52 protein-coding genes and 3 pseudogenes (1 of these 55 running past the window's edge) are annotated in these 56,114 nt (G+C 62.7%); 31 read left to right on the top strand and 24 right to left on the bottom strand.

Annotated features, from left to right (window positions below; all coding sequences use genetic code 11):
* From xth to BMY52_RS12675, 6 genes are all read left to right on the top strand, one after another.
* On the top strand, window positions 1-748 hold the 3' portion of the coding sequence (gene xth / locus BMY52_RS12700) for an exodeoxyribonuclease III (RefSeq protein ID WP_090254991.1). The gene continues 20 nt to the left of window position 1, outside the view; the window shows 748 of its 768 coding nt (coding positions 21-768); the start codon falls outside the window, past its left edge; it ends in the stop codon at window positions 746-748.
* Between the two features lie 11 nt (window positions 749-759).
* Complete coding sequence (gene ubiD, locus BMY52_RS12695; RefSeq protein WP_090254989.1) at window positions 760-2,223, top strand: 4-hydroxy-3-polyprenylbenzoate decarboxylase; 1,464 nt, start codon at window positions 760-762, stop codon at window positions 2,221-2,223.
* A gap of 144 nt (window positions 2,224-2,367) precedes the next feature.
* Window positions 2,368-4,011 carry a methyl-accepting chemotaxis protein gene (locus tag BMY52_RS12690; RefSeq protein ID WP_245740849.1) on the top strand — a complete coding sequence of 548 codons (1,644 nt, stop codon included), beginning with the start codon at window positions 2,368-2,370 and terminating at the stop codon, window positions 4,009-4,011.
* 34 nt (window positions 4,012-4,045) lie between these two features.
* Window positions 4,046-5,536: a sensor histidine kinase gene (locus BMY52_RS12685; RefSeq protein ID WP_090254985.1), complete on the top strand. Its 1,491-nt coding sequence runs from the start codon at window positions 4,046-4,048 to the stop codon at window positions 5,534-5,536.
* On the top strand, window positions 5,514-6,950 hold the full coding sequence (locus BMY52_RS12680) for a sigma-54-dependent transcriptional regulator (protein ID WP_425429239.1): 1,437 nt from the start codon (window positions 5,514-5,516) through the stop codon (window positions 6,948-6,950). The genes BMY52_RS12685 and BMY52_RS12680 overlap by 23 nt, the downstream gene beginning before the upstream one ends.
* Before the next feature lie 350 nt (window positions 6,951-7,300).
* Window positions 7,301-7,711, top strand: a complete 411-nt coding sequence (locus BMY52_RS12675) for a DUF4168 domain-containing protein (protein ID WP_090254981.1) — start codon at window positions 7,301-7,303, stop codon at window positions 7,709-7,711.
* Window positions 7,712-7,771: 60 nt separating this feature from the next.
* On the opposite strand, the gene BMY52_RS12670 is transcribed toward BMY52_RS12675, so the two are convergent.
* The 8 genes from BMY52_RS12670 to BMY52_RS12635 all read right to left on the bottom strand — a co-directional run bounded on the left by BMY52_RS12670 (window position 7,772) and on the right by BMY52_RS12635 (window position 16,125).
* Entirely contained in the window at window positions 7,772-8,332 is a 561-nt protein-coding gene (locus tag BMY52_RS12670) for an LbetaH domain-containing protein (protein WP_090254979.1), read from the bottom strand.
* 80 nt (window positions 8,333-8,412) lie between these two features.
* Window positions 8,413-9,354 carry an NAD-dependent epimerase/dehydratase family protein gene (locus BMY52_RS12665; protein WP_090254977.1) on the bottom strand — a complete coding sequence of 314 codons (942 nt, stop codon included), beginning with the start codon at window positions 9,352-9,354 and terminating at the stop codon, window positions 8,413-8,415.
* Between the two features lie 192 nt (window positions 9,355-9,546).
* Window positions 9,547-10,836, bottom strand: a complete 1,290-nt coding sequence (locus BMY52_RS12660; protein ID WP_090254975.1) for a heme biosynthesis HemY N-terminal domain-containing protein — start codon at window positions 10,834-10,836, stop codon at window positions 9,547-9,549.
* A 3-nt stretch (window positions 10,837-10,839) separates the two neighbouring features.
* On the bottom strand, window positions 10,840-12,342 hold the full coding sequence (locus tag BMY52_RS12655) for a uroporphyrinogen-III C-methyltransferase (protein WP_090254974.1): 1,503 nt from the start codon (window positions 12,340-12,342) through the stop codon (window positions 10,840-10,842).
* On the bottom strand, window positions 12,335-13,168 hold the full coding sequence (locus tag BMY52_RS12650; RefSeq protein ID WP_090254972.1) for a uroporphyrinogen-III synthase: 834 nt from the start codon (window positions 13,166-13,168) through the stop codon (window positions 12,335-12,337). The genes BMY52_RS12655 and BMY52_RS12650 overlap by 8 nt, the downstream gene beginning before the upstream one ends.
* Window positions 13,165-14,133: a hydroxymethylbilane synthase gene (hemC, locus tag BMY52_RS12645; protein ID WP_090254970.1), complete on the bottom strand. Its 969-nt coding sequence runs from the start codon at window positions 14,131-14,133 to the stop codon at window positions 13,165-13,167. The genes BMY52_RS12650 and hemC overlap by 4 nt, the downstream gene beginning before the upstream one ends.
* A 184-nt stretch (window positions 14,134-14,317) precedes the next feature.
* Window positions 14,318-15,052: a LytR/AlgR family response regulator transcription factor gene (locus BMY52_RS12640; RefSeq protein WP_090254967.1), complete on the bottom strand. Its 735-nt coding sequence runs from the start codon at window positions 15,050-15,052 to the stop codon at window positions 14,318-14,320.
* Window positions 15,052-16,125, bottom strand: coding sequence for a sensor histidine kinase (locus tag BMY52_RS12635; protein WP_090254965.1), 1,074 nt, complete (start codon window positions 16,123-16,125; stop codon window positions 15,052-15,054). Before BMY52_RS12635 ends, BMY52_RS12640 begins: the two co-directional genes overlap by 1 nt.
* 90 nt (window positions 16,126-16,215) lie before the next feature.
* Between BMY52_RS12635 and argH the strand changes: the two genes are divergently transcribed.
* From argH to BMY52_RS12610, 5 genes are all read left to right on the top strand, one after another.
* Window positions 16,216-17,616, top strand: a complete 1,401-nt coding sequence (gene argH / locus BMY52_RS12630) for an argininosuccinate lyase (protein WP_090254963.1) — start codon at window positions 16,216-16,218, stop codon at window positions 17,614-17,616.
* Between the two features lie 251 nt (window positions 17,617-17,867).
* Window positions 17,868-18,248, top strand: a complete 381-nt coding sequence (locus tag BMY52_RS12625) for a response regulator transcription factor (protein ID WP_090254961.1) — start codon at window positions 17,868-17,870, stop codon at window positions 18,246-18,248.
* Window positions 18,249-18,293: 45 nt separating this feature from the next.
* Window positions 18,294-20,435, top strand: a complete 2,142-nt coding sequence (locus tag BMY52_RS12620; RefSeq protein WP_090254959.1) for a 3'-5' exonuclease — start codon at window positions 18,294-18,296, stop codon at window positions 20,433-20,435.
* Between the two features lie 59 nt (window positions 20,436-20,494).
* Window positions 20,495-20,740 (top strand): hypothetical protein, encoded by a 246-nt coding sequence (locus BMY52_RS12615; protein ID WP_143050477.1) that lies wholly within the window; start codon window positions 20,495-20,497, stop codon window positions 20,738-20,740.
* The gene (locus BMY52_RS12610; RefSeq protein ID WP_090254955.1) at window positions 20,737-23,508 is read left to right on the top strand and encodes a sensor histidine kinase; all 2,772 of its coding nucleotides are present in this window, start codon (window positions 20,737-20,739) and stop codon (window positions 23,506-23,508) included. Before BMY52_RS12615 ends, BMY52_RS12610 begins: the two co-directional genes overlap by 4 nt.
* Here the strand turns inward: BMY52_RS12610 and BMY52_RS12605 are convergent.
* Window positions 23,495-24,160, bottom strand: coding sequence for an alpha/beta hydrolase (locus tag BMY52_RS12605; RefSeq protein ID WP_090254953.1), 666 nt, complete (start codon window positions 24,158-24,160; stop codon window positions 23,495-23,497). The two genes, BMY52_RS12610 and BMY52_RS12605, sit on opposite strands and share 14 nt — an antisense overlap.
* 171 nt (window positions 24,161-24,331) lie before the next feature.
* Between BMY52_RS12605 and hemB the strand changes: the two genes are divergently transcribed.
* The 3 genes from hemB to BMY52_RS12590 all read left to right on the top strand — a co-directional run bounded on the left by hemB (window position 24,332) and on the right by BMY52_RS12590 (window position 26,929).
* On the top strand, window positions 24,332-25,333 hold the full coding sequence (gene hemB / locus BMY52_RS12600; RefSeq protein ID WP_090254951.1) for a porphobilinogen synthase: 1,002 nt from the start codon (window positions 24,332-24,334) through the stop codon (window positions 25,331-25,333).
* A 12-nt stretch (window positions 25,334-25,345) separates the two neighbouring features.
* A complete protein-coding gene (gene aroE / locus BMY52_RS12595; protein WP_090255021.1) occupies window positions 25,346-26,158 on the top strand; it encodes a shikimate dehydrogenase in 813 nt (270 codons plus the stop codon).
* Window positions 26,159-26,269: 111 nt separating this feature from the next.
* Window positions 26,270-26,929 (top strand): YiaD family glycine zipper/OmpA-like lipoprotein, encoded by a 660-nt coding sequence (locus BMY52_RS12590; protein ID WP_090254949.1) that lies wholly within the window; start codon window positions 26,270-26,272, stop codon window positions 26,927-26,929.
* 435 nt (window positions 26,930-27,364) lie between these two features.
* Here the strand turns inward: BMY52_RS12590 and BMY52_RS12585 are convergent, their stop codons facing one another.
* Both BMY52_RS12585 and gorA read right to left on the bottom strand, forming a co-directional pair.
* Complete coding sequence (locus BMY52_RS12585; protein ID WP_090254947.1) at window positions 27,365-27,919, bottom strand: gamma carbonic anhydrase family protein; 555 nt, start codon at window positions 27,917-27,919, stop codon at window positions 27,365-27,367.
* A gap of 31 nt (window positions 27,920-27,950) precedes the next feature.
* Complete coding sequence (gene gorA / locus BMY52_RS12580; protein WP_090254946.1) at window positions 27,951-29,297, bottom strand: glutathione-disulfide reductase; 1,347 nt, start codon at window positions 29,295-29,297, stop codon at window positions 27,951-27,953.
* Window positions 29,298-29,523: 226 nt separating this feature from the next.
* Here gorA and BMY52_RS12575 point away from each other — a divergent pair.
* Window positions 29,524-29,754 (top strand): annotated as a pseudogene (locus tag BMY52_RS12575) (methyl-accepting chemotaxis protein); the annotation flags it as partial.
* Between the two features lie 91 nt (window positions 29,755-29,845).
* Here BMY52_RS12575 and BMY52_RS12570 read toward each other — a convergent pair.
* Window positions 29,846-30,085 carry an addiction module protein gene (locus tag BMY52_RS12570; RefSeq protein ID WP_090254943.1) on the bottom strand — a complete coding sequence of 80 codons (240 nt, stop codon included), beginning with the start codon at window positions 30,083-30,085 and terminating at the stop codon, window positions 29,846-29,848.
* Between the two features lie 210 nt (window positions 30,086-30,295).
* Between BMY52_RS12570 and BMY52_RS12565 the strand changes: the two genes are divergently transcribed.
* Window positions 30,296-30,562, top strand: a complete 267-nt coding sequence (locus tag BMY52_RS12565) for a CopG family ribbon-helix-helix protein (protein ID WP_090254941.1) — start codon at window positions 30,296-30,298, stop codon at window positions 30,560-30,562.
* Window positions 30,559-30,846: a type II toxin-antitoxin system RelE/ParE family toxin gene (locus BMY52_RS16030; protein WP_090254939.1), complete on the top strand. Its 288-nt coding sequence runs from the start codon at window positions 30,559-30,561 to the stop codon at window positions 30,844-30,846. Before BMY52_RS12565 ends, BMY52_RS16030 begins: the two co-directional genes overlap by 4 nt.
* Window positions 30,847-30,902: 56 nt before the next feature.
* Here the strand turns inward: BMY52_RS16030 and BMY52_RS15740 are convergent.
* A pseudogene (locus BMY52_RS15740) lies at window positions 30,903-31,079 on the bottom strand (VTT domain-containing protein); the annotation flags it as partial.
* A gap of 127 nt (window positions 31,080-31,206) precedes the next feature.
* Between BMY52_RS15740 and ubiA the strand changes: the two are divergent.
* Window positions 31,207-32,109: a 4-hydroxybenzoate octaprenyltransferase gene (gene ubiA / locus BMY52_RS12550; RefSeq protein ID WP_245740847.1), complete on the top strand. Its 903-nt coding sequence runs from the start codon at window positions 31,207-31,209 to the stop codon at window positions 32,107-32,109.
* Here the strand turns inward: ubiA and BMY52_RS12545 are convergent.
* Entirely contained in the window at window positions 32,024-32,818 is a 795-nt protein-coding gene (locus BMY52_RS12545) for a double zinc ribbon domain-containing protein (protein ID WP_090254935.1), read from the bottom strand. The genes ubiA and BMY52_RS12545 overlap by 86 nt on opposite strands.
* Window positions 32,819-32,943: 125 nt before the next feature.
* Between BMY52_RS12545 and BMY52_RS12540 the strand changes: the two genes are divergently transcribed.
* From BMY52_RS12540 to infA, 5 genes are all read left to right on the top strand, one after another.
* A complete protein-coding gene (locus BMY52_RS12540) occupies window positions 32,944-33,402 on the top strand; it encodes a hypothetical protein (protein ID WP_090254933.1) in 459 nt (152 codons plus the stop codon).
* Window positions 33,395-34,378, top strand: a complete 984-nt coding sequence (gene bioB / locus BMY52_RS12535; protein WP_090254932.1) for a biotin synthase BioB — start codon at window positions 33,395-33,397, stop codon at window positions 34,376-34,378. The genes BMY52_RS12540 and bioB overlap by 8 nt, the downstream gene beginning before the upstream one ends.
* The gene (bioF, locus tag BMY52_RS12530; protein ID WP_090254930.1) at window positions 34,375-35,547 is read left to right on the top strand and encodes an 8-amino-7-oxononanoate synthase; all 1,173 of its coding nucleotides are present in this window, start codon (window positions 34,375-34,377) and stop codon (window positions 35,545-35,547) included. Before bioB ends, bioF begins: the two co-directional genes overlap by 4 nt.
* A 218-nt stretch (window positions 35,548-35,765) precedes the next feature.
* A complete protein-coding gene (locus tag BMY52_RS12525; protein WP_090254928.1) occupies window positions 35,766-36,632 on the top strand; it encodes a DUF2726 domain-containing protein in 867 nt (288 codons plus the stop codon).
* A 395-nt stretch (window positions 36,633-37,027) separates the two neighbouring features.
* Window positions 37,028-37,252, top strand: a complete 225-nt coding sequence (gene infA, locus BMY52_RS12520; protein WP_025280272.1) for a translation initiation factor IF-1 — start codon at window positions 37,028-37,030, stop codon at window positions 37,250-37,252.
* Window positions 37,253-37,339: 87 nt separating this feature from the next.
* Here the strand turns inward: infA and BMY52_RS12515 are convergent, their stop codons facing one another.
* Together BMY52_RS12515 and BMY52_RS12510 are read right to left on the bottom strand one after the other, a co-directional pair.
* Complete coding sequence (locus BMY52_RS12515) at window positions 37,340-38,569, bottom strand: bifunctional alpha/beta hydrolase/OsmC family protein (RefSeq protein ID WP_090254926.1); 1,230 nt, start codon at window positions 38,567-38,569, stop codon at window positions 37,340-37,342.
* 100 nt (window positions 38,570-38,669) lie between these two features.
* Window positions 38,670-39,818 (bottom strand): MFS transporter, encoded by a 1,149-nt coding sequence (locus tag BMY52_RS12510; RefSeq protein ID WP_090254925.1) that lies wholly within the window; start codon window positions 39,816-39,818, stop codon window positions 38,670-38,672.
* 251 nt (window positions 39,819-40,069) lie between these two features.
* Between BMY52_RS12510 and BMY52_RS12505 the strand changes: the two genes are divergently transcribed.
* Window positions 40,070-40,960, top strand: a complete 891-nt coding sequence (locus BMY52_RS12505) for a universal stress protein (protein WP_090254924.1) — start codon at window positions 40,070-40,072, stop codon at window positions 40,958-40,960.
* A 74-nt stretch (window positions 40,961-41,034) separates the two neighbouring features.
* On the opposite strand, the gene BMY52_RS12500 is transcribed toward BMY52_RS12505, so the two are convergent.
* On the bottom strand, window positions 41,035-42,858 hold the full coding sequence (locus tag BMY52_RS12500) for an ABC transporter transmembrane domain-containing protein (protein WP_090254922.1): 1,824 nt from the start codon (window positions 42,856-42,858) through the stop codon (window positions 41,035-41,037).
* A 190-nt stretch (window positions 42,859-43,048) separates the two neighbouring features.
* Here BMY52_RS12500 and BMY52_RS12495 point away from each other — a divergent pair, with 190 nt between their 5' ends.
* Window positions 43,049-44,467, top strand: coding sequence for a phospholipase D-like domain-containing protein (locus tag BMY52_RS12495; protein ID WP_090254920.1), 1,419 nt, complete (start codon window positions 43,049-43,051; stop codon window positions 44,465-44,467).
* Here the strand turns inward: BMY52_RS12495 and BMY52_RS12490 are convergent.
* The 4 genes from BMY52_RS12490 to BMY52_RS12475 form a co-directional block, all read right to left on the bottom strand.
* Window positions 44,458-45,879, bottom strand: coding sequence for a carotenoid oxygenase family protein (locus BMY52_RS12490; RefSeq protein ID WP_090254918.1), 1,422 nt, complete (start codon window positions 45,877-45,879; stop codon window positions 44,458-44,460). The genes BMY52_RS12495 and BMY52_RS12490 overlap by 10 nt on opposite strands.
* Window positions 45,876-46,547, bottom strand: a complete 672-nt coding sequence (radC, locus tag BMY52_RS12485) for a RadC family protein (protein WP_090254916.1) — start codon at window positions 46,545-46,547, stop codon at window positions 45,876-45,878. The genes BMY52_RS12490 and radC overlap by 4 nt, the downstream gene beginning before the upstream one ends.
* Window positions 46,548-46,750: 203 nt before the next feature.
* Window positions 46,751-47,893 carry a tricarballylate utilization 4Fe-4S protein TcuB gene (tcuB, locus tag BMY52_RS12480; RefSeq protein WP_090254915.1) on the bottom strand — a complete coding sequence of 381 codons (1,143 nt, stop codon included), beginning with the start codon at window positions 47,891-47,893 and terminating at the stop codon, window positions 46,751-46,753.
* An 8-nt stretch (window positions 47,894-47,901) separates the two neighbouring features.
* The gene (locus BMY52_RS12475; RefSeq protein ID WP_090255017.1) at window positions 47,902-48,615 is read right to left on the bottom strand and encodes a superoxide dismutase; all 714 of its coding nucleotides are present in this window, start codon (window positions 48,613-48,615) and stop codon (window positions 47,902-47,904) included.
* A 177-nt stretch (window positions 48,616-48,792) separates the two neighbouring features.
* On the opposite strand from BMY52_RS12475, the gene BMY52_RS12470 reads away from it, so the two are divergent.
* Together BMY52_RS12470 and BMY52_RS12465 are read left to right on the top strand one after the other, a co-directional pair.
* Entirely contained in the window at window positions 48,793-49,713 is a 921-nt protein-coding gene (locus BMY52_RS12470; RefSeq protein ID WP_090254913.1) for a DMT family transporter, read from the top strand.
* Between the two features lie 117 nt (window positions 49,714-49,830).
* Window positions 49,831-50,442 carry a class I SAM-dependent methyltransferase gene (locus BMY52_RS12465; RefSeq protein WP_177169960.1) on the top strand — a complete coding sequence of 204 codons (612 nt, stop codon included), beginning with the start codon at window positions 49,831-49,833 and terminating at the stop codon, window positions 50,440-50,442.
* Window positions 50,443-50,525: 83 nt separating this feature from the next.
* Here the strand turns inward: BMY52_RS12465 and BMY52_RS12460 are convergent, their stop codons facing one another.
* From BMY52_RS12460 to tcuA, 3 genes are all read right to left on the bottom strand, one after another.
* Window positions 50,526-51,581, bottom strand: a complete 1,056-nt coding sequence (locus BMY52_RS12460; RefSeq protein WP_090254909.1) for a GGDEF domain-containing protein — start codon at window positions 51,579-51,581, stop codon at window positions 50,526-50,528.
* A gap of 24 nt (window positions 51,582-51,605) precedes the next feature.
* Window positions 51,606-52,166 carry a carboxymuconolactone decarboxylase family protein gene (locus tag BMY52_RS12455; RefSeq protein WP_177169958.1) on the bottom strand — a complete coding sequence of 187 codons (561 nt, stop codon included), beginning with the start codon at window positions 52,164-52,166 and terminating at the stop codon, window positions 51,606-51,608.
* Between the two features lie 118 nt (window positions 52,167-52,284).
* Complete coding sequence (gene tcuA, locus BMY52_RS12450) at window positions 52,285-53,679, bottom strand: FAD-dependent tricarballylate dehydrogenase TcuA (protein WP_177169957.1); 1,395 nt, start codon at window positions 53,677-53,679, stop codon at window positions 52,285-52,287.
* Window positions 53,680-53,879: 200 nt separating this feature from the next.
* Here tcuA and BMY52_RS12445 point away from each other — a divergent pair, with 200 nt between their 5' ends.
* From BMY52_RS12445 to BMY52_RS12430, 4 genes and pseudogenes are all read left to right on the top strand, one after another.
* Window positions 53,880-54,527, top strand: a complete 648-nt coding sequence (locus BMY52_RS12445) for a class I SAM-dependent DNA methyltransferase (protein WP_090254905.1) — start codon at window positions 53,880-53,882, stop codon at window positions 54,525-54,527.
* A 52-nt stretch (window positions 54,528-54,579) separates the two neighbouring features.
* Complete coding sequence (locus BMY52_RS12440) at window positions 54,580-55,113, top strand: hypothetical protein (protein WP_090254903.1); 534 nt, start codon at window positions 54,580-54,582, stop codon at window positions 55,111-55,113.
* The gene (locus BMY52_RS12435) at window positions 55,110-55,466 is read left to right on the top strand and encodes an HNH endonuclease (RefSeq protein WP_090254900.1); all 357 of its coding nucleotides are present in this window, start codon (window positions 55,110-55,112) and stop codon (window positions 55,464-55,466) included. The genes BMY52_RS12440 and BMY52_RS12435 overlap by 4 nt, the downstream gene beginning before the upstream one ends.
* Before the next feature lie 56 nt (window positions 55,467-55,522).
* A pseudogene (locus BMY52_RS12430) lies at window positions 55,523-56,020 on the top strand (type I restriction-modification system subunit M N-terminal domain-containing protein); the annotation flags it as partial.
* Window positions 56,021-56,114 lie beyond the last annotated feature (94 nt).

The raw sequence follows: 56,114 nt of genomic DNA, 5'->3' as shown, positions 1-56,114 counted from the left end.
TGTCAATTCCCTGAAGGTGCGTCTGCCTCATGTACTGGACTGGCTGGAGCAGCAGCGTCCCGACGTACTGGCCCTTCAGGAAACCAAGCTCATTGATGAGGCTTTCCCGGTAGAGGCGCTGTCGGCGGCAGGCTATCAGGCGGTGTTTGGGGGGCAGAAGACCTATAACGGCGTGGCCCTGCTTTCACGGACGGCGGCCATGGACCCGGTGACCGATCCCCCTGGCGTGGAGAGCCCGGATCGGCGCATCCTGGCCGCCACCGTGGATGGCGTGCGGGTGATCAACCTCTACGTGGTCAATGGCTCCGAGGTGGGTTCCGAAAAGTATGCCTACAAGCTGGAATGGCTGCGTCGGGTCACCGAGTTTCTGCGTACCGAGCGGGATCGGCATGAGCATGTGGTGGTGCTGGGTGATTTCAACATCGCCCCCGAGGATCGTGACGTCCACGATCCTGAGGTCTGGCACGAGCGAATCCTGTGCTCCACACCTGAGCGGGAGGCCCTCAAGACCATCATGGATCTGGGCTTCGTGGATGTCTTCAGGCGTTTTGATCAGCCGGATGCGAGTTATAGCTGGTGGGATTACCGGGCTGCCCGTTTCCGCCGCAATCAGGGGCTGCGAATCGATCTGATCCTGGCCACAACCGCTCTGGCCGGGCAGTGTACCGCCAGTACAATCGATGTGGCGCCACGAAGGCTGGAGCGTCCCTCCGACCACGCGCCCGTCGTTGCCGACTTTCACCTGTAGACCGGACCATCATGAAATATCGTGACCTTCGCGAGTTCATCCAGGGCCTGGAGGCCATGGGCGAATTAAAGCGCATCCAGACGCCCGTCGACCCGCGCCTGGAGATGACAGAGATCTGCGATCGCACGCTCCGCGCTGAGGGCCCTGCCCTGCTCTTCGAGAACCCTACCGGACATCGCATGCCGGTGTTGGGCAATCTCTTTGGCACCCCCCGCCGGGTGGCTCTGGGCATGGGCGAGGATTCCGTGGAGGCCCTGCGCGAGGTGGGCAAGTTGCTGGCCTTCCTCAAGGAACCCGATCCGCCCAAGGGGATCAAGGAAGCCTGGAGTACCCTGCCTGTCTTCAAGAAGGTGCTGGACATGGCGCCCAAAAAGGTGCGTCACGGGGTGTGTCAGAGCGTGGTCAAGAAGGGGGATGAAGTGGACCTTGGAGAACTCCCCGTGCAGGTCTGCTGGCCGGGGGATGCCGGTCCCTTGATCACCTGGGGTCTGGTGGTGACCCGCGGCCCCCACAAGGAACGTCAGAACATGGGGATTTATCGGCAGCAGGTGATCGGTCGCAACCGTGTGATCATGCGCTGGTTATCCCATCGCGGGGGCGCCCTGGATTTTCGGGAATGGCAAAAGGCCCACCCTGGCAAACCCTTCCCGGTCTCCGTGATCCTGGGTGCCGATCCTGCCACCATCCTGGGGGCCGTCACCCCGGTGCCCGATACCCTCTCGGAGCATGCCTTTGCGGGTTTACTGCGGGGTTCCCGCACGGAACTGACCACTTGTCTGGGCAATGATCTGCAGGTGCCGGCCACCGCCGAGATCATTCTGGAGGGTGTGATCCATCCGGATGACATGGCACCTGAGGGACCATTTGGCGACCATACCGGGTATTACAATGAAGTGGACAGCTTTCCGGTGTTCACCGTGGAACGCATGACGCATCGCCCGGACCCCATCTATCACAGCACCTATACGGGTCGGCCACCGGACGAGCCGGCCATCCTGGGCGTGGCCCTCAATGAGGTGTTTGTGCCCATCCTGCGAAAGCAGTTTCCCGAGATCGTTGATTTCTATCTCCCGCCGGAGGGGTGTTCCTACCGTCTGGCGGTGGTGAGTATCCGTAAACAGTATGCGGGCCACGCCAAGCGGGTGATGCTGGGTGTGTGGTCCTTCCTGCGTCAGTTCATGTACACCAAGTTCGTGATCATCGTGGATGATGATGTGAATGCGCGGGACTGGAAGGACGTGATCTGGGCCATGACCACCCGTATGGATCCCGGCCGGGATACGGTCACCATCGATAATACCCCTATTGATTATCTGGATTTTGCCTCCCCTGTCTCCGGCCTCGGTTCCAAAATGGGATTTGATGCCACCAACAAGTGGCCGGGAGAGACTCAACGGGAGTGGGGTACGCCCATCGTCATGAGTGACGAGGTGAAGCGACGGGTCGATGAGATTTGGGACGAACTGGGCATTTAGCCGACCGGCGTGCTTTGCGCCCGGGGAGCACTGGGGTAGATTGAGGTGAATCAAACCCTACAGGCCTGACGGTATTGGCCGATACTGAACTCGCAAGGAGGCGCCCGGCAGGCGCCCCGTGTTCTCCTCATCACGGATCTCGCCATGACACAACGCATGCTCCTCATGACCGGCCTGGTGGTACTGTCCGGATTGCTCGCCCTCAGCCTCGTGTGGTTGCTGGGGCCCGGGCCGGGATCGGCCATCCTGGCTTCCGTGCTCGCCACCGGCGGTGCCGTGGCGGTGATGGACAGACTGCAGGTGGCACCCCGGGAACGGAACCTGGAGGCGCTGTACACGCGCTGCCGCTCCCGCACCCCTACCCCACTGGGTGATCATGATGATAGCCGGGTCAAGATCATCGCCCAGGCCCTGGATCAGCAAGGTAAGCTGGCGGGGCGATTGGCCGATACGGGATCGCGTATCGCCGTTTCCGCCGCGGAGGTGTCCCACGCCTCGGTCACCCTGAAGCAGCGGGTTCACTCCCAGGTCTCCACCGTCAATGGTATTGCTGATGCCTCCGGGCAGATCTCCGCCACGGTGCAGACCTCCGTGGAGAGTTCAGAACAGGCAGCCGAGAGCGCTCGTCTGACCAACGAGGCCAGTCACGACGGTCATGCCTGCGTGGAAGACGCCCTGAGTCATATGGAGGAGATGAAGGCCCGCATGGAGCAGGCCTCGCAACTCATGTCCCGTCTCGAGGGCCGGGCTGGCGAGATCCAGCGCATCACCCAGGTGATCAGTGGCATTGCCGAACAGACCAATCTGCTGGCCTTGAATGCGGCCATCGAGGCCGCCCGAGCCGGTGAACAGGGACGGGGGTTCGCGGTGGTGGCCGATGAGGTGCGCAGCCTGGCCAACCGTACCTCGCAGGCCACCGGCGAGATTGGCCAGATGGTGCAGGAGATCAATACCGAAACCCATCAGGCCGCCTCCACCATGCAGCAGTTGGTGGAGTCAGTCCAGGGCAGTGCCGATCGCACCGTGAAGGTGGATCAGCACCTCTCTGACATCCTCAATCACTCTGCCAATGCCGATAATTGCATCCAGACGGTGGTCAGTGGCGCCGAGCAGAACCATCAACATCTCGATGAGGTGACCCGGGCGATTCAGACCGTGAGCAGCCATCTACGGGAGACGGAGGATGATGTCAGTCATTTGTCCGCGCAAGCGGAACAATTGGCGGAACGGGCAGAACTGATTTATGAACTCCTGGGGGATGTGGGACTGGGAGGCCTGCATGATCAGGTGCGCCATGAGGCGGAACAGGCTGCTGCCGCTGTGGGCCGTGCCTTCGAAGCGGCGGTGGATGCCGGGCGCATTCGCCTGGAGGATCTCTTCGACCGCAACTACAAGCCGATACCGGATACCGACCCGGTAAAGCACAAGACACGCTTTGACGATTTCACCGATCAGGTGCTGCCAGCCATACAGGAGCCCATCCTGGAGCGCCATCGCTTTATCGCCTATGCCGGTGCTGTGGATGATCGGGGCTATTTCCCCACCCATAACCGGCGTTATGCCAAGGCCCTGACTGGCGATTATGAGAAGGATCTGGCCAATAACCGCACCAAGCGCATCTTCAAGGACCGTACCGGATCCCGCTGCGGGTCACATCAAAAACCCTATTTGTTACAGACCTACAAGCGGGATACCGGAGAGATCATGCATGATCTCTCCGTGCCCATCTTCGTCAAAGGACGTCACTGGGGTGGTTTTCGTATCGGGTATCATGATCGGAGCGGCTGATCGCGTCGCCTGAATCCACCACCCGGCCATTGCCATGAAACTCCCTGGGTATCCTTACAGCCTGCGGGCTGCCCTGCTTGCCTTTGTGCTCGCCCCCTTGCTGATCATCGTGCTTCTGGCGGGCTGGTCTGGCCTCAAGAGCCTCGAGTCGCACATGGAAACGCGGATGCAGCACGATATCGAGCTGGTGGCACGTGCCATTCATCTGCCCCTGAGCGACGCCCTTGCCCGTGGCGAGCGGAGCAATATCCAGCAGGCCCTGGATTCCGCCTTTCGCATCGATCAGGTCTACGGTGCCTACGTTTATGATCACCAGGGGGAACTGGTGGCCGCCAGTGGCCCACGCAGCCCGTCCATGGATCGTCGGCGGGATGCCCGTCTTGCTACGGTAACGGGTACCCATGGCGCCTTTGACGATCGGGGGGGCCAGGAGATCTACTCCTTTTTCATGCCCCTGAGCGATGCCGGTGGCCGTATCAACGGGTTGCTCCAGGTGACCCGCCATGGTGGTGATTTTCATGACGACCTGACGCAGGTGCGCTCCCGCGCCCTCACCGCCCTGGGGGGGCTCAGCCTGCTGTTCATTACGGTGGTGGTTCTCGGTCATCAACGAGCGGTGGGGCGTCATGTGAGTCGCCTGGTCAATGCCATGGCACGGGTGGGTCAGGGAGATCGTCAGCTACGGGTGGCGGGTGCCGGGCCGCGGGAGCTGCGAGTGCTGGCTGAGGCCATGAATCGAATGCTGGATAACATGGATCGCTCCAATGCCGAGCTGGAGGCCCAGCGCCGCCATCAGGCGGCCCTGGAGGAACGCCTGCGCCACTCTGAAAAGTTGGCCGCGATCGGCCAGCTGGCGGCGGGGGTGGCCCATGAGCTGGGTTCCCCACTGGGGGTGATCAACGGACAGGCCCAACGGGCCCTGCGTCGGGTGGAGGCGGACACGCCGCAGGCCCGGGCCCTGGCCGAGATTCGTCAGGAGGTGGGTCGGATGGATCGAATCGTGCGCCAGTTGATGGATTTTGGCCGTAGAAACCCCCCTCGCGTGCGCGATGAACCTGTGCGTCGACTGGTCAGTGCCGCGTTGAGCCAGGTGCAGGATGAGGCGCGGGCACGGGGCACTGTCCTGACTCTGCTCAATCCGGAGGATGGCCCGGTGATTCCCATGGATCGAGCACGGCTGGAACAGGCCCTTACGAACCTCCTGCGCAACGCCATCCAGGCCACGCCCGGCGGACAGGTCCAGGTGAGCTGGACATCGGCGCAAGGGCGTCTGGCACTGGTGGTGGAAGATGATGGACCGGGCATCGACCCGGACCATCGCTCACGATTGTTTGAACCCTTCTTTACCACCAAGTCCGTGGGCAGCGGCACGGGTTTGGGATTGGCGGTGGCCCATGGTGCCGTCACGGAGCACCATGGCGAGATCCACGTGGGGGAAAGCCCCCTGGGTGGGGCACGGTTCGTGCTTCATCTACCCCTCAATGTCGTGGCAACCGAAGGCAATGATGACCCAGACCTCCAATAACAACCTTGAGCAGATCCTGGTCGTGGAGGACGATGCCTCCCATCGTGAGCTGGTGGTGGAAGAACTCAAGGATGCCGGCCTGAATGTGTTCGCCGTGGGCGATGCGGAGGCGGCGCGGGCGCATCTGGAAACCGGGCATATCTCGCTGGTCCTCAGTGACCTGCGCCTGCCCGGGAACGATGGCCAGGACTTGCTCATACAGTGCCGTCGCCTGCCCATGCCGCCGTCGTTCATCATGCTCACCGCGTTTGGCACCATTGCCCAGGCGGTGGAGGCCCTCAAGCAGGGAGCCGACGATTTTCTCACCAAGCCGGTGGATCTGGATCATCTGGTCATCTCCGTGCGCCGTGCCCTGCGCACCCGCCGATTACAGGCCGAAGTGGCCCGCTACCGCGAGCTGCTGGAGGCGGATGATTTCCATGGCCTGATCGGCAGCAGCCCGGCCATGCAGGCCCTGTACGAAAATGTGCGTCGACTGGCACGTGCCTCCGGACCGGTGCTGGTCACCGGGGAGTCGGGCACCGGCAAGGAACTGGTGGCCCGGGCCATTCACGCCGAGAGTGATCGCGCCGGTGGCCCCTTCGTGGCCATCAACTGCGCGGGCATACCCGGCGAACTTATGGAAAGCGAGCTCTTTGGCCATGCCGCCGGAGCCTTCAGCGGGGCGCAGCAGGCGCGTCGAGGCCTCTTCGCCGAGGCCCATGGAGGCACCCTGTTGCTGGACGAGATCGGCGAGATGCCCATGGCCATGCAGGCAAAGCTGCTGCGCCTGCTTCAGGATGGCCGCGTGCGTCCGGTGGGCAGTAATCAGGAAAAGGAAACCAATGTGCGCGTCGTGGCGGCCACCAACCGTGATCTTGGGCCCATGATTGCCGATAATTGTTTCCGCGAGGATCTGTTTTATCGCCTGGAAACCTTCCGCCTGCATGTGCCGCCGCTGCGCGAACGGGGTGATGACATCGAACGCCTGGCGGCGCGTTTCCTGGCCCGTTTCGGAGCGGCCATGGATCGTCCTGTGGAGGGCATCACCCCCGAGGCCATGCGCGCTCTGCGCAGCTACTCATTCCCCGGCAACGTGCGGGAATTGACCAACCTCATCGAGCGGGCGGTCACCTTCTGTCGTGGCACCGAGATCCAGTTGGCGGATCTCCCTGAACGGCTTGATGCTGCACGCACCGAATCAGGTGCCGGCGCCGCGGCCACCCAATTGTGGTCGGAGGAGGACACCCACATGCCTACCCTTCAGGAGATCGAGGATCGCTACATCCGTTGGGTGCTCGAACGCCTGGATGGCAACAAGCGCCAGGCGGCCAGGGTGCTGGGGATCGGTCGCCGCACCCTTTACCGAAGGCTGGGAGATGGCGCCCAGGATGACGAGGCGGACATGGACGCTCAGGCATTTCCGCGCACGTAGCATGGTGGCGCATGTGCCATCCTGACCCACCCTCAGCGGGGGGGGCATGGCAGTGTCGTAAGAGAATTTCGTGAACGTGAAAGCACCCAGGTTCAGCTACGGAAGCTCCCTTCTCCCCCTTGGGGGAGAAGGGCTGGGGATGAGGGGGTGGGGGAGGCACTGTGCCAGCCCTCACCCCAACCCCTCTCCCCTGAGGGGAGAGGGGCTCGTAATGTATCTTTCATCATCGGGGGTGCCTCACCACCGTGATGTATGAGAGTTAGGGTAGAGGGCTACGGTCTCGGCATGGCTTTCCTGGCACGGAATCTGCTTATCTAAGACGTAACGCTAATTTCACCAGGAGAAACCGCATGAAACATCATCCCCTTCGCACCCTTTCCCTCACCGTGGCCATCGCCGGCCTCTTGGGCGTGGGTAGCCACGCCATGGCCCAGCAGCAGGGTGATTTCCAGGGCCAGCAGCAACAGCCTCCGGGCATGGACCAGCAGCAGGCTCCCCAGGTGGATCCCCAGACCCTGGACCGTTTCGTGGATGCCTTTGTGGCCGTACAACGTATCCGGGATGACTTTTCTCAGCAGCTTCAGGATGTGACGGATGAAGCCGAGGCCCAGTCCCTGCAGCAGGAGGCCCAGGAGGAAATGATCAGCGCCGTGCAGGACGAGGGCATGAGCGTGGACGAGTACAATCAGGTCGCCATGTCCCTTCAGAACGACCCCGCCATGCTTCAGCAGGTCCAGGAGATGGCTGCCGAACGGATGTAATGGCCGGATCCTGACGTGTCCGTGCCTCCCGGTGCAGGTCGGGGGGCCGGCTTTCCCCTATCAGAGTTCGTTCTGAATGCGTTTGTAGCCCTGTACCAGACCTACATTGGTCTGGGCCACATCCTCCGAGAAACTTGAAGCATCCGCTGTGACCGCCTCGATGCTCGCCAGGTCGGTTTCGGAATGGATATTGCTGGTGGACGGGATATAGAAGGATTCCGGCACCTGACAGTCTTCCACTACTGAGTTATGGCGGATGACCGATCCCCCTCCCACCGAGCAGTTGAACAGGACCGTGTTAAAGCCGATGAAGACCCGGTTCCCTACCTTGCAGGGGCCATGGATGATGGAACGATGGGCGATGGAGGTATTTTCCCCAATCTCGACCCGGGCACCGGACTTGGAGTGGATGACGACCCCGTCCTGAATATTGGAATTATCACCGATGATGATGGGTTCCAGTTCACCCTGAGCGTCCAGTTCATCGGCCCGGATGACGGCATAGGGACCAATAAACACATGCTCTCCAACCACCACCTTGCCACAAAGGATGGCGGTCGGGTCCACGAATGCAGACTCGGCCACTTGGGGCAGATGCCCCGTGGGGTTCTTGCGTATCAAGGCAGTGCCCTCATGTCAGTCTCAAAAAAGTGGCTCATGCTGCCACCGTCGCGGGCACAAGGCAATCATGCTTGCGCGTGTCATCCGTGGGTGTTGCGACGGCTGATGCGGTAAGGAGTGACCTCGGCATCATCAAGTGTGTCATCGCCTTGTTCGACCTTGAGTGATGCCCGGATGCCGGCTTCCATCCGCGGATAATGCAGATCCACCCCAAGATCCACCAGACTGCGCCCCGCCACGACGACCCGGGACTCACGCAGGAAGGACATCATGCCCGGACTGAGCACCTCTTCCGCCTCCGCCATGCTCACGCAGGGGGGACGCGGGAGGTCTGCGGCATCTGCCACGGCATAGACAAAATCGGTCATGGAGCGGTGGTCGCTGTCCCCCACGTTGTAGGTTTGTCCTTCCGGACCATGATCCAGAGCGGCTGCGCACAGCGTGGCCAGGTCATCAGCGTGAATACGATTGCCCGGACCGGCGTCCTCGGGGCAGATGACCGGCTCTCCTGCCTGGATACGGGCCACGGGAAGCCTGAACGGACCGTAGATTCCCGGTGCCCTGAGCACCACCACCGGGATACCGGCCTCAGCCATGAGCTGGCCCAGACGCTTTTCCGCATCCAGTCGCCGATGCCCCCGGTCGGTCATGGGTGAGGGTTCGGTGAGATCATCCACCTGAGCCCCGCCCTGGTCTCCATAGACTCCGGTGGTGCTGATGTAGACGATTTTTTCGGGTGGTTGCCGTCGACACAATTCAGCGAACCGGGCGGTTCTCGGATCCACTCGTCCTTGACTGGGGGGTGGCACGCTGTGCAGTACGAGACAGCCCGCCAGGGGCAGGACGTCCAGACCCTCACCGGTATCCAGATCGGCCTGGAGGGCTTCGAAGCCCATGGCCTTCAGTTCCCGCACCCGTTCGGGGTGGCGTGCCACGCCGATGACCCGCCGTCCCTCGTGAGCCATGCGATGTCCCACACGTTCTCCCACATAGCCGCAGCCCATGATGAGTACCGGTTTCATGGTCCTTCTCCTGATTGACTGACGTCGTGTGACTATACCGTTTCAGCGGTGGTCGTGTCCGGGGAGGCCGCCCGGATTTTACCCAGAAAAAAGGGCCATCCGCCTGCGCGGATGGCCCTTGCCTTAGCTGCATCAGGCCTTCAGGAATCCCGACACGATCCGTCTGTGTGCCGCGCCGGGATTCCCGCCCAATCAGGCGCTGGACAGTCTGGGCTGTCCCACCTTGCCGCGGCGACGGCCGGGCAGAGGCTTGCCCGCTTCGGGCTGGGGCGCCACCGGCACCACTGGCTCGGACAGGCTGCCGTCCACGGCCACCTGCAGACCCTTGCGGTAGGCATCCTGAGCCAGCTTTTCCTCACCCACCTGATCCAGGATTTCACCCAACTCACGGTAGGCTTCCGGGGTGGGCTTGGCATTCACGCTGGACTCCAGATAACCGCGGGCCTTGCCCCACGCCTTGCCTTGTTTGCAAAGGCGACCCAGGGTCAGCAACAGCACCGGATCACGGCGATGCTCGCGCAGCCAGCCTTCGGCCACGCTGATGGCGCGATTGGTATCGTTGACGGTGAGCTGACCATACAAGTGAACCAGACGCTCATTCCAGTGCTGTTTCAGGCTGCTGCGCAGCACCACTTCGGCACGATCCGGCTCATTGAGGTTGATCAGCGCACGGGCGTAGGGCTCCACCAGTTCATGACGGCTGCGGGAGGTCTTGGGCAGACTCACCCAGGCACCTTCCAGCTTGCCCAGGTCGCCCGCGGCGGCCAGTTCGGCGGCACGCGCGGAGAATGCTTCGGCTTCCATCTCGTCCAGGGCCTTGTTGTCCAGGGCACGGGCCTTGCGCAACTCGGGCAGGACGTTGAGGAGCGAGGCGCTGTCACCGGTTTCCCGATAGAGCCGTGCCCGCAGGCGCAGCAATTGGGGATGGCCCGGGGCCACGTCATTCATGTGGCGCAATGTGCTGGTGGCAGGTCCGGTCTCACCATGGTCCAGTTGCAGCTCGGCCTGGGTGAGGCCCACGGCCACTTCGGCGCCGGCTTCAGCCTGAGAGGCCTGACGCAGGTACTCATCGCGGCGATCGTAGGCACCCTGAGCCTGAGCGGCGCGGGCCGCGGACAGGTAGTTCAGGGTGGGGGAATCACCTCGGCGAGCCGACTGCACCAGCAGCTTTTCGGCTTTGTTCCAGCGGCCTTCGGTCATTTCCGCCATGCCCAGAGCCAGGCCCTTCTGGCAGACCATGGCCTTCTTCTGCTTGCGGCGGGCGCTCATGTTGCTCGGGAGACCGAACAGACCCACCAGGAAGCGGATCACGCCGTAGAGCGCCAGTAGCACGACCACCATGGCCACGATGTAGAAGGCCATGCTGGTTTCCAGGCTCATGTCGCCATAGGCGAAAAGTACGTAGCCAGGCTCTTCCATGAACAACAGGGTCGCGATCGCAGAGGCGATCAGTACGAGAAAGATGACGATCAGAGATTTCATTGATTAACCCTCCAGCTCAGCCAGCAGTTCAGCCGACTTGCCGATTTCAGGCTGCTCGGGGCGCAGATCACGTTTTTCCAGGTCTTCCAGGCGCTTCATCAGAGGAGCGACCGGCTCGGAGGCGAAATACTCTGCCAGCATGGCGCGGGCACTCTGGAGATTTTCGCGGTATTCGTCTTCGTTGTCGCGCAGGGCGGCCAACCGGGCGGATTCGATACGAAGTGCCAGGGCCTGACGCATGAACAATTCGGCATCTGCATCCGGCATGGAACGCACGGCCTGGTCATGACGGCGTACGGTGACTTGCTGGTTCAGTTCGGATACCACCTGGTAATAGGCGCGTTCCCACCAGGGCGAATCGCCGTTGGGGGCATCACCGTTCACCAGGGAGAGTCGACCCCCGGATTCCGTTTCAGGCTTCTGGAGCGGGAGGGGTTGGAGTTCCTCGACGATCTCATCCAGTGCAGCCACGATCTCCTGCACGTTACTGCCTTCATAGCCTTCCAGGGCAGCAATTTCCTCGGCGATGGCGTCTCGCACCTCGCTGTACTTCGGATCGCCCATGGCTTGCAGCATGGTGTCGGCCGACTTCAGCGCGGCGATGGCACCCTTGGGATCATCCATCAGGTTCAGGCGATGATCGGCAATCCCGAGCAGGTACGTGACTTCGGCGGCCTGCCATTCGCGGTGGGGACGTTCGGACTCATTCTGGATGGCGCCCAGGCCCTCTTCCAGGGTCTCGAGACGGCGCTGCTGACGCTCCTCAATACTGGCCAGCTCGGTACGGGCCTCTTCCAGGGCCTTCTCCAATTCGGTGCGAACGTCACCCTCAAGCTCACTGACCTGGGTTTCCATGCGGCTGATGGTTTCAGGCAGGGCCTGGGTGCGTTCCTCGATTTCGGCCAGCTCACGCAGCGCGCTGCTCAAGCGGTCATTGGCCTCATTGGCCATCTCCATGGCCTTGTTGGCATTCGACGAGGCGTTCATGCCGATGCCCAGGGCCAGCACCACAGCGACACCACCGACGATCAGCGGCAGCTTGCTGTTGCGGCCACTGGATTGGCCACCGGACGGGGGCGGCGGCGTACGGCCCGCGCCACCACCGCCTTGAGCGGGTGCCGGCTTGGCGGCGCCGGGGCTGCTCCCAGTCGCCTTCGCCGCAGTGCCCTTGACTGGTTCGGATTTGTCGGACCCGCTCTTTGTCGAGTCGGCTTTGGAGGTTTCAGGTTTGTTGTCCACGGGTTTTGATGCCTCGGGCTTTGGGGTTTGAGTTTTGTCTGCCCCGGCCTGGTCCGCGGGCTTGGTGCCGACCTGGCCGGAAAGTGCGTCCTTGTCCTTGGAATCGGCGTTATAGGCCACCGTATCCCTTTTGGTCGCGGCGCTCAGCGAGTGACCGGAGGCCTGACCACGGCTCCGTGTCTTCGTCTTTTCTTCCGGGGTGCCCGCCCCGGTTGCCGTTGGCTTGGCGCCGCCTTTGGCCTTTGGATTTGATCGTTGTCTACTCATGAGTTTGCTTCCTCTTTTCAGCCCATTTCTGCACGGCCTCCAGCATGGCCTCGTCGCTGGGGTCGGCGGCCACGACTGGGGTCTGTTTGAAGCCCATCTCCCGGGCCGTGTCCAGCATGCGTTCGCAGCCCACCACGATCGGCGTGCCGCGCAGCCAGAACTGCCCCACCTTGCCTACCATTTCGTAGAGGTTGCGCAGCCCCTCACTGCTGGTGATCGCAATCACATGGATGTCGCCACGGGACCATTGCCGCAACACCCGGTCGGTATCCGCATCCGGCAGGCCACGACGATAGGACTCCACGAAGGTCACCCTTGCCCCCCGAGCGGTGAGTGTAGCACCTAGCAGTTCCCGCCCTCCGTCACCCCGGAAGATCACCACGTCCCGACCCTGCACATCCTGCAATTCAGGTTGTTCCAGCAGTGCCTCGCTGTCAAAGCGGCTGGGCGGGCAGATGTCCACCTGATAGCCGAGCCGCTCCAGGGCCTGGGCCGATTTGCGGCCCACAGTGGCCAGTTTCAGCCCCGAAGGCATTTGCCTTCTTCCATGGATCCGATTGAGGGTCCGGTTCACGGCGTTGGGGCTGACGAACACCGCGATATGGAAGTCTTCAAGCCTGTCGATCAGGGCATCCAGGGCCGCCGTGTCATGCGCCTCCTTGATCTCCAGCGTGGGAAAGCGCAAGGCCTGCCCTCCGGCGGCCTCAACCAGGTGGCAGAAACGCTCGGCCTGGTGGGCCGGACGGGTCACCATCACGGTCACCCCCTGCAACGGGCCCGTGGCGCCTTCCCTGGGTGCTGTTGCCCTGGCTTCAGCTGAACTCATGACATCGGGTTTTGACTTTTGGACAGTTCGGCGGGGTTCAGGCCCAGATCCTTGAGGATGCGACCGGCTCCCTCATGCAGCAGTTGCTCGGCCAGGGCCACGCCCAGCTCAGCGGCTTTCTCTCGCGGACCTTCCAGGCTGGCCCGGTAGACCAGCGAACCGTCCGGCTCACCCACCAGGCCACGCATGTGCAGGGTGCCGTCGTCGCGTAACTCGGCGTAACCACCGATGGGGACCTGGCAACCGCCATTGAGGCGATAGTTGAAGGCTCGCTCCGCGGTCACCCGTACATGGGTGTCCGGGTCGTTGAGGGGGCCGATCAACTCCATCACCTCCGGGTCATTGCAGCGACATTCGATGCCGATGGCACCCTGACCAATGGCCGGCAGGCTCTCGTCGGCGCTGAGTACCCGGGTGATGCGCTCACCAAATCCCAGCCGCTTGAGACCGGCCGAGGCCAGCAGGATGGCGTCGTAGTCGCCGTTGTCCAGCTTTGCAAGGCGCGTGTTCACGTTACCGCGCAGGTCCAGCACCTGAAAGCTGGGGAATCGGGCCCGCAACTGGCTTTGCCGACGCAGACTGGAGGTGCCCACGCGAGCGCCTTCGGGGAGTTCCTCGAGGGAGGTGTAATGATTCGACACGAAGGCGTCGTGCGGGTCCTCACGGTCCAGGATGATGGGCAGTTCCAGGCCCTCGGGCAGTTCCATGGGGACGTCCTTGAGGGAATGTACGGCGATGTCGGCGTCACCCTCCAGCAGGCCGGTTTCCAGTTCCTTCACGAACAGACCCTTGCCGCCCACCTTGGCCAGCGGGGTATCCAGGATCCGGTCACCCTGGGTGGACATTTTCACCAATGTGACCTGCACATCCGGGAACAGGGCTCTGACCCGGCGGGATACTTCCTCGGCCTGCCACAGGGCGAGAGGGCTTTTCCGGGTGGCGATCTTGAGTTCAGTCTTGGGCATGGGCGGGTAGCAGCTCGCGTAATCTGGCCGTGTTGAAGGTTTGCGGTATCGTACAACGCAACCATACATTATGTCTGCCTTTCAACACATGGGGCAGACGGATCTCTGTCAACTTTACTTGACCCAGGCCCGGTCATTGGATCTTCCAGGGCCCGGTCTCTCTCCCCAATGGCTTAAAACAGTGTTAAAGGGTCTTGAGGAAGCGGCGTACCTCGGCCACGTGGCGTCGGCTCACCTCCAGGCGCTCTCCCGAGTCCTTGAGCACCACTTCGAAGCCCCCCTGGTTGTTTTTCTCCATGCCGCCGAAACGGCTTTTGGCCACCAGGGCGTTGCGGTGAATGCGCAGGAAGTCCTCGCCGAACTCCTCTTCCAGGGCCTTGAGGGGCTCTTCAATCAGCACCTCGCCCTCATCATGGCGCACGGTGACATATTTCTGATCCGCCTGGAAATAATGCACGCCCTCCACGGGGATGAGTTCCAGGTTGCCGCGCACCCGGGCGCAGATATGGCTGCGGGTGCGGCCCTGATGAGTGGAGTCCTGAAGATGACCCAGTTGGGCCCGGTTGGGCCGGCCGGCCTGTTCCAGGGCCTCCTGAAGGCGTTCCTGACGCACCGGTTTGAGCAGGTAACCCACCGCGTGGGTCTCGAATGCCTCGATGGCGTGACCCTCGTACGCAGTGATGAAGATGACTGCCGGCGGGGTTTCCATCTCGGCAATGTGGCTGGCGGCCTCCAGGCCATCCATCCCCGGCATGCGGATGTCCAGCAATACGATGTCGGGTTCCAGTTGCTGCGCCAGCCGCACCGCCTGCAGACCATTGGAGGCATTGGCCACCACCTCGTATTCCGGCATCTGCTCCAGCAGTGAGGCGAGCCGCTCACGGGCCGGTTGCTCGTCATCCACGATCAACACCTTCATCACTTCCTCCTGGGTAGCGAGATATCCACACGATAGCGTTCCCGGCTCTGGGTCGTTTCCATGCGCGCCTCGCCCCGATAGGCCAGCGCCAGCCGCTGGCGAATGCTCTCCTGGGCGAAGCGGTTGCCGGGGCGTTGATTGCGCTCCTTCTCCGGGGGCAGCGGGTTCTCCACGATGATGTGCAGGTAATGATCCCGCAGTCGGATCTCCACGGCCACCGTGCCGCCCTCGGTCAGGGGCTCGATACCATGGTAAATGGAATTCTCCACCAGGGGCTGCAGGGTCAGGCTGGGAATGGGGTAATCCATGGGCACCGATTCGTCGATGCGCCACTCCACCTGCAAACGATCCCCCAGGCGCAGGGCCTCGATCCGCAGATAGCGTTGTGCCAGGCCCACCTCTTCGTTGAGCGTGACGCTGTCCTTGGTGGACAAGGTGGCGCGGAACAGATCCGCCAGATCCATGACCGTGGATTCTGCCTGCTCCGGCTGGCTGCGGGTGAGATTGGCGATGGTGTTCATGCTGTTGAACAGAAAATGTGGGCGAATGCGCGCCTGCAGGGCTTGTACCCGGGAGCGGGCCTCGGCTTCCACATTCTCCTGCCACTGTTTCTGAACATACAGATAACGCAGCGCCACCGCGCAGACAATGGCACTCACGGCCAGCGCCCGCATGAGAAATTCATCCACGGGAAAACCGGAGCCCAGGGTGTACCACCCCAGGCGATGCGACAGATGCAGGGCAATGACGGACATCACCAGGGTCACTGCCAGCATGATCAGCCAGGCGGCCACCGCGGCATTGAGGGGGCGCAGACGTCGCAGCCAGCCGCGGTTCAGGCACAGGGTGAACACCGTGCCCAGGGCCACCCACTGCACAAACAGCGAGGTCAGAGCCAGATTGACCCAGAAGCCCTGGGGGCGGGGCTCGGATGCCAGGGCCAGGATGAAGGCCAGCAACTGTGCCATGAGCACCACCACGAAGACCGTGCGACTCTCGCAGAAGTCTGGCAGAAACAAAGGGCGCGCCGGCGTTTTGCGCCCGTCCTGCGAGTGTTTTGGGGTGAAGTTCATGGGCTTTGGATCCATTGCATGGGCCGTCCTCCAGGGTACGGTATCCCAATGGTATACTCCGCGCCAATGACCCAAAGGCATGCATGACCCATGAGCGAAAAGCCAGCACAAGACAAACTCTGGGGCGGACGTTTTTCCGAGCCCACCGATCAATTCGTGGAGGCATTTACCGCCTCGGTGGGCTTTGATCAGCGCCTTTACCGGCACGATATCGAGGGTTCGCGCGCCCATGCGCGCATGCTCGCCCGGGTGGGGGTGATCAGCGACGCGGAATGCGAACAGATCCAGCAGGGTCTGGGGGAGATCCTGGCGCAGATCGAGGCCGGCGATTTTCACTGGTCCGTGAGCCTGGAGGACGTCCACATGAACGTGGAGGCCCGCCTGATCGAGCGCATCGGGGATGTGGGCAAGAAGCTGCACACCGGGCGCTCCCGCAATGATCAGGTGGCCACCGACATCCGCCTCTACCTGCGCGAGGCCATCGACGGCATCCTGGCCGAGATCCGTCGTCTCCAACAGGGCCTGCTGGATCTGGCCGAGCGTGAGGCTCAGACCGTCATGCCCGGCTTCACCCACCTGCAAACGGCCCAGCCGGTGACTTTCGGCCATCACATGATGGCCTGGTTCGAGATGCTGGAGCGGGATCATGCCCGGCTGGTGGACTGCCGGCGGCGGGTGAACGTCATGCCCCTGGGCTCGGCCGCCCTGGCCGGCACCCCCTACCCCCTGGATCGTCACTACACCGCTGAACTCCTCGGGTTCGAACGGATATCCGACAACTCCCTGGATGCGGTCAGCGATCGGGATTTCGCCATCGAGTTCTGCGCCGCCGGGGCGCTGATCATGACCCACCTGTCACGGTTCTCCGAGGAACTGATTCTCTGGGCCAGTGCCCAGTTCGGTTTCGTGGACCTGCCCGACCGTTTTTGCACCGGGTCATCCATCATGCCCCAGAAGAAGAACCCGGATGTTCCGGAACTGGTGCGCGGCAAGACCGGCCGGGTGAACGGCAATCTGGTGGCCATGCTGACCCTGATGAAAGCCCAGCCACTGGCCTATAACAAGGACAATCAGGAAGACAAGGAGCCCCTGTTCGACACCGTGGATACCCTGGCTGGAAGCCTGCGCGCCTTCGCCGACATGGTGCCCCACATTCAGGTGCGTGCCGAAGCCATGGAAGCCGCCGCCCGGGGCGGCTTTGCCACCGCCACCGATCTGGCCGATTATCTGGTGAGCAAGGGGATGGCCTTCCGCGATGCCCACGAGGTGGTGGGCCGCGCCGTGCGCCTGGGGGTGGAAACCGGGCGTGACCTGTCCCAGATGGGCCTGGAGGAGCTGCAACAATTTTCCTCCATGATTCAGGATGATGTGTTCCAGGTGCTGACCCTGCAGGGTTCGGTGGCTGCCCGCAACCTGCATGGCGGCACTGCGCCGGTCCAGGTCCGTGAGCGTATCCGTGAGGCCCGCGCCCGTCTGGCCTCCGGGGTCTGAGCGCCGCGAGGCCATGAAAAGTACGCCCGGGTGTGTTCCTGTCATGACGCTCCCCTTCGGCTGTGCTATTTTGACCTTATAGCCAGAGGTTAATAGACCATCGGGTTCAGTCCCGCGCGCCAGAAGACAAGACACCAAAACACGTCGATTCGTCCACCCAGGGCGGCCCTTGAATGGCCCCCACCCACCGACTCCAGGGTTGATGGGCAGAATCGAGACGAACGGCCTGGTGAGGATATAAGGAGGAGGAGATGGCACCCCAATCCGTACTGGTGGTGGATGATGAGCCCAATATCGTCCTCTCACTGGAATTTTTGATGAAAGAGGCAGGTTTCGACGTGCGTGTCGCCCGGGATGGCGAGACGGCCCTGGAGGCGGTGCGCGAGCGCCCCCCTCAGGTGATCCTGCTGGATGTCATGCTGCCCAAGCGGGACGGATATGATGTCTGCCAGACCATCCGCGCCAATCCGGAATGGAAGGATGTGCGCATTCTGATGCTCACCGCCAAGGGTCGGCAGATCGAGAAGGAGAAGGGGCTGGCCATGGGGGCTGATGATTACATCACCAAGCCCTTTTCCACCCGTGAGGTGGTAGCGCGGGTCCGCGATTACATGCCCGGAGGTGGCGCCTGATCCGGGCGTTCCACGCACCCGCATCCGAGCCAGGCAAACGGTCCTGTGGATAAACGTACCCTCATCGCCCTGCTCTTTGCCTGCCTGGTGGTTTTCGCCTATGCCGCCCTGGTCACCGTATTCAATTGGGAGGCCGTCGGGCAGGGTCAGTTCCCCCGCGTGTGGTTGGGGCCTCCGCTGGTTGGGGCGCTTGCATTCGCAGTGCCTGTGTACCTGGTCTGGTTCATGGTGCGTCGCCTGGTGTTCCGCCCCGCACGGCGTATCAGCCGTGATGTGCGGGCACTGCTGGAATCCCGCAATGCCGACACCGAGGTGGCCACTCCGCCTCATCATGCCCTGGGTGACCTGCCCGAGTCGGTGCGTTCCCTGGCCCTCTCCCTGCGCAGTTCCCGGCGCGAGGTGCGCAGCGCCATGGCCACCGCCACGGCCCAGATCAATGAGCAGAAAAGCTGGCTCGAGGTGATCCTGCAGGGCCTTACCGAGGGGGTGCTGGTGTGCAACCGCAATCACCAGATGCTGCTCTACAATCAGTCTGCTGTCTCCATTCTGGAGACTCCGGAGGCGGTGGGCCTGGGGCGGCCCCTGTTTCAGGTCATCTCCCGTGCACCGGTGATGCACACCCTGGATCGACTGGAGTGGCGCCGCCGCGATGCCGAAGGCAGTGGTGAGGATCTCTCCGCCTCCTTTGTATGCACTGATGTCAGCGCCACCCGCATGCTGCAGGGGCGCATGTCACTGATCCTGGATCCGGACGGCAACACCAGCGCCTATCTGATCACCCTGGTGGACATCTCCAGCGAGTTGGAGATGATGACCCAGGTGGATGCGGTGCGCCGCGCCCTGACGGTGGATCTGCGCGGTGGGGTGGCCAATCTGCGCGCCGCGGCCGAGACCATCGAGGCCCATCCGGAGATGCCCGATGAGAAACGCCGTCAGTTCGATCATGTGTTGCGCACCGAGAGCGAGGAACTGAGCCTGCACCTGGAGGCACTGGCCGATGTGTTCCGTGGCCACGCCCTGGGGCGTTACCCCATGTCGGACCTCCTGAGCACCGACCTGGTCAACTGCGTGGCCCGGCGTCTGGAAGACCTGCCCGAGGTGAAACTGGTGGCGGTGGGACAGCCCTTGTGGATCCAGGGAGACAGTCTCTCGCTGGTGCAGGTGATCGACCGACTGTTGCGTCATCTGGTGCGTTTCTCCCGGGCGAACACCTTCTATGTGGAAACCCTGCTGGGAGATCGACGCGTCTACATGGACTTTTCCTGGGAAGGCCCTCCGGTGCCGGCCAGCGCCCTGGACAATTGGCTGGACAGCTCCTGCGGCGAGGAACTGGCCCATCAGTCCATCCGCGAAGTCCTGGAGCGCCACGGTATCGAGCTGTGGAGCCAGGAATGCGGCCGTAATGGGGAATCCCTGCTGCGCCTGCCCATGATCGCGCCCAAGCGGCCCCAGTTCCTGCCCGAGGGCGACCGTCTGCCGCCGCGTCCGGAATTCTATGACTTTGGTCTGATGCGCGAACACGAGGGGGATCCGGAGCTGGCCGCCACACCCCTGGACGAACTCACCTTCGTGGTCTTCGACTGTGAGATGACCGGTCTGGACCCCATGGGCGGGGACGAAATCATCTCCATTGCCGGGGTGCGCGTGGTCAAGGGGCGTGTACTCAGTGGGGAGACCTTCGAGCGTCTGATCCATCCCGGCCGCCCCATTCCCCCCGCTTCGATCCGTTTCCACGGCATCACCGATGAGCAGGTGGAGGGCAAGCCCCCCATCACCGAGGTGCTGCCCCAGTTCAAGACCTTCGTGGGCGAGGCTGTGATGGTGGCCCACAATGCCGCCTTTGACATGAAATTCATCAGCCTGAAGGAGAAGCGCTGCGGTGTCAGCTTCGACAACCCGGTGCTGGACACCCTGCTGCTGTCGGTGATGGTGGAGGACGAAGACGAGGACCACTCCCTGGACGCCCTGATCGAACGTTATGGGATACAGATCACCGGCCGACACACGGCCCTGGGCGACGCCATCGCCACCGCCCACCTGTTGGTGACTCTGGTGGAACGGCTTCAATCCCAGGGCTTCAAGACCTTCGGCGAGGTCATGCGTTCATCCAACATGGCCGCCCAGCTGCGCCAGCGTGAGCGCAGCATCACCCATCAGAACAGCAGCGGCTCGGCGGCGGGGGCCTGACCGCCATGGCCCGCGTGCCGCTGTCTGGCAAGACGGCGAACGGCAAGCGGAATCCGCGCATGACCCCGCCCAGCGGTGCTCGCGAGCGCTATGTAGCGGCCTTCATGCTAGGACTTGCCCTCTTCTTCCCTCCCCTGCTGGTCGTCTTTGATCTGGACGGTTTTGTCCTGGGTATCCCGGCGTTGTTCTTTTATCTCTATGGGGCCTGGCTGGCGCTCATCGTTCTGGTCGTGCTGATCGTGGCCCGCTCATCCCATGAGGAGCCGGGGGATCACCGCCCCCATGATCCGGGGCGTGAGCCGTGAACATCGGGTTGGTCATTGGCGTTTCCCTGGGGTATCTGCTGATTCTCTTCGGGATTGCCTACTGGGGAGACAAGCGCTCGGATCAGGGGCGCAGCATCATCAATAGCCCCTATGTCTATGCCCTTTCCATCGCTGTTTACTGCACCTCCTGGACCTTCTACGGGAGCGTCGGGCTGGCCGCCGAGGGCGGGATTCACTACCTGCCCATCTATTTGGGTCCCACCCTCATGGCCGCCCTGTTCTGGATCGTGCTACGCAAGATGGTGCGCATCTCCAAGGTCAACCGGATCACTTCGATCGCCGATTTCGTGGCCTCCCGCTATGGCAAGAGCCAGCTGCTGGGTGGCCTGGTCACCATCATCGCCCTGGTGGGGTTGGTCCCGTATATCGCCCTGCAGCTCAGGGCGGTGTCCGACACCTTTCATGTCATGGTCAGTTATCCTGACGTGGCGGCCTCGCAATTGGCCCACACCGTGCCCTTCTACGCTGATAACGCCTTCTATGTGGCCCTGATCCTGGCGGCCTTCGCCATCCTCTTCGGTACCCGCCACATCGACGCCTCGGAGCATCACTCGGGCATGGTGGCCGCCATTGCCTTCGAGTCCGTGGTCAAGCTGGTGGCCTTCCTGCTGGCGGGGCTGGTGATCACCTTCGTGATCTTCGGCGGTGTGGGGGATCTGTTCAGTCAGGCAGCGGCCCATCCCCAGCTCGTCGAGCTCTTCCACGTGGGGGAACTCTCCGATTATGGCAACTGGATCGCCTTCACCCTGCTGGCCATGGTGGTGGTTCTGGTGCTGCCACGACAATTCCAGGTGGCGGTGGTGGAAAACGTGGACGAAAGCCACGTGCGCAAGGCGGCCTGGTTGTTCCCCCTGTATCTGTTCCTCATCAACCTGTTCGTGTTGCCCATCGCTTTTGCCGGCGTGCTGGTATTGGGAGATGGCGAGATGAACCCGGATAACTTCGTGCTGGCCCTGCCCTTGTCCCAGGATATGCAGCTACTGGCCCTGATTGTCTTCCTGGGTGGCTTGTCGGCGGCCACGGCCATGATCATCGTGGAGACCGTGGCCCTGGCCACCATGCTGTGCAACGACCTGGTGATGCCGGCCCTGCTGCGCATCCGCTGGCTGGGACTGGAGCGACGTCGGGATCTCACCCGGTTGCTGCTGTATATCCGCCGTGGCGCCATCCTCATCGGCATCCTGCTGGGTTACACCTATGTGCGCGTGACCAGTGACATGGTGGGGTTGGTCAGCATGGGGCTGGTGTCGTTTTGTGCCGTGGCCCAGTTTGCTCCGGCCCTGATCGGGGGCATTTTCTGGAAAGGGGCGACACGCAAGGGCGCCCTGGCGGGCCTGATGGCGGGGTTCGTGATCTGGTTGTACACGCTGCTGCTACCGTCCTTCGTCCAGGCCGGATGGCTGCCCGCCACGTTCATCACTCAAGGGCCCTGGGGCATCGAACTGCTCAAACCCTATGCGCTGTTCGGGCTTTCCGGGTTGCATCAGATCACGCATTCCCTGGTCTGGTCGATGCTGGTGAACCTGGGGGCTTATGTCACCGTCTCCCTGTTGACGCAACAGAACACCATGGAGCGCATCCAGGCTAACCTGTTCGTGGATGTCTTCCGGCTATCGGCCGAGCGTTATGGCATCTCCCGGTTCTGGCGCGGCACGGCCACGGTGGATGATCTGTTCGACCTGCTCAAGCGCTTTGTGGGTGAGGAGCGGGCCCGCAGGGCCTTTGAACACTATGCCCGTGGTCGAGGTCTGGATCTGGCGCGGATGCGCGAGGCGGACTCCGATCTCATCCAGTTGTGTGAACACATGTTGGCCGGCTCCATCGGCGCTGCTTCAGCGCGGGTGATGGTCTCCAATGTGGCCAAGGGGGACGTGGTCAGCCTGGAAGAGGTGATGGAGATTCTGGATGAGGCCAGCCAGGTGATCGCCTACAGCCAGCAACTGGAGGCCAAGTCACGGGAACTGGAAACCGCCACCCGGGAGTTGCGCGCGGCCAACGAGCAACTCAAGCAACTGGATCGGATGAAGGATGATTTCATTTCCACGGTCACCCATGAACTGCGCACGCCGCTGACCTCCATCCGCTCCTTCACCGAGATCCTCTACGACAACCGGGATCTGGACCCGGACAAGCGCCAGGAATTCCTGGGTATCATCATCAGTGAGAGCGAGCGTCTCACCCGGCTGATCAATCAGGTGCTGGACCTGGCCAAGCTGGAATCCGGGGCCATGCGCTGGTACATCCGCCGTTACGATCTGGTGGAGATCTTGAGCGATGCCGCCACGGCCTCATCCCAACTCTTCAAGACCAAGGCAGTGGACCTGCAACTGGATCTGCCCGATCACCCGGTGCCCATGGACACGGACCGGGACCGCCTCATGCAGGTCATCATCAACCTGCTGTCCAATGCGGTGAAGTTCACCCCCTCCCACACCGGGCGCGTGACCCTGAGGCTCACGCCCCTGGAGGAAGGAGGCGTCAAGGTCGAAGTGGAGGACAATGGACCCGGCATCCCCACCGAGGATCTGGCCACCCTGTTCGAGAAATTCCGGCAGGTGGGGGATGCCCTCACCGAAAAGCCCGAAGGAACGGGCCTGGGGCTGGCCATCTGCAAGAACATCATCCAGCACCTGGGCGGGCGTATCTGGGTGGATAGCCAGCCAGGGGCTGGCGCCACCTTCGCCTTCAACCTGCCACCGCTGGATGGCCCGGCAGCACAGGAAACGAAGCCCGCTAAGCCTGAATGAACGGCCCCATCCACTGACTCAGGTCGCGGATCTCATCGGCGCAGACGCTGTGGGGCATGGGGTATTCGTGCCATTGCAGTTTCACCCCCATGGCCCGCAGGGCCTCGCTGGTGCGGCGACCAAAGTCTGGCGGGATCACGGGGTCAAAGCTGCCATGGGCCATGAACACCGGCAGGCCGGCCGCCCGCGGGGACAGGTTCAGGCCCGCCTTGGCGGCATCGGGCAGATAGGTGGACAGTCCGAAGACTGCATCCGGGGCCGGGCCTTCCACCAGGCCGGTCAGCAGGGCCATGGCGCCTCCCTGGGAAAAGCCACCCAGCAGCACCGTGTCATAATGGCGACGCGCCTCGGTGAGCAGGCCCTGAACAGCGGCCACCCCCTCTCCGACCTGACCGTGGTCCTCGCCCTCGCCCGGGGCCAGTTCCCGGAAGTCGTACCACGCTCGCATGGGCATGCCATTGTTGATGGTGACCCGCCGCACCGGTGCATGGGGAAAGATGAAGCGGACCGGCTTGCCGGGCGGCAACTGCATTTCGGGTACGATGGGCTCAAAATCATGGCCATCGGCCCCCAGGCCGTGCAGCCAGATGACGCAGGTTTTCGGGTTCTCGCCGGTATCGACGATGACGGATTCGAAGGGATGTGTATTCATGGGGGCAAGGATATCCGGTTTGTCATCGCGATGGGAGCCACCCCCTCGGTGGCAACAGCCCGGGCCGCGACTTCGGCGTGACCTCACGCCGTGCCCCGCCGGGACAAATCGGCTATCCTGAGCCCCTTTTGAACCCATCCCAAGACAGCCGATCAAGGCGTGGAGTGATCAATGTCCCAGTTCAAAGGCTACTATCCCCTGGTTCGACCCCGTCGCATGCGGCGCGATGACTTCTCCCGCCGTTTGATGCAGGAGAGCATGGTCACGCCCAACGATTTCATCTACCCGGTGTTTGTCCTGGAAGGCCAGGGTCAGCGTGAACCCGTGCCGTCCATGCCCGGCGTGGAGCGGCTGTCCATCGACCTGCTCATCGAAGAGGCCAAGGTCAGTGCCCGCCTGGGCATTCCGGCCATGGCCCTGTTCCCCGTGGTGCCCATGGAGAAGAAGAGCGAGGATGCCGCCGAGGCCTACAACCCCAATGGGCTGGCCCAGACCGCCGTGCGCGCTCTCAAGGACGCCGTGCCCGAGATCGGTGTGATCACCGACGTGGCCCTGGACCCCTTCACCACCCATGGCCAGGATGGGTTGATCGACGAGACCGGCTACGTGCTAAACGACGAGACCGTGGACGTGCTCACCCAGCAGGCCTTGTCCCACGCCGAGGCCGGCGCTGACGTGGTGGCCCCCTCCGACATGATGGATGGCCGCATCGGCGCCATTCGCGAGGCCCTGGAGGAAGGCGGTCACATCCATACCCGGATCCTGGCCTATTCCGCCAAGTATGCCTCCAGCTTCTACGGTCCCTTCCGTGATGCCGTGGGATCGGCAGCCAACCTGGGGGCCGGCAACAAGTACACCTACCAGATGGACCCCCACAACTCCGATGAGGCCCTGCAGGAAGTGGCCATGGATCTGGAGGAAGGGGCCGACATGGTGATGATCAAGCCCGGTATGCCCTATCTGGACATCGTCCGCCGTGTGAAGGAGACCTTCGGCGTGCCCACGTTTGCGTATCACGTGAGCGGCGAGTACGCCATGCTCAAGGCCGCCGGCCAGAATGGCTGGATCGATGAGCGGGCCTGTGTGCTGGAGGCGCTGGCCTGCATGAAGCGCGCGGGCGCCGATGGCATCCTCACCTATTACGCCCGTCAGGCACTGGAGTGGATGGACTGATCCGCCATGCCCATGGATCATTACGCCGTCATCGGACACCCCATCGGTCACAGCAAGTCACCGCAGATCCATACCCTGTTCGCCCGGCAGACCGGTCAGGACATGGTCTACGAGGCGGTGCTGGCGCCGGAGGATGACTTTTCCGGCACGGTGCGCCGACTGGTGGACGCCGGGTATCGGGGGTTCAGTGTCACCGTGCCCTTCAAGCACGAGGCCTTCGAGCTGGCCGATACCCTGACCGACCGGGCCCGGCGGGCCGGTGCCGTGAACACCCTCACGGTGACCGCCGACGGGCTCAACGGGGACAACACCGATGGCCTTGGGCTGGTGGCGGATCTGAAGCGCCAGCCTACCCCTCTGGCCGGCAGCCGTATCCTGTTGCTGGGGGCCGGAGGGGCGGTGCGAGGTGTGCTGGCCCCCCTGTTGGCCGAGGGGCCGGCACGGCTGCATATTGCCAATCGCACCGCCGCCAAGGCCCAGGCCCTGGCACGGGATTTTGCCGATCTGGGGCCGGTTTCCGGCGGCGGGCTGGGGGCACTCGCGGTTGAATCCTATGATCTGATCATCAACGGCACGGCCGCCGGGCTTTCCGATGAAACCCCTCCCCTGCCCGCCGGCCTGCTGGCCCCCGGTGCCGGTTGTTATGACATGATGTACGGCGACACCCCTACCGCATTCGTGCGCTGGGGCAATGCACAGGGGGCGGCCTGGACGCGGGATGGCCTGGGCATGCTGGTGGAGCAGGCGGCCGAGGCCTTCGCCATCTGGCGCGGTCAGCGCCCACGCACTGCCCCGGTCATGGAGGCCCTGCGTCCCCGTTCATGATGGGTTCATAAGGCCTGTCGTAGCCTGGTGTCCAGGCGGTTACTTACTGACACACCCGGGGCGTGCCCTTGATGGTCCGCCTCCTGATCGAGCATTGCACGGGAGTATTTCATGCGTCATCCATTACTGATCATTGCCGTGGCGGCCCTGGTGGCCCTGGCCGGCTGCACCACCATTGATCCTTATACCCGTGAGGACAAGGTCAGTGCCTCCACCAAGGGCGCGGCCATCGGGGCGGTGGCTGGTGCCCTGGTGGGCAATCTCACCACCCGCCGCGACCGCACCAAGCGGGCCATGGTCGGTGCCGGCATTGGCGCCCTGGCGGGTGCCGCCGTGGGCAACTACATGGACCGCCAGGAACAGGAGCTGCGCCGCGAACTGGATGGTACCGGTGTGAGCGTGACCCGGGTGGGAGATAACGTGGTGTTGAACATGCCGGGTAACGTCACCTTCGATGTGAACCGTGACGAGGTGAAGTCCCGGTTTTATGACGTGCTCAATTCCGTGGCCAAGGTGGCCCAGGAATTCGACCAGACCGCCCTGGAAGTGGCTGGCCACACAGACAGTACCGGGAGTGTGGAGTACAACATGGACCTGTCCGAACGGCGTGCCCGCAGCGTGGCCCGCTATCTGCAAAGTCAGGGGGTGTCGCCGGTACGGCTGGACACCATCGGTTTTGGTCCGCATCGTCCGGTGGCGGACAACCACACGCCTCAGGGTCGCGCTCAGAACCGACGCGTGGAACTGACCTTCATCCCCCTGACCCAGTGATCCGTGCCATCCGAGGGAGGATCGTGCCCGCCGTTCCCCCTCATCCCCGACCCTTCTCCCCCGAGGGGAGAAGGGAGCTCATAGTCCTCTCTCCCGAGGATGGAGAGGGAGGACTTCTAGCCCCTCCCCCGAGGATCGAGAGGCAGGACTTCTAACCCCTCCCCCGAGGATGGAGAGGGAGGACTTCTAACCCCTCCCCCGAGGATGGAGAGGGAGGACTTCTAACCCCTCTCCCGAGGATGGAGAGGGAGGACTTCTAGCCCCTCTCCCGAGGATGGAGAGGGAGGACTTCTAGCCCCTCTCCCGAGGATGGAGAGGGAGGACTTCTAACCCCTCTCCCGAGGATGGAGAGGCAGGACTTCTAGCCCCTCTCCCGCTGGCGGGAGAGGGGTTGGGGTGAGGGTGGTGAGGCTGGCAACAAGGGCCCGACCCTGCTCAGACCTCCATCCCTTCCGGTGGCCTTCCCTGCCCCTCGTGCCGTAACTTCAGGCGCACATAATGCTCGGCCGAATAGCGCAGATGGTCCCGTTCTTCCTGGGTGAGGGGGCGCACCCGCTGTGCCGGCCTGCCTCGCCAAAGATACCCCGAATCCAGTACCTTGCCCGGCGACACCAGGCTGCCGGCGGCCAGAATCACGTCCGAGGCGATGATCGCCCCGTCCATCACCACGCTGCCCATACCGATCAGCACCCGGTCATGGATGTGGCAGGCGTGCAGGGTGACGTTGTGGCCCACAGTGACCTCGTTACCCACTGCCAGATCCTGACCACCAGGGGTATAGGGGCCGTCATGGGTGACATGCAGCACGCTGCCATCCTGGATGTTGCTGCATTCGCCGATACGGATGCGGTTCACGTCCCCGCGCAGCACGCACACGGGCCACACGGAGCTGTCCGCACCCAGGACCACGTCTCCCAGTACCAGGGCGCTGTCGTCCACCCAGGCGGAGGGATCGATCTGGGGGGTATGGCCTTCAAAGCTTCGGATCATGAGAGGGCTCCTGTCGCGGGGCTTGAACAGTTCACTTCATGGTCACCAACTCCTCCGCGCTGGTGGGATGCAGGGCCACTGTATCATCCAGGTCGCGCTTGGTGGCCCCCATGCGCACGGCCACGGCAAAACCCTGCAGCATCTCGTCGGCCTCGGGGCCGATGATGTGCACGCCCACCACCTTCTCCTGCGCCCCCACGGTCACCAGCTTCATGGCCGTAGCCACCTTATGAGTGGTCATGGTGTGATACATGGAGGTGAATCGTGTGGAATAGACCTTCACCGCCTCACCATGGGCCGCCCTCGCCTCCTCCTCGGTCAGGCCCACGGTGCCGATGGGCGGGTGGGTGAAGATCACCGAGGGGATGGTCTCATAGCTCAGATGTCGGTCCGTCTGGCCACCGAAGAGCCGGTCTGCCAGGCGTCGGCCGGCGGCGATGGCCACCGGTGTCAACTGGGCCCGCCCCGTCACGTCACCAATGGCATACACGCCCTCCACCGAGGTGTTCTGGTAGAGATCCGTGGGGATATACCCCTGATCGTCGGGTTGAATGCCGGTATTGTGCAGGTTCAGGTCGTCCGTGGCCGGGCTTCGGCCGGTGGCCCAGATCACCTGATCGAAGACCCCGCGGCATTCGCCCTGGTCGCAGAATAGCTCCACGCTGTCCGGGTGGGCGATGAGCCGCCCCACCTGGGTGCTGGGGAAGAGATTCACCCCGTCGGCCAGCATCTGCTCCATCAGTGTGTCCCGCAGCATGGGGTCAAAGGGGCGCAGCAGGGTCTCGCGGCGCAGGTACATGGACACCTCCGAACCCAGGGCGCGTAGCATGCCCGCCAGTTCCACGGCGATGTACCCTGCCCCGATGACGGCCACGCGCCGTGGCTGACTCTTGAGCTGGAAAAATCCATCGGAGGTGATGCCCAGTTCGGCCCCCGGGATATCCGGCACGCTGGGCTGACCACCCACGGCGATCACCACGTGATCCGCGCTCACCCGCCGGCCATCCACCTCCAGGGTGTGGGCGTCCACGAAACGGGCGCGGCCTGGGATCTCGTCCACCCCCGAGTCCGCAAGATAGGTGTGATACCAGGTGTTGATACCCTCGATATAGGCATCCCGGGCACCCACCAATTCGCTCCAGTCAAAGCCCTCCCGGGCCAGCTTGAAGCCGTAGCCCGGAGCGTCATCCAGCCGATGGGCCATGTCGGCGGCATACCACATCACCTTCTTGGGCACGCAGCCCACATTCACGCAGGTGCCGCCCAGGGGCCCCGATTCCACCACGGCGCAGCGGGCCCCGTAACGGGCCGCGCGCTCCACCACGGACAGGCCGCCGCTACCGGCGCCGATGGCAATCAAATCGTAATGGTCGTTCATGGGGGGGGGCTCCCTTGCAGCGAAAATAGGCAGAGGATTTCTCTCCGTCTCATCTTAACAGCCTGATCGACGATCATCGGATACGGACCAAAGGTCTAAAATAGGGAAAAGGCCCCAACCCCTGAACTGGAATCCCCATGAAAATTCTAGAGGATACGACGATCCGTGCCCGCTTGATCGGGCTCATCCTGCTCGTTCTGCTCATGGTGGGCGCAGGCGCATCGCCTTCGTGGACAGGATCCACCAGATGGTGAAGCAGATCGCGGGGGCCTCAACCCAGGTGGCCACGGCAGCCGAGCAGCTCTCGGCGACGACGGAAGAAACCCAGGGGCAGGTGAGACGCCAGCATTCCGAGACGGACCAGGTGGCCACGGCCATGAACGAAATGACGGCCACGGTTCAGGAAGTGGCTCGGAACGCCTCCGGAGCCGGTCAGATCGCCGGAGCCAGCGACGAGCTGGCACGGTTGGCGGCGGAGCTACAGGTGCTGGTGGGGCGATTCAAGGTGTAAGCCGTCCAGGCCTGGCGGAGAACTCGCAACCGGAACACTATCCGCGCTCAATTCTTTCGCGGATACGCCTACGAAATTCTGACCGCTCCACCAGCTCAGCCTGCCCTGAATCGATCTCACCGATTCGACGAGAAATCTCACGCTCCCAGGCATCCTCGACCCCATTGTCACGGGGCGCATCGAGGCTCTTGATCAAATCATGGGCCAATTCCGCCCGTTCAGCTTCCGAAAGTGCCAGGGCTTCGGAGCGCACGCGCTGTAACGGTTCAGCGGTCATAGGACCTCCAGAAATAGCTACCATCGAAATTCTACTGCCCCTCGCCGCCCCTAACAATGGGTTAAACTGGCCCCCGAGAAGCTCCGGGCCGGTAAAGCCGGACTGACTCAGTGGCGGCCCCGGTTAACCCAAACGTTATAAATTCGTCTAGCCATGATGCCCTGGCTGCACTAATATGTATTACATATCACTACACTGGGAGTGGGCGTCATGGGTGTTACGAGTATTCGAATTGCTGACGACGTGGAAAAACCCTTGGAGGTTCTTTCCAAAAAGCTTGACAGGAGTAAGAATTATCTTATAAATCAAGCTATTAAAGAATTTATTGCGAGGCAATCCCTGGAGGATTCAAGGTGGCAGGATACCCTCGAAGCGCTTGAATCCATCAAGGCAGGTAAATCTATTGATGAAGAGGAGGTGAATGCTTGGCTGAATAGCTGGGGCACCAATAATCGAAAATCGCCACCTAAATCATGAAAATAAGGTACTCGCCGGAATCGGTCGATGATCTCTGCAGAATGGTGGAATTTGTAGAGGTTAAAAATCCGTTCGCAGCCCGTCGAATTGCGATAGATTTACAAGAAGGTATCGATAAGCTGAAGCAATTTCCAAAAATTGGTCTACCCGTTTTGAAAGCATCCGACCCGGAGCTAATACGCGATCTTTATATAAGCAGGTATACAATACGTTACCTTATAGCTGATGAAATGATCTATATATTAAGGATTTGGCACAACAAAGAGAATGAAAGGAATTTATAACAAGGCGCTTCACACGGACAAATTATTCGCTGCGCTCGTTATTGGCTGGTGAGTGCAGCGATCGCCTGTGCCCCAGCATGGCCGATCCACACATACGCCAGTGCCCCGGGGATCATGCAGACCAGCGTGGCCGCTACGTAGCGCAGCAAGGGGATTCGGGTCAGGCCGAGCGCGTAGTTGAACAGATTGAAAGGGAGCAGCGGGACCAAGCGGGTGAAGGCCACGAAGCGCCACGGCGGCCAGGAGCTGCGCGACCAGACAAAGTAGTTTGCACAGCATCCAGAGCTGGGCCGCAAAGGGCGGCCGGGCTTTGCTACACTTGGCCACCGACTGCCACTGACCCGATATGCGTCGACGCCCGTGAATACCGAGACCGCATCATCCAATGGGGGCCTGCGAGGCCGGCTGATCCACTATGCCCTACTCACGCGGCTGCATCGCCCCGTGGGCACGCTGCTGCTGCTGTGGCCCACGCTCTGGGCCCTGTGGATCGCTGCAGAGGGGGTTCCCGATCTCCTGGTGCTGTTCGTCTTCGTGGCGGGCGTGGCGCTGATGCGGGCCGCCGGCTGCGCCATGAATGACTTCGCCGATCGACATATCGACGGGCGTGTCACCCGCACCCGGGATCGCCCTCTGGCTACGGGGCAGATCAGCCCCACCGAGGCCGTGGGGGTGGCGGTGGTGCTCTCCATCATCGCCTTTGGCCTGGTGTTGCTGATGAACCCGCTGACCATTGCCCTGTCCGTGGTGGCAGTGTTGCTGGCGGGCACCTATCCCTTCATGAAGCGATTCCATCACCTGCCCCAGGTACACCTGGGCGCGGCCTTCGGCTGGGCGGTACCCATGGCCTTCGCTGCCCAGACCGGCATCTTCCCTCCCCCCCTGGCCTGGCTGCTTTTTCTGGCCACCATCCTGTGGGCCACCGCCTACGACACCATGTATGCCATGGTGGACCGCCCTGATGATCTCAAGATCGGTGTGAAATCCAGCGCCATCCTGTTCGGGGAGTCGGATCGAAGCATCATCGGTCTGCTGCAGTTGCTGGTGCTGGTGGCCCTGGTGCTGGTGGGCAGGCAGGCGGAACTGGGCATGATCTTCACCCTCAGCCTGGTGGCGGCGTCCGGCCTGGCCATCTATCAGCAGTATCTGATCCATGACCGGGACCCCAAGGGTTGTTTCAAGGCCTTTTTGAACAACAACTGGTTCGGGGTGGTGGTGTTTGCCGGGATTGCACTGGATTATCTGGTTCGGGGTGTCCTCTAGCCGGGTCGGGCACCCGCGCCAGCACCCATACATCCACCCGCTGTACGCCGCGGGTCTTCAGCACGCCGGCCAGTTCGTCCAGGGTGGATCCGGTGGTCATGACATCATCCACCAGGGCCACGTGGGCCGGCGCAAACCCTTCAGCCACATGGAACGCGCCCCGCAGATTGCGTTGACGGTGTTTCGCGGACAGCGTCTGCTGGGGCGGCGTGGCGCGGACCCGACGCACCGCAAGGATCTCCAGCGGGCAGTTCAGGGCGCGGCTGAGCGGGCGCGCCAGTTCCAGCGCCTGGTTGAAGCCCCGCTCCCGTAGCCGATGAGCATGCAGCGGCACGGGGATCACACAATCAGGGCGTGTCACCCGGGGCCCCAGTTCCCGGGCCATGAGTTCGCCCAGCAGCCGCCCTTGGTTAAGACGGCCTTGGAACTTGAAGCGCCCCACCAGATCATCCACCGGCCAGACGTAGGTGAGGGCTGCCCAGGTGCGATCAAAGGCGGGGGGATGGCTCAGACAATGGCCGCACAGGTGGCTTGCATCACCCATCAGGGGCAGCCCGCAACGGGGGCATGGGCCGCTCGGGCGCGGCAATTCCGCGGCACACGGCCCGCAAAGATCCATCCCCTCGTGCCCAGGGGCCCCGCACAACAGGCACACGGGCGGGTAGATTCGCTCGATCCAGGCAGCGCCCAGGCGCCGCGCACCGGCCATCAGTCGATTCACTTCCCTGTCACCTCGCTATGGGTTGAGGTATATTCTCGGTTTGCCCGTTACCGACGTACCCCTTGGGGTGCCAGCGACTGAACGGGCTGGCCGTCGTCCTTAGGTGTTCAAGTATGTCCCAGCCCGCCGCCACCCGCCATGTATCAGCGCGTGCCTGTGCCGGATCGGCCAAGCTGTTCAACTATGGCACCATCATTGCCGTCACCGTGGCCGGTGTGCCCCTGTTCCTGGTGACCGGTGAGGTGGGCGTGGCCACCATCATCGCGGCCATCATGGGGATTGTGCCCCTGGTGCTGTGGTTCGGTGGCTCCATGCTGGTATATGCCCTGAATCGGCACCACCCGGATGAGCGGGTGGGGTATTACACCCAGCAGGCGGCTTATCGCTACTACGCCTTCATGGGGGCGCTGATTGTCATCGGCACCTTCTTCCCGCCCGAGATCTTCTATTTCCGGATCTACTGGCTGGTGGCCGCACTCATCATCATTCCCTGGTCGATCCGCGACATCATCCGGATCAACCGGGAGCATTGGCAAGACGTCGAGATTCCCAAGGAGCCTGACCATGGCTGAAACCCGTCACGACTGGACGGTGGACGAGATCCTCACCCTGCTGGATCGTCCCTTCAATGACCTGCTGTTCGAGGCCCATACTCTTCACCGGGCCCATTTCGATCCCAACCAGGTGCAGGTGAGCCGCCTGCTCTCCATCAAGACCGGCGCCTGTTCCGAGGACTGTGGCTATTGCTCCCAGAGCGCCCACAACGACGCCGATGTGGAGCGTGAGCGACTGCTGCCGGTGGAAGAGGTGCTGGCCGAGGCCCGCAAGGCCAAGGACGAGGGGGCCACACGCTTCTGCATGGGGGCCGCCTGGCGCAACCCCACGGACAAGAACCTGGAGCGGGTGATCGAGATGGTGCGGGGCGTGCGGGAGATGGGCCTGGAGACCTGCATGACCCTGGGCATGCTCACCGAGATGCAGGCCAAACGCCTCAAGGACTCCGGCCTGGACTACTACAATCACAACCTGGATACCTCTCCGGAGTATTACGGCGAGGTGATCACCACCCGCACCTATCAGGATCGCCTGGATACCCTGACCCATGTGCGTGAGGCCGGGATCAACGTCTGTTCCGGCGGCATCCTGGGTATGGGCGAGTCCCGTCGCGATCGGGCCAGTCTGCTGCAGCAACTGGCCAACCTGCCGCGCCATCCGGAATCCGTGCCCATCAATAATCTGGTGCCGGTGGAGGGCACCCCCATGGCCAACGCCGAGCCGGTGGATCCGCTGGAGTTCGTGCGGGTGGTGGCCGTGGCCCGGATCGTCATGCCCACCTCCCATGTGCGCCTGTCCGCCGGCCGCAGCGAGATGAGTGACGAGATGCAGGCCCTGTGCTTCTTTGCCGGCGCCAACTCCATCTTTTACGGCGAGAAACTGCTCACCACCGCCAATGCCACGGAAAACCACGACCAGCAGCTCTTCCGTCGTCTGGGTGTGAACACCCTGGAGGTGGAGCACAAGGCGGGCGACGAAACCCAGGTCGCGTGACCCGGGATCTCAAGGTACCTCTGCAGGCCCTGCGCAGCGAGCACCGGTACCGGTCGCGGCGCATCCTGGAGGGGCCCCAGCAGCCGGAGCAGAGGATCGACGGCCGGTCGGTGCTGGCCTTTTGCAGTAACGATTACCTGGGCCTGGCCAACCATCCACAGGTGATTCAGGCCCTCCGGCGGGGGGCCGATACCTATGGCGTGGGCGCTGGCGCGGCTCACCTGGTGAATGGCCATACCCGGGCTCATCATGCCCTGGAAGATGAGCTGGCCGCCTTTACCGGCCGGGATCGGGCGTTGCTCTTTTCCACCGGCTACATGGCCAATCTGGGCGTGGCCCAGGCCCTGCTGCGCCGGGGTGATCGATTGTTCGAGGACCGCCTCAATCACGCTTCGCTGATCGACGCCGCCATGATCAGTGGCGCCCGGCTCAGCCGCTATCGTCATGCCGACGCCGGGGATCTTGCTCGTCGTCTGGGCAGGACCGTCAGGCTGGACGATGATCGTGATACCCTCATCAGCACCGATGCGGTGTTCTCCATGGATGGCAACCTGGCGCCGCTGGAGACCCTGGCCTCGCTGGCCGATACCCATGGCTGCTGGCTGATGGCCGACGATGCCCATGGTATCGGTGTACTGGGCCAGCAGGGGGCAGGCACCCTGGAATATCTGGGGCTCACCCAGGCCCAGGTGCCCATCCTCATGGGCACCCTGGGCAAGGCGCTGGGTACATCGGGTGCCTTCGTGGCCGGCCCTGATGATCTGATCGAAACCCTGATCCAGTCAGCACGCACCTATATCTATACCACCGCCATGCCCGCCGCCGTGGCCGAGGCTACCCGAGCCTCGCTGCACATCGTGCAACAAGAACCCGAACGCCGGCGTCATTTGCGGGCCCTGGTGGAGCATTTTCGTGATGGGGTAGGGCAGTTGGGCCTTGAACTCATGGAGAGCACCACGCCCATTCAACCCATCGTGGTCGGGGCCTCGGAGAAGGCCCTGCAGTGGAGCGATGCCCTACTTCAACAGGGGTTGCTGGTGCCGGCCATTCGCCCCCCCACAGTTCCCCAGGGCCGCGCACGGCTGCGTGTCACCCTCAGCGCGACGCATTCCAGAGCCCAGGTGGACCGCCTGTTGCAGGCCCTGGCAGGGCTGGTTGGCACCGCCTGAAACATCGTTGGTCGGGGCATTGCAAGGGCCCAAGACCCGATATCCCTCAAAAAACCCTATTAATTGGCTTGTAATACCTCCTCCACGGCCTACAAAATCGGGCGACTGTGCTTTCTTTTTCTGGCCGGTCAGATTTTGTTACCGGGAAGTGGCCCGTAGCCCGAATACAACCGGACCCTTGCCCGGATTTCAATTCAATCCGACGGAGGGATGTTGCTATGGCGGAAGTATTGATCATGCTGGTGTTCGCCGGGGCGGCGATCGTGTTTTACACGCAGTATCGTGCCCGGGTGGATCTGCCACCGCCCAATTCCGGTGCCTATGAGCGGGAAGATAAGCTGTTTTCCCCCAAGGAAGTTGAAGTTCTCAAGGCCCTTGAGGAAAGCTTTGCCAACGATCACCGTATCTATCCCAATCTCCTGGCCAGCGAAGTTATCGCGGTCAAGCCCACACCCGATCAGCCCCTGAAACAAACGGCCCAGAAGCGCATCGATGATGAAACCTTCGACTTTGTGCTTTGCAAGAAGGACAGCTTTGACGTGGTGTGCGCGATTCGTTGTCGCAGTGCTCAGCGTAAGGGTTTGGTGCACGACCCGGACGACTTCCTGGAAGAGGTTTGCGCCCACATCGAACTGCCCCTGGGAGTGATCCGCATCGATCAGCCGATTACGGCCGCCAAGGCAAAAACGGCGGTGGAAGACGCCATCAAGGCCGTGGCCGACCGGGCCGAGGAAGCCAAGGCGCGCAAGGCCCGGGCCGAAGAGCAGAGAAGGAAGGCTGCCGAGGAGAAAAAGGCTGCCCAGGCTAAAAAGGCTGCCGCGAAGTCCGGCCCCACCGGCCGCCCCGCACCCTCCAAGGCAGCGGCGCCCTCAACTGCCAAGCCCGAAAGCAAACCCGAGCCCAAGTCAGAGCCCAAGCCTGAAACCAAACCAGAGGTAAAGGCTGAAGCCAAGCCGCCAGAGACTCCGGCAGGGCAGGGTGCTGCCGCGGCCCCGGCCGGTGAACCGGCCAAAACGGCCGGCAAGACCGATGAGCCAGCCAAGCCCCAGAGCGGCCCGGTGAGCTCGCCCGGCAGCAGTGCCTGAAGGCCATCCTTCATGACCCGCGGACGCCTCCCCGGCGTCCCGGGTTTTCCACGGGGGCCGTCATCGATCCATAGCAAGCCCCTGAAACACCTTGACGATTCATGTATACTGTGCGCGACTTCAAGAAATTATCGGCCACTCAGGGCGTGGACTAGCCGAACGTATCCGATCCCATCAAGGGACCACGCCCGGCAGCCCGCGTACCATCCTGCACTGACGATCCGGGGTTGCGGCCTCACCGGTGATCACCGGCTGGGTTCCCGCCAATCTGCATCAACGGAAGCAGCCCGAATAACGTCTCGGCCCTGGCTGTCTGGTCGACACACCGATTCACTTCATCATAAGCCCCGGGAATGGACTGCAATTCCCCATTCCCATGCGTGCGAGGTACAACCATGTCCAATAAAGAAGATCTCATCGAAATGGAAGGCACCGTCACTGACGTGATGCCCGATCAGCGTTTCAAGGTGGAACTGGACAATGGCGTCCATGTTCAGGCCTACGCCTCCGGCAAGATGCGTCGCTACCGCATCCGCGTGGTCAGCGGCGACAAGGTCAAGCTGGAAATGTCCCCCTACGACCTCACCAAGGGTCGCATCAGCTACCGTTACAAGCATTGATTGATCGGCGCTGCGGTCGCGAGCGCTGATGCGCCCCGCCGCTTTGCCCGCGCTGAGTTCCCCCCATCACAGGGGGGACCCAGGACTTCATTCCAGCTCTTCATCCCCCAGCCGCGTCTGGATCCGCACAGTGGACTCCAGGGTGCGGTGGACCGGGCAGCGATCGGCAATCTGCAGCAGCCGCCTGCGCTGATCGTCCGTGAGGTCCCCATCCAGGGTGATCTCGCGCTCGAACTGGTCCCTCTGAGCAGGCTTGCCGCCGTCCTCGTTCTCCTCTTCCACCTTGCGATGCCGCAGGCGCACCGAGACGTGCTCCAGGGGTAATTCCTTACGCTGCGCGTACATGCGTAGCGTCATACTGGTGCAGGCCCCCAAGCCCGCCATGAGGAACTCGTAGGGGGCGGGGCCCTGATCCTTACCACCCGTGGACTCGGGTTCGTCTGCGGTGATCCGGTGGGGGCCGATCTCGACGGTCTGTGCGTAGGGACCCACACCGTTTTCCGCCACCAGCACGCCGCGCTCGTGATCCCCTGATTCCTCCCGTTCCGGCGGGTCCAGAAAGCGCTCGGCCCAGGCACTGAGCAGGGCCGCCACGTAGTTGGAATCCGCGGGGCGGGAGAGCATGTGGTCCACGTTATCCAGGGACACGAAGCTCTTGGGGTGCTTCGCAGCCCGGTAGATCTGTGCGGCGTGGTCGATGGACACGATCTTGTCCTGAGGGGAATGAAAGATCATCAGGGGCCGGCGCAGTTTTGCCACCTGATCCAGCACCTTGTGGTTGTCCAGATCCTCCAGGAACTGCCGCTGAATCCGGAACCGCTGGCCCGCCAGATTGACCTCGGATTCCCCTTGCTCCCGAATGGTCTCCAGGTTGTCATCGCCGAACAGATGGGTCACGTGGACCACGTCGCTGGGGGCGTTGATGGTGGCCACGGCGCGCACCTCGGGCACATCCTCCGCCATAGCCAGCACGGCCGCTCCGCCCAGGCTGTGACCAATGAGCAATTGCGGCGCCTGGTATTCCCGGCGCAGGTAGTCGGCCGCCCGGCGCAGGTCTTCCAGATTGGAACTGAAATTGGTGTTGGCAAAGTCGCCCTGGCTGTTGCCCAGCCCGGTGAAATCGAATCGCAGCAGGGCGATGCCGTGGGCACGCAAGGCAGAGCTCAGGCGTACCGCCGCCAGGATGTCCTTGGTACAGCTGAAGCAGTGTGCAAAGAGGGCAAAGGCCCGGGGTGGTCCCTCGGGCATGTCCAGGCGGGCAGAGAGCTCGACCCCCTGGGAGCCGGGAAAGCGGATGCGGGGGTTGTGTTCTGGCATGTCGGGCGTCTCCGGGAAGAGTGAGTGGGGTTGCTACCGGGCGGGTGATACGCCCAGATGTTGGTGCATCGCATCGCATCGCTTTACTTCTTTTTTGTTCTCACCCATATATCAGGTTCCCCTTGAGTCCCCATAGCAGCCAGGCCCCCAGCCCCACGATCACCGCCAGTGATCCCAGGTAGGCATGCCAGCCCAGCCCGTGATAGAGGTACCCCGGCAGAAACGAACCGGTGGCGCCTCCTGCGTAGTAAAAGGCAATGTACAACCCATTGACCACCCCCCGCTGCTCATGATTCCCCCGATTGAGTACGCCGGGGGCCAGCGAGTGGATCAGGAACATGCCGGCACAGAGCACGAACATGCCCAGGAACATTACCCAAACCGCGCTGCCGGTGAAGAACAACAGGGCGGCCAGGAATACCACCGTGCCCAGGATCATGGTGTTCACCGTGCCACCAATGTAGTCCGACAGACGCAGCGAGACCAGGGAGGTGACCACACCCATGAGGTAACCGGCGTACATCAGGGCGATACCCGTCTCATTCAGGCCCGTGCCCAGTTCCACCAGACGGAACGGCAGGAAGTTCAGCAGGGAAGCAAAGGCTCCGAAGGCGCAGAAGACCACCAGGTAAAGGCGTAGATAGGTGGGTTCGCGCAGGACCTTCATGATGGCGCCCAGCTCCAGCCGCTGAAAATTGGCTGGCGGGTCGTTGCGCAGTCGCTGCAGCAGCAGCGCACACAGGGCAATGGCGCCGGCCAGGCACAGGAATGACCAGCGCCAGCCCAGGTGGGTGGAGATCAGCCCGGAGGTCATACGGCCTAAAAAACCCCCCATGACGCTGCCGGCGATGTACAGGGCCATGACGCGTGCCACTTGGCCCGGCTGGGCGCTGGCACCCAGGTAAGTCATCAGCGAGGTGAGCATGGCCGGGATGATCAGCCCCTGTGCCAGGCGCAACACCAGCAGCCACTCAAAACTGGTGACGAAGAAGGCCAGGGCCTGGGTGGCGGCCAGCAGCCAGGTGGCCGTGATCAGCAGGCGTCGAGCCGAAAAGCGTTGTAGCAGGAAACCATAGGCAATGGGTGCGATTGCCAGGGGCAGCAGTGCCACGGTGATCAGGAGCGAGACCCGGGCTTCGCTCACCACGAAGGCATCGGCAAGCACCGGCAGCAGCGGCTGCGGGGCATACAGGGTGGAAAAAACCAGGATCGCGCAATACAGCACGATGGCAAGATGACGGGCAGGCAATGCGAATTCCCCGAAGCGATGCCCGGTTGCCGGGCGGGAGACAGGAAGGGTTGAAGGGCCAGCAAGCGGTCATTCGAGTGACCATGATACCCGAACTGACTCGGCTTGATCTGACGCTCGCGTCGATGTCCTCGGGTCTCCTCACGCAAGTGGCTTGCATGTCTTCGTGGCTATGCGACACTCATAGCAAGTCAATCCATCCATTCGCGGTGCGGCGCCCCTTCCTGCGTGCGCCGTGCGGGAGATCATGAATGAAACTCGAAAAGATCCTTTACGCCACCGATTTGTCTCCGGGTGCCGATGACGCCGGGCGCCGTGCCCTGCAACTGGCTCGGGACCACGGTGCCAACCTGCGGGTCATCAACGTGGTGAATGCGCCGGTGGTCAATGATGAAATCATGCGGCGCCTGCGCGGCAGCCCCGGTGACATGATGGCTGACCTGGCCGAAGCCACCGAAATGGCCATGCGCGACCGGATGCAAGCATTGGGGGCCTCGGATGAGGACGATATTGATTACCACTGCATTCAGGGGCAGGGTCACAAGCAGATCCTGGCGGAGGCCCGCACCTACGGAGCTGACCTCATGGTCGTGGGTTCTCACGGGGAGCGCACTCTGCAGGATGTCCTGCTGGGTACCACCACCCAGAACCTGGTACACCACACGGATCGCCCCGTTCTGGTGGTAAAACGCCCAGTTGATGGCCCATACGAACGTGTGGTGGTGCCTGTGGACTTCTCCAAGCGCACCCGTTCTGCCCTGGAACTGGGTGCATCACTTGCGCCTGGTCAGAAGCTCCATGCCGTGCACGCCCACAACCTGGATGCCCTGGATAATGTTCTGCGTAACCGGGTGGATCGTGGTGAGGTGGACCGGATCAAATCCGAGGTGAGCGCAGAGCGCCAACAGGAACTGGACGCCTTTCTGGTCAGTTGTGATGTGAGTCCAGAGCAGGTGGAAAGTCACCTGCGCATGGGGTATGCCCCGGATGTGCTGGATCGTGCGGTGCTGGAGTGGCAGGCGCAGCTGGTGGTCATGGGCACCCACGGGCGCAACCGGCTGCAGGACGCGCTGCTGGGCGGCGTGGCCCGGCGGGTGGTACACCAGGTGAAGGATGCCGATGTGCTGCTGGTCAGGGCCTGACGCCCACCCTCACCCCAACCCCTCTCCCATCAGCGGGAGAGGGGCCCAAGGTTCCTAGCCCTCAACACCCCCCATCAATCCGTCCCTGTCCTCAATATCTCCCCCGCTGCATCCGCCCCATCCCGGAACTGCAGGGCCGCCAGCCGGGCATACAGCCCCCCGGCTGCCACCAATTCGTCGTGGGTTCCCACCGCGACGATCTCCCCCTGATCCATGACCACGATTCGATCCGCCTTGCGCACGGTGGCCAGGCGATGGGCGATGATCAGGGTGGTGCGACCCTCCATCAACCGCTCCAGGGCCTCCTGCACCAGGCGTTCGCTTTCCGCATCCAGGGCGCTGGTGGCCTCGTCCAGTAGCAAAAGGGCCGGGTCGCGCAGAATGGCCCGGGCAATGGCGATGCGCTGACGCTGACCACCGGAGAGGCGTACCCCACGCTCGCCCAGATGGCTGTCAAACCCCTCCGGCAATTGATCCAGAAATTCACTGGCATGGGCGGCGTCAGCGGCGGCGCGGATCTGTTCCTGGGTAACTTCCTCCATGCCAAAGGCAATGTTTTCCCAGGCGTTGGCGCCGAAGATCACTGCATCCTGTGGCACCAGGGCCATGCGCTGACGCAGGGCTGGGGGGGCCGCCTCGCGCACATCCACGCCGTCAAAAAGGATTCGGCCCGATTCCGGGTCATAAAACCGTAATAGCAATTGCAGCACCGTGGATTTTCCCGCGCCGGAGGGCCCCACCAAGGCCACCTTCTCGCCCGGCTCCAGGGTGAGGGTGATGCCTGCCAGGGCAGGGGGTTCGGGCCTCGAGGGATAGCGGAACACCACCTGATCCAGAACCACCTGGCCCCGGGGTGGCTGTGGCAGCGCCTTGGGGTTGGGCGGTGGCTTGATGGTGGGTTCGGTGTCCAGCAGTTCCATGAGTCTTTCGGCGGCGCCGGCCGCGCGCAGCAGCTCACCAATGACCTCGCTCAGCGCGCCCACGGCGCCGGCCACCAGCACGGCGTAAAAGACAAAGGCCGCCAGTTGGCCATTGGTCATGCGCCCGGCCAGCACATCGTGCCCTCCCACCCACAGGACCAGGCTGATGGCGGTGAAGACCAGCAGCATGACCACCGCGCTGAGCAGGGCGCTGACCTGGGTGCGGCGGATGGCGGCATCGAAGGCCCGCTCCACCTGTCGACCGTAACGTACGGCATCCACTGCCTCATGACAGAAGGCCTGTACCGTGCGGATGCCGTACAGGGTCTCATCGATATAGGCACCGATATCGGCCACCCGGTCCTGCGTCTGGCGCGACAACTGACGTACGTGGCGCCCCAGTATCCAGATGGGGATGAATACCAGCGGCACCCCCATCATCACCCACAGGGTGAGTTTCGGGCTGGTAATGAACAGCATCACCAGGCCGCCGGCAAACAGCAAGGCATTGCGCATGGCAATGGCCAGTGTGGAGCCCACCACCACCTGTACCAGGGAGGTGTCAGTGGTCAAGCGGGAGATCACCTCGCCGGTTCGGGTCATTTCGAAAAAGGCCGGGTCCAGGCGCAGCACCTTGGCGAACACGGCTCGCCGCAGGTCCGCCACCACCCGTTCGCCGATCCAGGTGACCAGGTACAGCCTGATGGCGACCGCTACGGCCATGACCAGTACAACCGTCAACAGCAGTATCAGCGCCAGGTTGAGGGCAGCGGCATTGCCGGCGGTGAGCCCCCGGTCGATCACCAGGCGCAGCACGGCCCCAAAGGCCAGTACCGCACCTGAGCCCATCACCAGGGCCGTGATGGCGGCCAGTACGCGCCATCGATGAGGTCGCACAAAGTCCAGCAGCCGACCCAGAACCCGCACATTCAGGCTGGTGGGGCGGTCGGAAAGTTCGTTAGAGGCATGTTCAGACACGGGATGATGATTCCTGCAGTGGCGTGAAACGGGTTCATGTTAACGCAGCCGCGCCTCTCATGGGCCACCGTGGGAGCGGCCCTCGGCTGCGAAAGTTCCACCTGCGCCTTCCACCTGCAGCCCCGCACATTGGTCACGTCCCCGCGACTTGGTATGGTTTCATAGTCATCCTTCCTCCAAGGAGCCATCATTGTTCGATTGGCAGGCCCTCGCGGCCAGCGCCACCGCCTTGGGTGTATTCGGTTTTGCCGTGTACAGCGCCGGTCATGCGGTGATCTACAAACGCGACACCCGAGCGGTCATCGCCTGGGTGGGGCTGATCATGCTGCTGCCACTGCTGGGCTCCATCTTCTATTGGTTGCTGGGCGTGAACCGTATCGCGCGCCAGGCACGCGCCCTTCGGCCTGACGCGCTGCACCGTGAGTCGGCTCCCATGAACGGCGCCATGCTGGTGCCCGAACGCTGGCAACGCCTGGCCAGGGCCGGTGATGCCCTCAGCCCCTTCAACCTGATGGCCGGCAACCACCTGCAGGCCCTGGTCAACGGTGAACAGGCCTACCCCGCCATGCTCAGTGCCATCCATGAGGCCGGTGCCAGCGTCTGCCTTTCCACCTATATCTTCGATCATGATTGGGTAGGCCTCGAATTTATCGAGGCCTTGGCGGCGGCGGCCTCCCGGGGGGTGGCTGTGCGTGTGCTCATTGATGGCGTGGGTGCTCGCTACAGCCGTCGCAGCGTGGTGCGGGAACTGCGTTCACGCGGGGTGCCGGCGCAGTTGTTCCTGCCCATGCATCTGCCGCGCAGCCTGGCGGCGTTCAATCTGCGCAACCATCGCAAACTCTTGATCGTGGACGGCACCGTCGGGTTCACTGGCGGCATGAATATCCGTGAGGGACATCGACGTCGTGCCCCTTACCCCTATGCCATCCAGGACATCCAGTTCCAGTTGCATGGCCCTGCAGTGGTGCAGATGCAGACCATCTTCAACGAAGACTGGCATTTTGCCTGTGGTGAGCACCTGGCCGGCGAGGCCTTCTTTCCTGCCCTGGAGCCTGCGGGCGAGGCCCTGGTCCGAGGCGTGGTGGATGGTCCCGATGAACACCGAGATCCGCTGCGCCAGTTGATGCATACGGCCCTGGCCGAAGCCCAGGAGCGCGTGGCGGTGATCACGCCGTATTTTCTGCCCGATGATGTGCTCATGTCGGCGCTCAATGCCGCCGCGTTGCGCGGGGTGCGTGTGGATATCCTGCTCCCCTCCCGCAACAACCAGATGCTGGTGCACTGGGCTTCCCAGGCCCTGCATTGGCAGTTGCTGGAGCGGGGATGCCATATTTGGTTCACGCCGCCCCCCTTTGACCACACCAAGCTCCTGCTGGTGGACAGCCACTGGCTGCTGGTGGGCTCGGCTAACTGGGATCCGCGCAGTCTGCGATTGAACTTCGAGTTCGACGTGGAGTGTTACGACGTCGGGTTGGGCAGGCGACTGGCCGCCTGGGTGGACCAGCGCCTGGCCGATGCACGGCCTTTGACCCTGCGTGAGGCGGATCAACGCTCCTTGCCCATTCGACTGCGGGATGGCACGGCACGCCTGCTGACGCCTTATCTTTGATCAGGCAGGAACTCTCCGTGAAAGCCAAACGGCAGATGGAAGGGGAGGGTGGCTCGGGCCTGCTCCTCAAGGGTATGAGCATCCAGTACCAGCAGGCCGCTGGTGCTGGTGGCTGCCTCCAGGATCACGCTCAGCAGCACGCCATCGTCCTCATCGCTGGCCCCCGGCCGAGGCACGAACACCGGCTCACCGGGGTAGCAATCGGCCTCGTTCCAGATCAGATGGGTACCCTGGCGCACATCCACCTTGACCAGTTCGTCGGTGAGCGCACCGGGTACATGGTTGCCCGTGCCGTAGACATGGCGATAGTCTCGCCCGCTGCAGCGCTTCGCGTGAATACGCGGCAGCTCCAGGCCGCGCGCTGCGAGCCGGTTGCGAGTGGCCTTGCCCCGCTGTCTGTCCAGCGTGAAGCGCCATGCCTCTCCGCAGGCCGGCTCCTGCCAGCCTCGGCGCAGCGGCTCCAGATAGAGTCGGCGGATCACATCGTGGTCGGGATAGGCAGCCAGGTCCACCTGGAGTTGACCGGCCTCATCCTCGAAGGCATTGATATGGTGAAAGGCAAAGCAGGGCTCGCCCACGCAGGTGCCCAGGTGCGTGCCGCGGCGCTTGTCAAAGACCTGGAACCGGGTGCCCCGGTCCGGTTCCCAGCGGAAATTCTCGATGAAGGGCCGCCCCGTGAGTTGCATGTCCAGGGGGCGGAGCACCAGAGGGAATTCGCTCAGGATCAGATGGTTTTCGGTCACCGCAAAGCTGTGCATGTAGGCCGGCGTCTTCACCGGCAGGCGCGCAATGATGCGGCGCTGGCGACTGCCCGCGGGGATGCGGTACAGCAGGTACTCGCTGGTCAGCGCGAACTGTATCCCGAAGCCATAAAGATCGCCGCTGTGGCCGTCCGTCATCGGATGGGCCGTGCTCATGTGCAGCGTGGTGTTGTCCGTGAAAGGCAGCACGCCCCGGGTTTCCAGGGTGTGCGCATCGAAGGCCACGGGGACGGGCGTTTCGGTGAGGCACACGGCATGGCCCGCCAGGTGGACGATGTTCACATTGGCGTTGTCGGTGAGGTTGGGGTGGAACATGCCCCGCAGGCGCTTGAGCAGGGGGCGGTTGGTGTCGGTGGCAAACCCGGAGCCTTCGATGCGGCCGCTGCGCTGGGCCTGCTCCAGGGTGCGGGTGACCAGGTGCCGGTTACGAAACCCCACGCGACCCTCCCGCAGGGTGAATGCCTGCAGCATGGCCAGGCCATCGAACCAGTGTCGGCAGCGATAACCGCCCACCTCGAACAGGCCCGGACCATTGCGCAGCAGCACCCCCTCAAGCCAGTGGGGCAGTTGCCCACGCAAGGGCAGGGACTCTTGTTCCAGTTCCCGTGCCTGAGAGGTCAGGCCCAGGTGATAGCCAACCGTTGCCGTCATATCAACCCTCGCTCCGCGAACGATACCAGTTCATCGCCGACGATGATGTGATCCAGCACGCGCACATCCACCAGTCCCAGGGCGTCGCGCAGACGCTCGGTGATGCTCTGGTCGGCGCGGGAGGGCTCGGCAATGCCCGAGGGATGGTTGTGGGCCAGGATCAGGGCCGCGGCATTGTGATGCAGGGCCCGGCGCACCACCTCCCGAGGGTGGACGCTGGCCCCGTCAATGGTGCCACGAAACAGCTCCTCAAAGGCCAGCACCCGGTGACGGTTGTCCAGGAACACGCAGGCAAAGACCTCGAAGGGGTAGTCCCTGAGCCTTGCTGCCAGGTAACGACGGGTGTGCTCCGGGCTGGTGATGGCATCGCCCCGCTTGAGGCTCTCGGACAGGTGACGGCGGCCCATCTCCAGCACCGCCTGTAGCTGGGCGTACTTGGCCTCGCCCAGGCCCCGGGCGCTGCAGAAGTCCTTGATGTCCGCCTGCAGCAGCGGTCTGAGTCCGCCAAAGCGACTGAGTAGATCCCGGGCCAGATCCACGGCAGTAAACCCGGTCACGCCGGTGCGCAAAAAGATGGCCAGCAATTCCGCATCGGACAGGGCCTCGGGCCCCTGGGCCAGGAGTTTTTCCCGGGGCCGCTCACTGGCGGGCCAGTCGGTGATTCGCATGGTTCAACCTCCTTGTCTGTCGTCTCTTTCGATGATGAAAGACACGCTCCAAGCCCCTCTCCCCAGTGGGGAGAGGGGGTGGGGTGAGGGGCGAGGACCGGCACAGTGCCTGTCTCGCCCCCTCATCCCCGGCCCTTCTCCCCCGAGGGGAGAAGGGAGTGTCTGTTGCTGCATCTGGTTCCTTTACGTTAAACCCAGGCCCGTCACTGGACAATGCTCCGATGAAGGGGGCGTTCCCGGGCCGCCTGCAGCAGGGCGGCAGCGCGATAGGCCCCGTGCACGAACTTGCTGTAGGGGATCATCACGAAGAACCCCAGCACCGTGCCCAGATGCAGGGCCAGCAGCAGGCCCATGGCCGGGGTCTCCCGCAGGGCCATGAGGATGAGGCCCGTGGCCGCCGTGGCAAACAGCAGCGCCAGCAGGGCGTAGTCGGCAGGCAGGGTCTCGCTGGCGGTGGGTTCGGGGTCGGCCCCCCGTTTCACCCACACCAGGCCCGCTGCACCCACGATCATCCCAAGCCCACCCACGGTGCCCAGCAGGTTGGGCAGGCTGAAGAAGGGGTAGGGGGCCTGCCACTCGAGGAAGTGGTGATAGCCCGCAGCCACGGTGGTGGCGGCCAGGCAGAGCATAAAGCCGTAGAACAGGGCGTGATGGAAGCGTCGCCGGGCCTGACTGGAACGCTGATCGTGATCGTTGCAGCCCCCACCACCGCCTCCCAGATTGCGCAGGGTGAACAGGTCCCGGGCGGCCGCGGGCAGGGCGTGCCATACCGGAATGGTTGGTGGCCCCTGGGTGCTGATGTCCCGCCAGTAGCGCATCACGCTCACCATCACCGCCAGCATGGAGAAGCCTAAGGTAAGGGTTGCCACCGCACTCATCACCCCCCAGGGGATGACCCGATAGAACGCCCCCTCGGCCTGGTGGGTGGCGAACAGGGTGTCGAAGGGGACCAGCATCAGGGTGAGCAGGGGGATGAGCAGCGTGGCCCCCAGGCTGACCAGCGTGGTGGCCAATCCACTGCGGGCCAGCAGTGCGGCCAGAGGGCGGGGCCAGGCGTAACGCTGGTAGCTCTGTGTGCGGCGACGGGCCAGGGTGGCGGGCACGTTGATGGCGAACGCATGGGGCGGCGCATACTGGCAGGCATACCAGCAGGCGCGGCAGTTGTGGCAGAGGTTGGCCAGGTAATCCAGATCGGCGCGGGTGAGATCAGGCCGGCGTTCCGAGGCGGGGAAGACGTCGCACAGACCGGTGCAGAAACCGCACACGTTGCACAGCTGCATCACCCGGCGGGGTTCGGCGTCTGTCTCTGGTTCGGGGTGTTTGTCGGAGTGGGTCAGCGACTCCATCTCTGCTGCTATCCCAAATTGGCCGCGGCAAACTCCCAGTTCACCAGCTTGTCCAGAACCGCCTTTACGTAGTCTCCGCGGCGGTTCCGACTGTCCAGGTAGTAGGCATGTTCCCATACATCGATGGTCAAGAGCGGTTTCACCCCCTCTGTCAGCGGGATATCCGCATTGGCCGTGTTCGTGACAGCGAGGCGACCGTTGTCTTCAACCAACCATGCCCAGCCGCTACCGAACTGCGTGGTCGCCGCGGTTGCCAGCGCATCTTTGCAGGCCTCAACGGAACCGAATGATTGTTCCATCCTCGCTTTAAGTTCGGTTGGCGGCTCCCCTCCACCCGTTGGGGATAAGCTGTTCCAGTAGAACGTGTGATTCCAGGCCTGGGCGGCATTGTTGAAAATGGCCGCCTTGTCGGGCTGACCTGCAGTCGTCAGGATGATCTCTTCAAGTGATTGATCGGCCATGCCCGTTCCGGCCACAAGCTTGCCGAGGTTGGCCACGTAGCCTGCATGATGCTTGCCGTAGTGATAGCTCATTGTCCGTGCGGAAATAACCGGGGCCAGCGCCCCTTCATCGTAAGGCAAGGGTGGCAGACTCAGTGGTGAGCGAGTGGTCGGTAATTTTGCAGCCATTGACGGGGAGGCGTTTGCCACAGTCGGCAAGAAACCTGCGATACCCAGGGCAACCGAGTGTGCGAGAAAACTGCGTCGATTGATATTGATCATCGTTATCCACCCTTTCATCAGCACGCGGCTAGCGTGCCTGCTCAGGCTAGCTTGAATGGCCCCTTCTCTCAAGGTCATTCCTGCGACGGGCGGGTTGAAGGCTCAAGGCCAATGTTGCATATCAACAGGATCTATGATCCCGTATCAGATCCGAACCTCTGATGGAGGAGTTGCACAATGGTAGAGGGCTCGCCACCCCCGACGAGGTTAAGTTCACCCTCCAGAACCGCGGGCCTGAGTACGGCGTTCGTGGCACTGGCGGCGCTATGCTGGGGCATCTCGGGTGGGATCGGCGGGATTCTCACGGACCAGAACTGGGATCCGATTGTGGTGTCCTTCTACCGGGGTGCCATCGGGCTGTTGTTTGTTCTGGTCTGGCTGGCGGTGCGTCCGCGCGGCAGCGGGTTGGCAAATCCCCGATTATGGGTCTGGTCGGCAATTGCTGGTGTGGGTGTGGCTGGCAACTTCGCATTCTATTTCATCAGCATTGCCGAGGGCAGTGTCGCGGTTGCGGCGACCCTGATGTACTGTGCACCGGTTTTTGTCTACCTTGTGTCCTTTGCACTGAAGCTTGAAAGGCCCACCCTGATCAAGTGGGCAGCGATCGCGATGGTCATGATGGGCATCGTGTTGCTTACAGGTGTTTATAAAGTAGGCGCGGGTGAAGTGACCCTGATCGCCGCAGGCGCCGGACTGCTCTCCGGGCTGTCCTATGCAATATTCATCTTTGGCTTCAAATACGCGGCACCGCATGGCAGCCCACAGGCGATTCTTGTGATCGCCTTCACGGTGCTTGCCATCTTGCTTTTCTTGCTGGGCGATGCCGAGCAGACCGCGGCAGTGCTGCAAACACCCAGTTGGCCACTGTTTGTGGTATTGGGTGTGCTTGGCGCTGGATTATCTTTCATTTTCTATATTGTGGGTCTTAACCATACTGCGCCAGCTGTGGCGTCCATCGTGGCGATGGTGGAGCCGGTCACCGCCTCGCTATTCGGCGTTGTGCTTTTAAATGAAACCCTGGGCGCTCTACAGGTTTTTGGCATGGTACTGATCCTGTTAACGGTCACCGCCCTGAGCGTGCATTCAAGAGCGGATTAAGAAAAGGAAAAGCGGAAAAGGGGACAGATTTATTTTTCCCTTGTTTTGGGAAAAACAAGGGAAAAATAAATCTGTCCCCTTTTCCGCGAAACCCGTATCGACGAGTGGAGATTCATGATTCGAGGCGTTATCTACGACAGGTTGATCCTTAAACTCACCTCGCGCTGGTATGCCGAGGTGCTGGAGCGGATGCCCGACGGTGCGGTGCTGCTGGATGTGGGCATTGGCACGGCGGGGGCACTGATGGCCAACGCCGGGCGGTTGAGGGACAAGGCGCTGCACGTGGTGGGCATCGACATTGATGCCGATTATGTGGATCGCGCCCGGCAGCGGCTGCGGGGGTCGTCGGTGGAGGATCGGGTCCAGGTGCGACTCGAATCGGTCCATGAACATCGGGGCGGGCCCTACGACACCGTGTACTTTTCCGCCAGCTTCATGCTTCTGCCCCACCCGGAACAGGCCCTGCGGCATTGCTGCGACCTGCTGAACCCCGGCGGGCGCATCTTCTTCACCCAGACCATCCAGGAACGCCGCTCACGCTGGATGGAAACCTTCAAGCCGTGGCTCCGGCGGCTGACCAGCATCGATTTCGGACGGGTCACCTACCGGGAAGACCTGGAGGCGCAGATCCGCGGCGCCGGACTGGCGGTTGAAACGTTCACGGTGCTGTCCCGGCACGGCCATCGGGCCTCCTGCCTCATTGTGGCGCGTCCGACGGACGGGTCTTAGCATGTTGCATGGGCTTCTTTTGCCGCTCGACGCGGGAGGCTCGAGTTGTTCGGTTGGTTTTACCCCGTCCCAGAGGGGGATGTTCAAGTGGCCTGTTCGTCATCAGCGACCACGCGGTTGCGGCCTTCAGCCTTGGCGCGATACAGAGCACGGTCGGCGCGCTTGAGCATGGATTCCAGGGTTTCATCGCCTGCCCCATCGAAGGTGGCCATGCCAAAACTCATGGTAATGCCGATCTCGTGCGCGTCGATTGTTACCGGCGCAGATGCGATGGCCTCGCACAGTCTCTCGGCAATGGCCCTGGTGCGATCTTTTCCACAGGCGTCCAGCACGACGACGAACTCCTCACCACCGTAGCGACCCACCCATTCGCCTTTGCGAAGCGTGGCTCTCAGTCGTCTGGCCACTTCCCGTAACACCTCATCGCCGGCATGATGCCCGTGCGTGTCATTCACTGGCTTGAAGAAGTCGATGTCGCCCAGCACAATGCTCAGGGGTTCTCCAAGGGAGCGGGCACTAGCGAGCAGGCTCTCGGAACGCTCGAGAATTGCGCCACGGTTGAGCAGACCGGTGAGGGGATCCACCGTGGCGCGATTGATCAGCACTTCGGTCGCTTCGTGTCGAGTCAGGATGCTGGTGAGGCGGTCGGTCAGGTAGCCACCGAAAAGCCGGATAAAACGATGGTCCAGGTCACTGAACGCTTCGTGTCGGGCAGCCACACTGAGCAGTGCGATGCAGCGTTCCTCACGCAGAAGTGGCAAGACCTGAATCTCTCTCACACCCGACGAAGTGATTGATGGGGGTGGCTCGGGTGCGATGTTGGGGGCTTCCGCGACCGGAATGAGGCGCGGCCGGAGCGTTTCCAGCAAGGCGGCATCCCACTCGGGCAGCTCGGCGATGTTGGTCACGACGGCTTCACCCCGTGAGGCCTCCACCAGCAGATGGTTGTCGTTCCGCAACAAGACCAGGCGCCAGCTGGCGGCGTTGGCGAAGTACTTCCACTTTCGCGCGACGCTGCCTGCGATCCGCTCGATGTCCTCTTCTGCCTGTATGTCGGTGAGCAGCGAAAACAGCGCCTCATAGCGGACCAGTTGCTGAGTGGTTCGCTCGTTCCAGTGGGAACCTTCGCTTGTTTTCATCTCAGATGACTTGGCCGGACTCAATCAGAGAATGGCCCGGTATTGCGGGTCGAGGTCGAGTCGCAGTGAGCTCGTGTAGATGTTGAACATCATCGCCATGTCGATGACCGCAATGACCTCACAGATTTCCTCACGACTGAAGCCCTCATCCATGAGCTTTCCGAAGTCGGCATCGTCGAGATCATTCGGATTCTCCACCACCTTCATTGCAAACTCGACCACATGGGCGTAATAGGGTGGCAGATGATCGCCGGACTCTGGTTGGAGAAGGGCCTGAAGGTCCTCGAATGCGAGTGCCTTGTCCAGGCTTAGCACGCTCTGGGCGTGACAGGCGGAGCAATAACGAGCCCCGTTTCGGGCTGACACCGTAAATACGATCATTTCCTTGAGTGGCAGGGGCAGGTTGCCACCGAACAGCGTGCCTTTGGCGCGCTGCCAATAGGCCCTGGCCAGTGAAGCGCTGTGACCGAGGCTCTTGAGCCAGACGGGGACTTCGGTGGCACCCGTGGTGGCCATGAAATCGCTGTAAACCTTGCGCACCTCATCGCTTGCCGATTCGTATTCAGTCAGGGTGTACCGCTGCATGTCACACACTCCATCATGATCATGTTGTCCAAGTGCCAGCCAAAGTCCCGCGAACTCTCTGGGATCGTGGCCCACTCGGGCCCGAAAGTCCATCGCATGCCATCGTCAATCGGCCCTGTCAATGACGGCCCTCCATAGGACCGCCCGGTGCCGCTGTCGCACCGGCAATGCGGCCGAAGACGGCGCCGATGGTCAGCGCGGCCCCGGCCACATAGCCGGTGCCCAGGATCGCCGGCGACATGACCATGCCAGCGGCCAGTAGCGTCTGGCAGGCCGGGCCCTGGCTTCGGCGGATGCGTCCCTGGTTGTCCACGCTCAGGCCATGGCCGGTGAAGGTCACGCCGGGGGCCATGGTGTGGGCGAAGTAGGGCGGCTGGGTCAGGGGCAGGGCGCAGCGGCTCTTGGGGGGCTCCAGTCCCTGGGTGTGGTGTGTCTCGGGATCATCGCCACCGGGAACCAGCGCCTGATGATAGCGTTCGACGGTGTTCACCAGGTTTTGCGGCGGTACGCCCAGCTGCATGGCCAGGGCCTCCAGCGTGTCGGCCACGACCGGCGCATAAATGGATGTGGGGGCCCGGGCATGACCCGGCGCATCCAGGATGAGATGGGCCCGGGCATCGGGGCGCTCGGCCACCCAGCGGCCCCAGGCCGAGTAGCGCCTCGGGGAGATGATCTCGCCCTCATCCCGAAAGCGATGCCCTTGGGTGTCCACCACCAGCCCCCAGGGCATGCCATCCACCCGGGTGACGATGCCGCCGTCGGCATCGGGTGAGCGGGCATTCACCGCCACCAGGTGGCAGGCCCCGGGCACACCGCTGGGGGCCGCCCCCTGGCGCAGCAGCGACAGCAGCAGCTCACCCCGTACATGCGGACTGCCACGAATGATGAAGCCCCGGGCCGCGTCGCCACGGACGGCGGCCAGGGCCTCCCGGTCGGCCTGGTAGCCGCCGCTGCAGATGATGATGCGGCGGGCGCGTAGCGTCAGTGGCCGATCATGGTGATGGGCCTGGATCTCATGCACCTCCCGGTCTTCCAGGACGAGATCCTTCACCCGCGTATCCTGGAGGATATCCACACCCAGGGCCTCGGCACGGCCAAACAGCGCATTGATCATGTTGCGCCCACCGCCCAGGAAAAAGGCCGTCTTGCGCGACCAGGGCAGGGTGCCCTGAGCCGGCCGCTCGAAGTGCACGCCCTGGGCCTGCATCCAACCCGGCAATGCCAGCGAGCCCTCGGCCAGGGTGCGCGTGAGGCACCCATCGCAATGGCCCTGGCTGGTCTGGCGCAGGTCATCGATGAATTCCTCCACTGTGTAGCGGCCGGGGAACAGGGGCGAGGGTTCATTGTGGGCGATGCGCAGGTTGCGCGAGTGGCGGGAGTTACCGCCCCGCTGATAGGCCGGCGCGCGGTCCACCATCTGCACCGTGGCCCCGTGCTCACGCGCCGAAATGGCAGCGCACAGGGCAGCCAGGCCACCGCCGATCACGAGGATGTCATGGATTTGTGGGGGCATTCCGTGGTCGCTGAAAGGTCCGCTTCGATGTCCGGGGGGCGTCGCCTAGGGTGTTTGTACACCATATAGGGGTAAGGGACGAGGGGGCGGTGGCCCGCAGATAAGGCGCTGTTATCATGTGGGGCATGCCCGATGCCGGGTGCCTTCAGGTTGCTCCTGGGGTCACCTGGCTGCCATACGTCCCAGAGTCCAGTAGACCCATGACCGAAAAAACCATCACCAAGACCGAGATCCTCAATAACGTCTACACCGCGCAGGACCACGAGCAATTGAGGGAGGCCTACAAGGCCTGGGCGAGCGATTACGACAGTGATCTGGTGGATCGCTTTGGGTATGTTGCCCACATCAGCAGTGCCAAGGCGATCGACCAGGCCCTGGATGGCCGGCATGACGCGGTGATCCTGGATGCTGGCAGTGGCACAGGCCTTGTTGGCCAGGAGTTGGCAAAGCTTGGTTACCGGACCCTGGACGCCCTGGACTATTCCCAGGACATGCTCGATCAGGCACAGAGCAAGGGCATTTATCGTTCCCTGATGCAGGCGGACATGAAGCAGCCGCTGCCCATCGCCAACACCACCTACGACGCGGTGGTGTGCACGGGCACCTTCACCTATGGCCACGTGACCGGGGAGGCGTTTGCCGAGTTGATCCGTGTGACCCGGCCCGGTGGCGTGATCGTCTTCACTGTGCGCGAAGGTGCCTATGAGGAATACGGTTACCGGGCTGCCATGCTGGAACTGGAAACCCGGGGTGCATGGGAACTGGTGAGTTTCCACGACACGCCGTACCAGCTGAAGGAAGGCAATACCTGCAAGCTTTGCACTTATCGGGTGCCCGAGTCGACGTGAGGCAGTCTGATGGCTGGCTTGGTGAACGTGCGCTCGGTAGCGAGGACATTCAATGAACTATTCCCAGATCCTTGAGGCCTTGAACAAGGCGTCGCTCTTCGAACTCTATCGTCTCCAGCAAGCCATTCAGCGGAACCTGGAAGACCCACAAAGGATCCTGCAGATCCGGCGCGCGCTGAAGGTGGGGCAGGAGATCGAGTACTTTGATGCGCAGCAAAACCGCCTGATCGAGGCCAGCATCATCGAGTTGAAAAGCACCCGGGCCCTGGTTGCCGACCGCCACGATGGCCAGCGCTGGAGCATCCCGCTTCACTTCATCAACCTCGATGGCGCCGATGTGGCCATCTCGAACCCCGGCGGCAAACTGGACCGCAATACCCTCCGGATCGGCGACAAGGTGGCCTTCAAGGACCGCAAGGGGAATGAGCTTTTCGGGGAGGTGACCAAGCTGAACCCGAAGACAGCCGCAGTGCGGGTAGGGACAACGCACTGGAGGGTCGGTTATGGTCTGTTGTCCTCGATCATCGAAGGCGAGGCGGGGGGCGAATCGAAGGTCATCGACGGGCATGTGCTGCCCAAGCCATGAGTCGCCATGTCGAAACAGAACCGGAGCAGTTTCAGGCGACTTACACCCCGCCGCCCCGGTGCCAGCTCTGCGGGCGAAACGTGGAGCATCTGACGCGCCACCATCTTATTCCCAGGGCCCGTCACCGGAATCGGCGCAATAAGCGGATGTTTGATCGTGCGGAAGTTCGGGAGCGGATCATCTGGGTTTGCCGCCCGTGTCATAGCCAGGTGCACCGGGTGCTGGACGAGAAGACCCTGGAGCGGGAATACAACACCCTGGAGGCGCTGCTCAGCCACCCAGACATCCGCACGTTCACCCAATGGATTGCCAGCAAGCCCGATGGTTTCAAGCCGAAAGGTGGGCGGAAGTAGTGCGCCCTGACAGAATAACCTCGTCCATTCTCGCAAATTGAATAGAAAGCAACTCAATGGCCATCAAAAAATCCGAGCTCTACTCCTCCCTCTGGGCCTCATGCGACGAGCTGCGCGGGGGGATGGATGCCAGCCAGTACAAGGACTACGTCCTGTTCATGCTGTTCATCAAGTACATCTCGGACAAGTACGCCGACTCCGATGACTTTGCCCCACCGGTGATCATCCCCGAGGGGGCCAGCTTCGTCGATATGGTCCAGCTCAAGGGTAAAAGCGACATCGGTGACAAAATCAACACCCGCATCATCCAGCCGCTGATCGAGGCCAACCAGCGCCTGGCGCGCAGCGACTTCCCCGATTTCAACGACCCCAACAAGCTCGGCGAAGACAAGGCGATGGTGGATCGCCTGACCAATCTGATCAGCATCTTCCAGAAACCGGAGCTGGATTTTGCTAAGAACCGCGCCGAGCACGACGACATCCTGGGCGATGCCTACGAGTACCTGATGCGCCACTTCGCCTCCGAGAGTGGCAAGAGCAAGGGCCAGTTCTATGCGTAGACCGCTGAAGGTTGCCACCCATTCCACGTGAAGCCTGCCACCCGGACCGGGGCAAAGCTGCCACCCATCGGAGCGTAGCGACGCGGGG

Source organism: Ectothiorhodospira marina (assembly GCF_900109495.1).
Taxonomy (GTDB): domain Bacteria; phylum Pseudomonadota; class Gammaproteobacteria; order Ectothiorhodospirales; family Ectothiorhodospiraceae; genus Ectothiorhodospira; species Ectothiorhodospira marina.
The sequence above is the reverse complement of the archived record's forward strand: the minus strand, read 5'-3'. Positions and strand labels throughout refer to the sequence as shown.

What these genes read in the sequence shown, in the direction of transcription:
- ubiD (WP_090254989.1), top strand. Translation starts at nt 760, where the DNA reads ATGAAATATCGTGACCTTCGCGAGTTCATCCAGGGCCTGGAGGCCATG.
- BMY52_RS12690 (WP_245740849.1), top strand. Translation starts at nt 2,368, where the DNA reads ATGACACAACGCATGCTCCTCATGACCGGCCTGGTGGTACTGTCCGGA.
- BMY52_RS12685 (WP_090254985.1), top strand. Translation starts at nt 4,046, where the DNA reads ATGAAACTCCCTGGGTATCCTTACAGCCTGCGGGCTGCCCTGCTTGCC.
- BMY52_RS12680 (WP_425429239.1), top strand. Translation starts at nt 5,514, where the DNA reads ATGATGACCCAGACCTCCAATAACAACCTTGAGCAGATCCTGGTCGTG.
- BMY52_RS12675 (WP_090254981.1), top strand. Translation starts at nt 7,301, where the DNA reads ATGAAACATCATCCCCTTCGCACCCTTTCCCTCACCGTGGCCATCGCC.
- BMY52_RS12665 (WP_090254977.1), bottom strand. Translation starts at nt 9,354, where the DNA reads ATGAAACCGGTACTCATCATGGGCTGCGGCTATGTGGGAGAACGTGTG.
- BMY52_RS12660 (WP_090254975.1), bottom strand. Translation starts at nt 10,836, where the DNA reads ATGAAATCTCTGATCGTCATCTTTCTCGTACTGATCGCCTCTGCGATC.
- BMY52_RS12655 (WP_090254974.1), bottom strand. Translation starts at nt 12,342, where the DNA reads ATGAGTAGACAACGATCAAATCCAAAGGCCAAAGGCGGCGCCAAGCCA.
- BMY52_RS12650 (WP_090254972.1), bottom strand. Translation starts at nt 13,168, where the DNA reads ATGAGTTCAGCTGAAGCCAGGGCAACAGCACCCAGGGAAGGCGCCACG.
- hemC (WP_090254970.1), bottom strand. Translation starts at nt 14,133, where the DNA reads ATGCCCAAGACTGAACTCAAGATCGCCACCCGGAAAAGCCCTCTCGCC.
- BMY52_RS12640 (WP_090254967.1), bottom strand. Translation starts at nt 15,052, where the DNA reads ATGAAGGTGTTGATCGTGGATGACGAGCAACCGGCCCGTGAGCGGCTC.
- BMY52_RS12635 (WP_090254965.1), bottom strand. Translation starts at nt 16,125, where the DNA reads ATGAACTTCACCCCAAAACACTCGCAGGACGGGCGCAAAACGCCGGCG.
- argH (WP_090254963.1), top strand. Translation starts at nt 16,216, where the DNA reads ATGAGCGAAAAGCCAGCACAAGACAAACTCTGGGGCGGACGTTTTTCC.
- BMY52_RS12625 (WP_090254961.1), top strand. Translation starts at nt 17,868, where the DNA reads ATGGCACCCCAATCCGTACTGGTGGTGGATGATGAGCCCAATATCGTC.
- BMY52_RS12615 (WP_143050477.1), top strand. Translation starts at nt 20,495, where the DNA reads ATGACCCCGCCCAGCGGTGCTCGCGAGCGCTATGTAGCGGCCTTCATG.
- BMY52_RS12605 (WP_090254953.1), bottom strand. Translation starts at nt 24,160, where the DNA reads ATGAATACACATCCCTTCGAATCCGTCATCGTCGATACCGGCGAGAAC.
- hemB (WP_090254951.1), top strand. Translation starts at nt 24,332, where the DNA reads ATGTCCCAGTTCAAAGGCTACTATCCCCTGGTTCGACCCCGTCGCATG.
- aroE (WP_090255021.1), top strand. Translation starts at nt 25,346, where the DNA reads ATGGATCATTACGCCGTCATCGGACACCCCATCGGTCACAGCAAGTCA.
- BMY52_RS12590 (WP_090254949.1), top strand. Translation starts at nt 26,270, where the DNA reads ATGCGTCATCCATTACTGATCATTGCCGTGGCGGCCCTGGTGGCCCTG.
- BMY52_RS12585 (WP_090254947.1), bottom strand. Translation starts at nt 27,919, where the DNA reads ATGATCCGAAGCTTTGAAGGCCATACCCCCCAGATCGATCCCTCCGCC.
- gorA (WP_090254946.1), bottom strand. Translation starts at nt 29,297, where the DNA reads ATGAACGACCATTACGATTTGATTGCCATCGGCGCCGGTAGCGGCGGC.
- BMY52_RS12570 (WP_090254943.1), bottom strand. Translation starts at nt 30,085, where the DNA reads ATGACCGCTGAACCGTTACAGCGCGTGCGCTCCGAAGCCCTGGCACTT.
- BMY52_RS12565 (WP_090254941.1), top strand. Translation starts at nt 30,296, where the DNA reads ATGGGTGTTACGAGTATTCGAATTGCTGACGACGTGGAAAAACCCTTG.
- BMY52_RS16030 (WP_090254939.1), top strand. Translation starts at nt 30,559, where the DNA reads ATGAAAATAAGGTACTCGCCGGAATCGGTCGATGATCTCTGCAGAATG.
- BMY52_RS12545 (WP_090254935.1), bottom strand. Translation starts at nt 32,818, where the DNA reads ATGGCCGGTGCGCGGCGCCTGGGCGCTGCCTGGATCGAGCGAATCTAC.
- BMY52_RS12540 (WP_090254933.1), top strand. Translation starts at nt 32,944, where the DNA reads ATGTCCCAGCCCGCCGCCACCCGCCATGTATCAGCGCGTGCCTGTGCC.
- bioB (WP_090254932.1), top strand. Translation starts at nt 33,395, where the DNA reads ATGGCTGAAACCCGTCACGACTGGACGGTGGACGAGATCCTCACCCTG.
- BMY52_RS12525 (WP_090254928.1), top strand. Translation starts at nt 35,766, where the DNA reads ATGGCGGAAGTATTGATCATGCTGGTGTTCGCCGGGGCGGCGATCGTG.
- infA (WP_025280272.1), top strand. Translation starts at nt 37,028, where the DNA reads ATGTCCAATAAAGAAGATCTCATCGAAATGGAAGGCACCGTCACTGAC.
- BMY52_RS12515 (WP_090254926.1), bottom strand. Translation starts at nt 38,569, where the DNA reads ATGCCAGAACACAACCCCCGCATCCGCTTTCCCGGCTCCCAGGGGGTC.
- BMY52_RS12505 (WP_090254924.1), top strand. Translation starts at nt 40,070, where the DNA reads ATGAAACTCGAAAAGATCCTTTACGCCACCGATTTGTCTCCGGGTGCC.
- BMY52_RS12490 (WP_090254918.1), bottom strand. Translation starts at nt 45,879, where the DNA reads ATGACGGCAACGGTTGGCTATCACCTGGGCCTGACCTCTCAGGCACGG.
- radC (WP_090254916.1), bottom strand. Translation starts at nt 46,547, where the DNA reads ATGCGAATCACCGACTGGCCCGCCAGTGAGCGGCCCCGGGAAAAACTC.
- tcuB (WP_090254915.1), bottom strand. Translation starts at nt 47,893, where the DNA reads ATGGAGTCGCTGACCCACTCCGACAAACACCCCGAACCAGAGACAGAC.
- BMY52_RS12475 (WP_090255017.1), bottom strand. Translation starts at nt 48,615, where the DNA reads ATGATCAATATCAATCGACGCAGTTTTCTCGCACACTCGGTTGCCCTG.
- BMY52_RS12470 (WP_090254913.1), top strand. Translation starts at nt 48,793, where the DNA reads ATGGTAGAGGGCTCGCCACCCCCGACGAGGTTAAGTTCACCCTCCAGA.
- BMY52_RS12460 (WP_090254909.1), bottom strand. Translation starts at nt 51,581, where the DNA reads ATGAAAACAAGCGAAGGTTCCCACTGGAACGAGCGAACCACTCAGCAA.
- BMY52_RS12455 (WP_177169958.1), bottom strand. Translation starts at nt 52,166, where the DNA reads ATGCAGCGGTACACCCTGACTGAATACGAATCGGCAAGCGATGAGGTG.
- tcuA (WP_177169957.1), bottom strand. Translation starts at nt 53,679, where the DNA reads ATGCCCCCACAAATCCATGACATCCTCGTGATCGGCGGTGGCCTGGCT.
- BMY52_RS12445 (WP_090254905.1), top strand. Translation starts at nt 53,880, where the DNA reads ATGACCGAAAAAACCATCACCAAGACCGAGATCCTCAATAACGTCTAC.
- BMY52_RS12440 (WP_090254903.1), top strand. Translation starts at nt 54,580, where the DNA reads ATGAACTATTCCCAGATCCTTGAGGCCTTGAACAAGGCGTCGCTCTTC.
- BMY52_RS12435 (WP_090254900.1), top strand. Translation starts at nt 55,110, where the DNA reads ATGAGTCGCCATGTCGAAACAGAACCGGAGCAGTTTCAGGCGACTTAC.